Origin of the sequence: Streptomyces sp. NPDC000151 (assembly GCF_040301705.1) — a bacterium.
Classification (GTDB): domain Bacteria; phylum Actinomycetota; class Actinomycetes; order Streptomycetales; family Streptomycetaceae; genus Streptomyces.
The window spans coordinates 1-40,887 of the sequence record NZ_JBEPFC010000059.1 but is presented as its reverse complement, the minus strand read 5'-3'; the positions used below and the strand labels follow the sequence as shown (position 1 = coordinate 40,887).

The window sequence follows — 40,887 nt, the reverse complement described above, 5'->3', positions numbered from 1 at the left end:
ACGCTCCGGCCGGGCCCCGCCGACGCTCCGCCGCCCGGCCCGCCGGCGGCCGCCGCTCCGTAACGCCCCGCGCGGCCCCCACTCGTCACCCCCCGCCCCGTACCCCCTCGACCCTTTTCGACCCCTCTGAGGAGCCCTCGCACATGACCGTCCACCACGCCGTACGAGAACCGCTCGTACGAGAGCCGCTCGTACGTGAACCGGCCGTACGGGAGCAGGCCGCCGCCGCTCCGGCCGTTCCGGTGCTGCCGGTCGTTCCGGCCGTCCGAGAACTGGGGGCCGCGCGATGAGGGTTCTGCTCGTCGGTGCCAACGGGTACCTCGGCCGGCACGTCGCCGACCGGCTGCTCGCCGATCCCGCCGTCCAGCTCACCGCGCTCGGCCGCGGCGACGACGCGGACGTCCGCTTCGACCTGGCCTCGGGCAGCCCCGGCGCGCTGACCCGGTTCCTGGACGCGGTGCACCCGGGCGTCGTGATCAACTGCGCGGGCGCGACCCGCGGCGGCGCCCGCGACCTGACCCGGCACAACACCGTCGCGGTCGCCACGATCTGCGAGTCGCTGCGCCGCAGCGGCTGCGGCGCCCGCCTGGTGCACCTGGGCTGCGCTTCCGAGTACGGGCCCTCGCAGCCCGGCTCGTCCACCGCCGAGGACGCCGTGCCGCGCCCCGGAGGCCCGTACGGCGTCAGCAAGCTCGCCGCGACCGAGCTGGTGCTGGGCTCCGGCCTGGACGCGGTGGTCCTGCGGATCTTCTCGCCGGTCGGCCCCGGCACGCCGGCCGGATCCCCGCTGGGCCGGCTCGCGGAGGCGATGCGCCGCGCCCTCCAGTCCGGCGAGGGCGAACTGAAGCTCGGCGGGCTCGGCGTGCAGCGCGACTTCGTGGACGTACGCGACGTGGCGCGCGCCGTGCACGCCGCCTCGCTGTCCGCCGCCCAAGGGGTGGTGAACATCGGTACCGGCAAAGCCGTACGACTGCGTGAGGCCGCCGCCGTGCTCGCCAGAGTCGCCGGGTTCGGCGGTGCGCTGCACGAACTGGACGCGCCGCCCGGGTACGCGCCGGGCGGCCACGCGCCCGGCCGGGTCGCCATCCCGGGCCCGGCCGGCGAGCACCCCGGTGGCGGCCTACCCGCCTACCCGTACCCGGACGGCTGCGGCAGCTGGCAGCAGGCCGATGTCCGTACCGCCCGCGACCGGCTCGGCTGGCGCCCGCGCATCGGACTGGAGGAATCGCTCGCGGACATCTGGATGGAGGCCGCATGTCGCATCTGACCGCTCCGACGCCGGCCCTGGACGCGGCGCTCGGCGCCGGTCCGTTCGGGGTCGGGGTGCCCGGTTACGCGCATCCGCTGCTCGCCCCGGCCGAATGGGGCGAGCTGCACCGGCTGGCCCAGGAGGGCCCGCATCCGTCCGGCGGCGGGCCGCTGCACTGGGCGGTGCTGAACGTCGCCGACGGCCCCGGCTCCCGGCCCGACCCGCACTGCCTGGCCGCCGCGGCGCGGCTGCGGGAGGCCGCTGCGGGCCCGGGACGGTACGCGGCCGGTCAGCGCCCGGGCACCCGGCTGCTCGGCCACCTGGACGCCGCACACGGCTCCCGGGGCTTCGGCGAGCTGGTGTCCGAGGCGCACCGGTACCTCGACTGGTACGGCGTGGACGGCTTCGTTCTGGACCGCTGTCCCACAGAGCGGACAGACCTCGCCGAGACCCGCCGGATCGCCACGACACTGCGCGCCCTGAGGGACGACGCGTACCTGGTGTTCCGGCACGGCACGCATCCCTGTGCCGGGTACGCGGAGATCGCCGACCAGCTGATCACCTTCGCCGGTCCGTGGACGGAGTACCGCTGGTCACAGGTGGCGGAGTGGACGGCGGACCACCCCGCGGAGCGCTTCTGCCACCTCGTGCACGGCGTGCCGCGGCCGCATCTGGAGGAGGCGCTGCGCATCGCCCGGTGGCAGGGCGCCGGCACCGTCTTCTTCACCGACCACCGGGACCGGGGCACAGGAGACGCCTGGGAAACACTGCCCGGCTACTGGGACGAATTCGTCTCGCGCATCGGACCGGGTGTCTCGGAATGAAGAAGGGCGTGGCAGTGTTACGGAGAGAACAACCGTAATGAATTACCGACCAACGGAGTCCCCGTGTCGCTGCCACCCCTGGTCGAGCCCGCTTCGGAGCTCACCGTCGATGAGGTCCGCAGGTACTCCCGCCACCTGATCATCCCGGATGTGGGGATGGACGGGCAGAAGCGGCTGAAGAACGCCAAGGTGCTGTGTGTCGGCGCCGGCGGCCTGGGCTCGCCCGCGCTGATGTACCTGGCCGCGGCGGGCGTGGGCACGCTCGGCATCGTGGAGTTCGACGAGGTCGACGAGTCGAACCTGCAGCGCCAGATCATCCACAGCCAGGCGGACATCGGCCGGTCCAAGGCCGAGTCCGCCAAGGACACCGTCCTCGGCATCAACCCGTACGTCACGGTCAACCTCCACAAAGAGCGCCTCGACTCCTCCAACGTCATGGAGCTCTTCGCCGAGTACGACCTGATCGTCGACGGTACGGACAACTTCGCCACCCGTTACCTGGTCAACGACGCCTGCGTGCTGCTGAACAAGCCGTACGTGTGGGGTTCGATCTACCGCTTCGACGGCCAGGCGTCGGTGTTCTGGTCCGAGCACGGCCCCTGCTACCGCTGCCTGTACCCGGAGCCCCCGCCGCCCGGCATGGTGCCCTCCTGCGCCGAGGGCGGCGTCCTCGGTGTGCTGTGCGCCTCGATCGGCTCCATCCAGGTCAACGAGGCCATCAAGCTGCTCGCCGGCATCGGTGACCCGCTGGTCGGCCGTCTGATGATCTACGACGCGCTGGAGATGACGTACCGCCAGGTCAAGGTCCGTAAGGACCCGAACTGCGCGGTCTGCGGCCCGAACCCCACCGTCACCGAGCTCATCGACTACGAGGCCTTCTGCGGCGTCGTGTCGGACGAGGCCCAGGAAGCGGCGATGGGCGCGACGATCACTCCGAAGCAGCTCAAGGAGATGATCGACGGCGACGAGAAGATCGAGATCATCGACGTGCGCGAGCCGAACGAGTACGAGATCGTCTCGATCCCCGGCGCCAAGCTGATCCCGAAGAACGAGTTCCTGATGGGCAACGCCCTCCAGGACCTGCCGCAGGACAAGAAGATCGTCCTGCACTGCAAGACGGGCGTCCGCTCCGCCGAGGTCCTCGCGGTCCTGAAGTCCGCGGGCTTCTCGGACGCGGTGCACGTCGGCGGCGGCGTCATCGGCTGGGTCAACCAGATCGAGCCGGAGAAGCCGATCTACTGACCGCCCGCGCCGCACACAGCGCTTGCAGGAAGGCCCGTCCGCGATACGGACGGGCCTTCCGCATGTCGGACGCCAGGCCCCGGGGCGCGCGGCAAAACCGGTACCGCCGCCGGACGGCCCGGCCGTACCGTTGCCGTATGGACTTCTTTCCGCCGCCCCGGCCGAGGGACGAAGAGCCCGGCGACGAACCGGTGTTCGCGCGGGTGCCCTGGGAGAGCGCGCCCGAGGACGTCATCGGCGGCATCGTGCCCCTGGAGCGGGTGCTGGCCCGCAACGACCACCTGGCGATCGTCGCGACCCAGGCCGTCGCCTATGAGGACGGCGTGGAGATCCGGCTCCGTATGCGCGCCCGGCGCCGTCCCGGCATGAGCCGCGAGGACTGGGCGCACGTCTCCCGCGGCATGTGGGGGTTCAGCGACGATCCGTGGCAGATCGCCTCGGCGGAGGCGGCGGCAGCGGAGGGCCGGCATCCGGACGAGCTGCTGCGCTTCGGTGTGCGCTTCGCGGACGGCGGCGTGGTCACCACCGTCGACGAACACGAGCACGAGGACGAGTGGCCCGGACCGCACCCGAAGCTGCCAGTGCTGACCCTGAACGAGGAGGGCGGCGGCAGCTCCGGCGAGCACATCAACAGCGAGTACGCGCTCTGGCTCTGGCCGCTGCCGCCGCCGCAGCTCTTCGAACTGGCGGTGGAGTGGCCGCTGCTGGGCGTGGAGCTCAGCTTTACGCCGCTGGACGGCGCGGAGATCGCGGCGGCCGCGGCCCGGGCCCGGCCGTTCTGGGACGACTGACGCTCCTGGCGTCCCCGGGGCGCGCGGCTCGTGCCGTGCGCCCCGGAACATCACTGTGCAACGGCCCCTTACAGGGCTCCCTTGCGCGTCAGGAATGTGAACGACAGCCAGCCCGGCAGGACCGGCAGCCAGAACGTCATCAGCCGGAACAGCAGCACCGCCGACAGGGCCGTGTCACTGCCCAGCCCCGCCGCGGTCAGCAGACCGGTCAGGGCCAGCTCGACGGCGCCGACGCCGCCCGGCGTGGGGGCCGCCGACCCCAGCGCGTTGCCCGCGAGGAAGACGACGGCGATGCTCGCGTACGAGATCTGGTCGCTGCCCCCGAAGGCGCGGATCGAGGCGTCCAGGCACATCACGTTCGCCGCCGTCAGCAGCAGCATCCCGCCGATGCCGGCGACCAGCTTCTTCGGCCGCTGCAGTACGTCCAGCATGCGCGGCACGACGCCCGCGAACAGCGACCGCACCCGTGTGACCACGAACTTGCGCAGCGCCGGGATCGCCGTGACGACCAGGGCCAGCACCGCCGCCGTCAGCAGCCCCGCGATGACCGTACGGGAGGGCGAGAGCGAGGGCGTGCGCTCGGTGCCGGTCAGGTAGCCGAAGGTCAGCAGCAGCAGGATGTGGCTGCCGAGGCCGAACAGCTGGGACGCGCCGACGCTCGCCACCGCGAGGCCGGGCCGGATGCCGGCCCGCTGCAGGAAGCGGGCGTTGAGCGCCACGCCGCCGACCGCGGCCGGCGCGACCAGCTTCACGAAGTTGCCCGCGATCTGCGCGATGACCGTCCGCACGAAGCCGACCTTCTCGGGGACGAAGCCGAGCAGGCTGAGCGCCGCCGCGATGTAGGTCAGCGCGGAGAAGAACATCGCGGCCGCCACCCAGCCCCAGTTCGCCTCCCCGATCACCTGGTTGAACTTCACGTGCGTGAGCTGCGAGAGCAGGAAGTACGCGGCGAATGCGCCCGCGATCCAGCTGACCAGCGTGCGCGGGCTGATCCGCTCCAGCTTGGCCGGCTCCACCGGCGCGGTCGGGCGGATCAGCAGCACCTGGCGGCGGATCTGGGTGAGCAGGTCCTCCTCGCGGGCCTCCTCCATCGCCTCGTCCAGCGCCCGCTTCTCGGCGTTCTTCTCGGCCCGCAGCGTCTTGCGGTCGGTGCGGCCCTCCTCCGCCTTGGCCGCCTTGGCGGCCTGCGAGGCTGCCAGCACCGCCTCGCGCTCCCGCTTGGCCCGTTCCCTCGCCAGGTGGCGCAGAGTCGCCCGGGTAGTCCTGCTGAGCGCGATCGGCTGCAGCAGCGGCAGGCTGTCCGCCACCGCGTCCGGGCCGAGCACCTCCACCGCCACCTGCACGCTGCGCTCGGCGCCGACGCGCAGGCCGAGCGTGGTCAGCAGCTGGGCGACGTCCATCCGCAGCACCAGGTCGCTCGCGGCGATCTCACCGCCGCGCAGATCCGTGAGGACGACCATGCCGGAACGATCCACCAGGAGCGCGTCACCGACCAGCCGCCGGTGCGCGATGCGCCGCGACTGCAGCGCGTCGACCTGCTCCCAGGCGTTGTGCATCAGCTCGTCGGTGATCTCGTCGTCCGCGAGCGCGTCCAGGGTGCGGCCCCCGATGTGCTCGTACACGAGCATCACGGCGTCCGGGCCCAGCTCGGAGGTGGCGATCAGCCGGGGCGCGTTCGCGCCGGCGGCGATCGCCGCGTACGCAAGCAGCGCCTCCTGCTCCAGCGCCTGGCGCAGCGACTGCAGGCTGCGGCGCTGGTTGATGCCGCGCAGCGACAGCCGCCGCCACACGCGGTAGAAGAAGCCCTGCGCCTGCTGCTCGCGGTCCACGACGGTGACGTCGATGGGCGGGCCGTCCTCCAGGGTGACGATGTACCGGCGGCCGCGGTCGGAGTGCTCCGGATACGCGGTGTCCTCCGCGCGCAGCGCGCTGACCGGGCGGAAGCCGACCCGGCGCAGGCCCGCGAGGAGGTTCTGGCCGGTGGGCCGGACGTTCGGGGAGCCGACCGCGTACAGCGTGCCGAAGGCGACCGTGTAGCCGATCAGCACGGTTGTGACGATGGCGAACGGCGTGGTGTACCGGCCGACCAGCACCGCGAAGGCGTCCAGGAGCAGCACGCACCACATGGCCACGCGCCAGCGCGGCCTACGGGACATGCCGACGGCCGTCATGTAGGCGATGACCGGCGCCAGGTAGCTGTGCACGGGGGCGGTGATCGCCCCGTTGGCGAGCGGCTGGGTGAGCGCGTCCCGGATCGACTCCGGAGCGGCCTCGGCCACCCACAGGTCCGTCGCGAGCGACACCCCGTGGGCGAGCACGGCCGCGAGCACGCCGTCCGCGATCCGCAGCCCGTCCCGTTTGATCAGCCGTTCGATCGCGAAGGCGACCGGAACGATCAGTACGGCGATGCTCGCGGTCAGCCCGGCGAAGGTGATCAGCAGCTGGGGCGCCTGTCCCGCGCCCTTGCCGATGTCGTTCTCCAGACCCTGCGTGGTGCCGTGCGCGAACGTCGCCAGCGCCAGGACCAGTCCGATCCCCACCACACCGAGCAGGAAGCGCATCAGGTCGAAGGGGCGGTGCACGCGTGCGGGCAGCAGCGGCTCGTCGCCGGAGATGTGGTCCACGTGGAACTCGCTGCCGACGCCTTCGGCGGCGCTGCGGTCGGCGCGGTCCGTACGGGGCGCCTTCACGGGGCGCGGCCGGTCGGCACCGGGTCTGTCGGCGTCCTGCCCCGGGGCGTCGTCGCGCGACGCGCCCGGTGGCGGACGCTCGTCCTTAGGGGTGCGGCCGGCGGCCGATCCCGCCCCTTCGGGCGCGTCGGTCCGCCCGGCCTGTTCGGTCGTACGTGCCATGTCGGTGGTGGAAGCCCTTCCCCGTTGTAGCGGCTGTCCCGGTTCTCTCTCCGGCTGGTCCGGCTGCTCCGGCTTCCTCGTGGTCGTGCCGTCGGTGTCCGTGGAGCGGTGATCGTCGGTGGTGCGGTCGGATCCGGCCAACGCCTCAGGGGCGCCCGCCTCCTCCGGAGGCGCCGCGCCCTGACCCTGCTCGGCCTTCTCTTCTTGATCTCGTATCACCAGTCACCGCCCGGAAGATGGTGGCACGGCCCCGGTGCGGAGGGGGGCATCAGGGTGCATTTCGGGGGCGCGGGATGCGCAGCGTACGCGGCGGCGGCCCGCCGTGCACGTGACGCCACCGCCGTGGCGGGGAACGCGGCGCGTTGTCGGTGGCGTGCGGCAGGATGGGGCGAATGAGTGGGACCGAAGAGCGTGGGAGTGACGCCCCTGACGGCGAGCTCCCGGAGTACGCGGACCTCGTGCTGGGGGTCGCCGAGCGGATTCCGCCGGGCCGCGTGATGACGTACGGGGACGTCGCCGAGTACCTGGACGAGGGCGGTCCGCGGCAGGTGGGCCGGGTGATGTCGCTGTACGGCGGCGCCGTGCCGTGGTGGCGCGTGGTGCGCGCGGACGGCGTGCTGCTGCCCGGCAAGGAGCGGCACGCGCTGCAGCAGTACCGGGCCGAGGGCACGCCGCTGCGTGAGGCGCGGCGTACGGAGGGCGCACCGGGGGAGCGGGCGATGCCGCGCGTGGACATGCGGCGGGCGCGCTGGGACGGCCGGGAAGGGCCGGAACGGGCCACGCACGACTGAGGGGGCGGCAGGCGGTTTCCGGCACGCGGTACTGGGACGCGCTGCGGCTCGTGCGCCACCTGGCGTAGCGTCGGGCGCAGCCCTCGCGGCGGACATCAGCACCCGAACCATCCCGCACTCCCACACCACACGCATCGACAGCCTTACTTCGTCACACCAGCATCACCGCAGACGGGACGTTCGGCATCACCCACCGGCTCCCCGTCTCCACCGCATCGGCACACCAGGCCCCCAGTACCACCGCAACCGCACCTCAGACCCCGGCACAGGCGATCCACGTGAGTTCCTCCCCCTCGGCGATTCCGCAGGCCCGGCAGCATCCGCAGCCGGCGCGGCGGGATGCCCCCGGCGCGTACCGCCTCGTGCGCACCCGGCCGGACGCGGTGCGCCCTCCTGCCTTGGACGCACGCCAGCGCGTCGTGGTTGACCACGAGGACGGCCCGCTGCTCGTGCTCGCCGGCCCCGGTACGGGCAAGACCACGACGCTCGTCGAGGCGGTCACCCGGCGGGTGCGGGAAGGCACCGACCCCGAGCGGATCCTCGTCCTCACCTTCAGCCGCAAGGCCGCCGTGGAGCTGCGCGACCGGATGGCGGCACGGCTGAGCCATGCGGCGGGGCCCGGGGCGGACGGAGAGACCGACGAGGGGAACGGGGCGCGTGGCGAGAACGGGGCGCGGGCGCACGAGCCCGTGCGCCGGGCGGGCAGCCCGCAGGCCACCACCTTCCACTCCTTCTGTTACGCCCTGGTCCGCGCCCATCAGGACGCCGACCTCTTCGCCGACCCGCTGCGCCTGCTCTCCGGTCCCGAGCAGGACCTCGTGGTCCGCGAGCTGCTGGCCGGCCAGGCCGAGCTGGCCCGTGAGCACCGCGCGCCGGTCGGCTGGCCGGACGAGCTGCGGGCGTGCCTGACCACCCGCGGCTTTGCCGACGAGGTGCGCGCCGTGCTCGCGCGCAGCCGGGAGCTAGGGCTCGGCCCGGACGCGCTGGGCGACTTCGCGCGCCGCACGGGACGGCCCGACTGGGGCGCGGCCGCGGGCTTCCTCGCCGAGTACCTCGACGTGCTGGACGCCCAGGGAGTGCTGGACTACGCCGAGCTGGTGCACCGCGCGGTGCTGCTCGCCGAGCGTCCCGAGGTGGCGGCCGAGCTGGCGCGCCGCTACGACGCGGTGTTCGTCGACGAGTACCAGGACACCGACGCCGCGCAGGTCAGGCTGTTGCAGGCGCTGGCCGGGAACCGCGGGCCCGCGCGCCCCGAAGAGGGCCGCGGCGGCCGCACCCTGATCGCCTTCGGCGACCCCGACCAGTCGATCTACGCCTTCCGCGGCGCCGACATCAACGGCATCCTCGACTTCCCGGAGACCTTCCGGCGCGCGGACGGCGCGCCGGCGCCCGTACAGGTGCTGCGCACCGCGCGGCGCTCCGGGGCCGCGCTGGTCGCCGCCACCCGGGTGCTCGCCCGCCGGATGCCGCTCAACCGGCTGCCCGCCCGTCAGGTCCGGGAGCACCGCGAGCCGACGCCCGTACGGGACGGCGGGCGGGTCGAGGCGTACACGTACCCCACGGCCGGCGCCGAGCTGGACAACATCGCCGACATCCTGCGCCGGGCCCATCTGGAGGACGGCGTCCCCTGGCAGGACATGGCCGTCCTCGTACGCGCCGGCGGCCGTTCGATCCCGTCCGTACGCCGTGCCCTCACCTCCGCCGGCGTCCCCCTGGACATCGACGGTGACGACCTCCCGCTGCGCCACGAGCCCGCGGTCGCACCGCTGCTGCTGGCCCTGCGGGTGGCGGCGACGGACGCGCCGGGGGCGGACGGGGAGGTGGTACCGGATGGGGACGGGCTGCCGGTCCGGGACCAGCTACTGGACGGGGACGAGCTGCCGGGCGGGGAGCCGTACGGGGAGTCGGCCGGCGGGCCGGAGGGGCATGAAGGGCCGCTGGAGCCGCTGGAGCCGCTGGAGGCGCCGGAGAGTGGCGGGGAGCCGTTGGCGGAGCCGGAGGGCGGCGAGGAGGCCGCCGGGGCGCCCGACGGGGCTGCGGAGGCGCCGGAGGGGGAACCGGACGGCGCCGCGGCGGCGCCCGCGGAGGCCACGCGCATCGCGCCCGAAGTGGCCATGGAGCTGCTGACGTCCCCACTCGGCGGGATGGACGCCGCCGACCTGCGGCGGCTCGGACGCGCGCTCCGGGAGGAGGAGCGGGCCGCGGGACGGACCGTGCCGCGCCCCTCGGACGTGCTGATCGCCGAGGCGCTGGACGAGCCGGAGCGCCTCGTGGCGCACGACCCGGGGTACGCGCGAGGCGCCCAGCGGCTCGGCCTGCTGCTGCGCAAGGCGCGCGAGCTGCTCGCCGGCGGCGGCACCGCCGAGCAGGCGCTGTGGGAGCTGTGGGACGGCACGCCGTGGCCGGGGCGGCTGGAGCGGACCGCCCGGCGCGGCGGCGCGGCGGGCCGCAACGCCGACCGCGACCTGGACGCCGTCGTCGCGCTCTTCGAGACCGCGGCCCGCGCCGAGGAGCGCACCGGCGGCCGCGGCGCCCTGAACTTCCTGGAGGAGCTGGACAACCAGGACATCGCGGCGGACACGCTGACCCGCCGCACCGTACGGCCCGACGCGGTCCGCCTGATGACGGCGCACCGCTCGAAGGGCCTGGAGTGGCGCCTCGTGGTGGTCGCCGGCGTACAGGAAGGGCTCTGGCCCGACCTGCGCCGCCGCGGCTCCCTCCTGGAGGCCGACCGGATCGGCCGGGACGGCCTCGCCGAACCGCTCACCCCGGGCGCGCTGCTCGCCGAGGAACGCCGGCTGTTCTATGTGGCGGCGACCCGAGCCCGCGAGCGCCTGGTCGTCACCGCCGTGAAGGCCGCGGCCGACGACGGCGACCAGCCCTCCCGCTTCCTCACCGAGCTCGGCGTCGACCCGGTGGACGTCACCGGGCGCCCGCGCCGCCCGCTCTCGGTGGCCGCGCTCGTCGCCGAGCTGCGCGCCACGACCGTCGACCCCGGCGCCTCCGAAGCGCTGCGCGCGGCCGCCGTCGAGCGGCTCGCCAGGCTGGCCGCACTCCGGGACGACGAGGGCCGCCCCCTGGTGCCCGCCGCGCACCCGTACCGCTGGTGGGGCCTGTACGAGCCGACGCACAGCTCCGTACCGCTGCGCGACCGCGACACCCCCGTGGCGCTCTCGGGCAGCGCGCTCGACCAGCTCGCGAACGCCTGCGCGCTCCAGTGGTTCCTGGGCCGGGAGGTCAGGGCGGACGCGCCCGCGACCGCCGCGCAGGGCTTCGGCAACGTGATCCACGTGCTGGCCGACGAGGTCGCCGCCGGGCGCACGCCCGCCGACCTCGCCGTCCTGATGGAGCGGCTGGACTCCGTATGGGACGCGCTCGCCTTCGATGCGCCGTGGAAGTCGCGCCAGGAGAAGGACAGCGCGCGCGCCGCCCTGGAGCGCTTCCTGCGCTGGCACGTGATGGAGCGCGAGGCGCTCGGCCGCACCACGGTGGCAACCGAGCACGGCTTCGACGTGACGCTCGAGGCCGGTGCGGCGGGCGAGTACGCGGTCCGCATCCGCGGCAGCATGGACCGCGTCGAGGCCGACGCGGACGGCCGTGCGTACGTCGTGGACTTCAAGACGGGCAAGAGCAAGCCGACAGCGCCCGAGGTGGCCCGGCACCCGCAGCTCGCCGTGTACCAGCTCGCGGTGCGCGAAGGCGCGGTCGACGAGGTCTTCGAGGGGCGCACTCCGGAAGCGGGCGGTGCCGAGCTCGTACACCTGCGCCAGGGCGCCCCCAAGAAGGACGGCGGCGACGCGCTCCCCGTGGTGCAGGCCCAGCAGCCCCTAGACGGCGACTGGGTGGGCGACCTGCTGGCCACCGCCGCCGGGCGGGTCCTGGAGGAGCGCTTCGTCCCCTCGACCGGCAAGCACTGCGCCCACTGCGCGTTCAAGAGCTCCTGCTCGGCGCGGCCCGAGGGGCAGCACGTCGTCGAGTGACGATTCGCGCCACCCGAGTCCTTTACAGGCTCTGACCGGCCCTTTTCCTCCGTTGTCAGTGCCGCCCGTTACCGTCTCGGACGTGTCCGCACGCATCACCGACCCCGAACAGCTCAAAGAGCTGCTGGGCATCCCGTTCACCCCGGAGCAGACGGCCTGCATCACCGCGCCGCCCGCCCCGCAGGTGATCGTGGCCGGCGCCGGCTCCGGCAAGACGACGGTCATGGCCGCCCGGGTGGTGTGGCTGGTGGGCACGGGGCAGGTGGCCCCCGAGCAGGTCCTCGGCCTGACGTTCACGAACAAGGCGGCGGGCGAGCTGGCCGAGCGGGTCCGCACGGCCCTGCTCGCGGCCGGCGTGACCGACCCCGATCCGGTGCCGGCCGGCCGGGGCGGCGCCGACGACGCCCCCGGAGAGCCGCGCATCTCCACGTACCACGCCTTCGCCGGGCAGCTCCTGAAGGACCACGGCCTGCGCATCGGTGTCGAGCCCAGCGCCCGGCTGCTCGCCGACGCCACCCGCTTCCAGCTCGCCGCCCGGGTGCTGCGCGCGGCGCCGGGCCCGTATCCCGCGCTCACCACCTCGCTGCCCACCCTCGTCGAGGACCTCCTCGCCCTCGACGGCGAGCTCGCCGAGCACCTCGTCACCCCCGAGGAGCTGCGCGCGCACGACACCCGGCTGCTGGCCGAGCTGGACGCCGCCAAGCTCAGCAACGCCGAGCTGCGCCAGGTCCCCGAGGCGGTGCGCGGCCGCCTGGAGCTGCTCGACCTGGTCGGCGCGTACCGAAGCGAGAAGCGCCGCCGCGACCTCCTCGACTTCGGCGACCAGATCGCCCTCTCCGCCACGCTCGCCACCACACGCGCCGAAGTGGGCGGCCTGCTGCGCGAGGAGTTCGCCGTCGTCCTCCTGGACGAGTATCAGGACACCTCGGTCGCCCAGCGCCTGCTGCTCTCCGGGCTCTTCGGCGGGGGTACAGGGCACGCCGTCACCGCTGTCGGCGACCCCTGCCAGGCCATCTACGGCTGGCGCGGCGCCTCCGTGGCCAACCTCGACGACTTCCCCCGGCACTTCCCGTTCGCCGACGGCAGCCCGGCGCGCCGCTTCGCGCTCAGCGAGAACCGCCGCAGCGGCGGCCGCCTCCTGGACCTCGCCAACGGCCTGGCCGCCCCGCTGCGCGAGCGCCACGAAGGCGTCGAGGCGCTGCGCCCGGCACCCGGCGCGGAGCGCGACGGCATCGTGCGCTGCGCCCTGCTGCCCACCCACGCCGACGAGATGCGCTGGCTCGCCGACTCCCTCGCGCACCTCGTCCGTACGGGCACGCCGCCCGGCGAGATCGCCGTCCTGTGCCGTACGGCCGGCGATTTCGCGCGTATCCAGGGCGAGCTGGTCGCGCGCGACATCCCGGTGGAGGTCGTCGGCCTCTCCGGGCTGCTGCACCTCCCCGAGGTCGCCGATCTGGTCGCCGTCTGCGAGGTCCTCCAGGACCCCACCGCCAACGCCGCCCTGGTCCGCCTCCTGATCGGGCCGCGCTGGCGCGTCGGCCCCCGGGACCTCGCCCTGCTCGGCCGCCTGGCCCGTACGCTCGTGCACCACGAAGGGCCCTCCGACGACCCCGAGCGGCGCCTCGTCGAAGCCGTCGAGGGCACCGACCCCGCCGAGGTGATCTCCCTCGCCGACGCGCTGGACACGTTCCTCGGGACGGACGGCGCTTCTCACGAGGGCGACGGGCCGGGAGCCGGGCTGCCCTTCTCGGCCGACGCCAGGGTCCGCTTCGCCCACCTCGCCGCCGAACTGCGCGACCTGCGCCGCTCCCTCGGCGACCCCCTGATGGACGTCCTGCACCGCGTCCTGGCCACTACGGGGCTCGACGTCGAGCTGTCCGCCTCGCCGCACGCCTTGGCCGCCCGCCGCCGCGAGACCCTGAGCTCCTTCCTCGACGTCGCCGCCGGCTTCGCGGCCCTGGACGGCGAGGCCACGCTGCTCGCCTTCCTCGGCTTCCTCCGCACGGCCGTGCAGCACGAAAAGGGCCTGGACAGCTCCCTCCCGGGCGGCGAGAACACCGTCAAGGTCCTGACCGCGCACAAGTCCAAGGGCCTGGAGTGGGACGTGGTCGCGGTCCCCGGGCTGGTCGACAAGCAGTTCCCCAGCAGCCGGTCCCGCGAGTCCTGGACCAGCCAGGCCAAGGTGCTGCCGCACGGCCTGCGCGGCGACGCCGACACCCTGCCCGACGTGCAGCAGTGGGACAGCCGCGGCATGAAGGCGTTCAAGGAGGCGATGAAGGACCACCAGTCCACCGAAGAGCTGCGCCTCGGGTACGTCACGTTCACCCGCCCCCGCTCCCTGCTGCTCGGCTCCGGCCACTGGTGGGGCCCCGACCAGAAGAAGCCGCGCGGCCCGTCGGACTTCCTGGAAGCGCTGCGCGCGCACTGCGAGGCGGGCCACGGCGAGGTCGAGGAGTGGGCCGATCCCCCCGAGGAGGACGCGGAGAACCCGGCCCTCGTGGCGGCTGCCGACGACGGCACGGGGGAGTGGCCACTCCCGCTGGACCCGAAGGCGATGGCCCGGCGCCGGGGAGCGGCGGAAGCGGTACTGGAGCGCCTGCGGCACCTCGAAGCGGGCGCCCCCGCCGACGCCGCCTCCGAAGGAATCGGGGCCCCCGAGGCCGAGGTCCCCGCGCCCGCGCCCGACCCCGCGCACCCGGGCTCTCCCGAGTACTCCGGTGGAGCCGCCCCCACCGTCCCCGCGGCCCGGGACGGCGACGCGGCCGACGCGGCGACCACGCTCGTCCCCGAGGAGCGGCGGGCGATCGCTTCCTGGGACCGGGACCTCGACGCGCTGGCGGGCGAGCTGCGCAGGTCCAGGGCGCGCGTCCAGGACGTGCCGCTGCCGGTCTCGCTCAGCGCCTCGCAGCTGATGCGGCTGGCCGCCGACCCGGACGGCTTCGCGCGGGAGCTGGCCCGCCCGATGCCGCGCCCCCCGCAGCCCGCCGCGCGCCGCGGCACCCGCTTCCACGCCTGGGTCGAGTCCCGCTTCGAGGAGCTGACGCTGCCGATGCTCGGCCCCGAGGAGCTGCCCGGCGCGGCCGACGACGAGCCGTACGAGGACGGCATCGCCGACGAGCGGGACCTCGCCGTCCTCAAGGAGGCGTTCGCGCGCACCCCGTATGCGCGGCGCACCCCGCACCGAGTGGAGGCGCCGGTCCAGCTCACCCTCGCGGGCCGGCTCATCCGCGGCCGCATCGACGCCGTTTACCGCCAGGACCCCGATCCGGAGGCGGCGGACGGCTATGCAGGCCCCACCTACGAGATCGTCGACTGGAAGACCGGCCGCGGCCAGGACGCCGACCCGCTCCAGCTGGCCCTGTACCGCCTCGGGTGGGCCGAGCAGCGCGGCGTTCCGCTGTCCGCCGTGCGCGCCGCCTTCGTGTACGTACGCAGCGGTGAGGTCGTGCGCCCCGACCGCCTCCCGGGCCGCCGCGAGCTGGAACGCATCCTGCTCGGCGAGGCGCCGGACGGCGCGGCGGAGGCGTACGACGGCGACCGGGCGTCCCCAGCCGGTCACGGAGGTGAGACCGACGACCGTGCGACCCACACGGGCCGATAGGCTCAGGGGTATGAGCAGCACCCCGGACAGCGCTGTCCGCACGTACATCAGCAGCCGACGTGACGCCTTCCTCGACGACCTCGGCGCCTGGCTGCGCATCCCCTCCGTGTCGGCCGACCCCAGCCACGCCCCCGATGTACGCCGCAGCGCCGAATGGCTCGCCGCGAAGCTCACCGAGACCGGCTTCCCGACCGCCGAGGTCTGGGAGACCGAGGGCCTGCCCGCGGTGTTCGCCGAGTGGCCGTCCGGCGACCCGGAGGCCCCGACCGTGCTGGTCTACGGCCACCACGACGTGCAGCCCGCCGCCCGTGAGGACGGCTGGCACACGGAGCCCTTCGAGCCGCACACCGCCGACGGCAAGCTGTACGCGCGCGGTGCCGCCGACGACAAGGGCCAGGTGTTCTTCCACACCCTCGGGGTGCGGGCGCACCTCGAAGCGACCGGCCGCACCGCCCCCGCCGTCAACCTCAAGCTGCTCATCGAGGGCGAGGAGGAGTCCGGCTCGCCGAACTTCCCCGCGCTGATCACGAAGCACGCGCACCGCCTCGCGTGCGACGCGGTGATCGTCTCCGACACCGGCATGTGGGCGAAGGACACCCCGACGGTGTGCACGGGGATGCGCGGCCTCACCGACTGCCAGATCGACCTGTACGGCCCCGACCAGGACATCCACTCCGGTTCCTTCGGGGGCGCCGTGCCGAACCCGGCGACCGAGGCGGCCCGGCTGGCCGCCGCGCTGCACGACGCGGACCGCAGGGTCGCGATCCCCGGCTTCTACGACGGCGTGATCGAGCTCACGGAGCGGGAGCGGGAGCTCTTCGCCGAGCTGCCCTTCGACGAGGACGCGTGGCTGCGCACGGCGCACTCGCACGCGGCCCTCGGCGAGGCGGGCTACTCGGTACTGGAGCGCATCTGGGCCCGCCCCACCGCCGAGGTCAACGGCATCGGCGGCGGCTACCAAGGCCCCGGCGGCAAGACCATCGTCCCGTCCTCCGCCCAGCTGAAGCTGTCGTTCCGGCTGGTCGTGGGCCAGGACGCGGACGCCGTCCAGAAGGCCGTGCGTGCCTGGGTCGCCGAGCGGCTGCCGGCCGGCATCCGGCACGACATCACCTTCTGGGGCGCCACCCGGCCCTGTCTGACCCCACTGGACCACCCCGCCCTGCAGTCGGTCGCCCGCGCGATGGGCCGGGCCTTCGGACAGCAGGTCCGCTTCACCCGGGAGGGCGGCTCGGGGCCCGCCGCCGACCTCCAGGACGCGCTCGGCGCCCCGGTGCTCTTCCTGGGCATCTCCGTCCCGTCCGACGGCTGGCACGCGCCCAACGAGAAGGTCGAGCTGGACCTGCTCATGAAGGGCGTCGAGACCGCGGCGTATCTGTGGGGCGACCTGGCGGAGAACTGGCGCCCGGCATGACCCGTTCTCCGCGGTCGGGCCCCTCGTAGTGCCGCCGCCCCATATCCGTACGCAGCCCGCACCTCTCGCATAGGGGGAGTTGGAAACACCAGTGACCACCCGGATCGATCACGACGCACACCGGCCCATCACCTTCAGCGCCGACAGTGGCATCGACCGCAGCGCGCATCACCGACTCGACGAGGCATGGCTCGCCGCGGCGTGGAGCCACCCGACGACGCGCGTCTTCGTGGTCTCGGGCGGCCAGGCGCTGGTGGACGACACCCCGGACGGCCGCACCGAACTGGTCATGACGCCCTCCTTCGAGGCGCCGATGACCGAGACCCACCGTTACTACCTGGGCCAGGACGAGGACGGCGTCCGGTACTTCGCGCTGCAGAAGGACTCGCTGCCGGGGCGCATGGACCAGTCCGCGCGCCCGGCCGGGCTGCGCGAGGCCGGCCTGCTGCTGTCCGAGCGCGACGCCGGGCTGCTCGTGCACGCCGTCGCCCTGGAGAACTGGCAGCGGCTGCACCGCTTCTGCTCGCGCTGCGGCGAGCGCACGGTCATCGCGGCCGCCGGCCACATCCGCCGCTGCCAGGCCTGCGGGGCCGAGCACTACCCGCGTACCGACCCGGCCGTGATCATGCTCGTGACCGACGAGGAGGACCGCGCGCTGCTCGGCCGCCAGGTGCACTGGCCCGAGGGCCGGTTCTCCACGCTCGCCGGCTTCGTCGAGCCCGGCGAGTCCATCGAGCAGTCGGTGCGGCGCGAGGTCTACGAAGAGGCCGGCGTGGTCGTCGGGGACGTCGAGTACGTCGCCAGCCAGCCCTGGCCCTTCCCCTCCAGCCTGATGCTCGGCTTCATGGCCCGCGCCACCTCGCCCGAGATCCAGGTGGACGGCGAGGAGATCGAGGAGGCCCGCTGGTTCTCCCGCGAGGACCTGCGCGAGGCGTTCGAATCGGGCGAGGTGCTGCCGCCGTACGGCATCTCCATCGCGGCCCGCCTGATCGAGCTCTGGTACGGCAAGCCGCTGCCGAAGCCGTAGCGGCCGCGGACATGCGTGAGGGCCGGAACCGTCGGGTTCCGGCCCTCACGTGTCCGGCCTCACAGCATGCGCGCCGCGCGAGCGTCAGGCGGCGAGCTTCTCCTTGATCCACGCGAGCGGCGGGTTGCCCATGGCGTGCTGCTCGCCGCCGCTCTCGGGAACCACGACGACCGTCGGCACGAGCTGGTTGCCGCCGTTCACGGTCTCCACGTACTTCGCCGACTCCGGGTCGTGCTCGATGTTGACCTCGGTGTACGCGATGCCCTCGCGGTCCATCTGGCCCTTGAGCCGACGGCAGTAACCGCACCACGTGGTGCTGTACATCGTGACAGTGCCCGCCATGAGTCCCGTACTCCTTTGTGCTGGTCAGCTGTGCGCTGCTGGGGACCGCGGCATCTGCCGCGGCCGGAACGGTTCAACGCGCGACCACTCCCGGCCATTCCCGGCCGCCTACGGGGCGCGCGTATTCGTATGACCGCCGAGCCCGGCTGTGGACAACATTCTCGGCTGCCGCCGTGGACCTGGCAGCATGGCGGGGTGACAGCAGCAACGGATCCCACCCTCTTCCCGCAGGCACCGCAGGCGACGAACTTCCCCGTCGCCCCGGCGGACGCCGACGCGGTGCTGGAAGGGCTCGACCCCGAGCAGCGCGAGGTCGCCACCGCGCTGCACGGCCCCGTCTGCGTGCTGGCCGGTGCGGGCACGGGCAAGACCCGCGCGATCACCCACCGCATCGCCTACGGCGTCCGCGCGGGCATCCTCCAGCCGAGCACCGTCCTGGCCGTCACGTTCACCGCGCGTGCGGCGGGCGAGATGCGCGGCCGGCTGCGCCAGCTCGGCGCCGGCGGCGTCCAGGCCCGTACGTTCCACTCCGCCGCGCTGCGCCAGCTCCAGTACTTCTGGCCCAAGGCCGTCGGCGGCGAGGTCCCCCGGCTGCTGGACCGCAAGGTCCAGCTGGTCGCCGAGGCCGGGGCCCGCTCCGGCATCCGCCTGGACCGCACGGAGCTGCGCGACGTCACGGGCGAGATCGAGTGGTCCAAGGTCACCCAGACCGTGCCGGCCGACTATCCCGCCGCCGTGGCCAAGACGACCCGCGAGGCCCCCCGCGACCCCGCCGAGATCGCCCAGATCTACCGCACCTACGAGGACCTCAAGCGGGACCGCGGCGTCATCGACTTCGAGGACGTGCTGCTGCTCACGGTCGGCGTGCTTCAGGAGCGCCCGGACATCGCCGAGCAGGTCCGCGCCCAGTACCAGCACTTCGTCGTCGACGAGTATCAGGACGTGAGCCCGCTCCAGCAGCGCCTCCTGGAGCTGTGGCTCGGCGACCGCGACAGTCTCTGCGTGGTCGGCGACGCCAGCCAGACGATCTACAGCTTCACCGGCGCCACCCCCGATCACCTGCTGAACTTCCGCACCCGCCACCCCGGCGCGACCGTCGTGAAGCTGGTCCGCGACTATCGCTCCAGCCCCCAGATCGTCCACCTCGCCAACGGCCTCCTCGCCCAGGCCCGCGGCCGCGCCGCCGAGCACCGCCTGGAGCTGATCTCCCAGCGCGAGGCGGGCCCGGAGCCGGTGCACACCGAGTACGGCGACGAGCCCGCCGAGGCGGAGGGCACCGCCCGCCGCATCAGGGACCTCATCGCCTCCGGCGTGCCCGCGGGCGAAATAGCCGTCCTGTTCCGCATCAACGCCCAGTCCGAGGTGTACGAACAGGCGCTGGCCGACGCGGGCGTGCCGTACCAGCTGCGCGGGGCCGAGCGGTTCTTCGAGCGTCCGGAGGTCCGCGAGGCCGGGCACAAGCTGCGCGCCGCCGCCCGCTTCGGTGGGAACGACGCCCTGCTGGACGACGCCATGGACCTGCCCTCCGAGGTCCGGGCCGTGCTCAGCGAGATGGGCTGGGGCGACCGGCCGCCGGCCGGCTCCGGCGCCGTGCGGGACCGCTGGGAGTCGCTGGCCGCCCTGGTCCGGCTCGCCGAGGACTTCGCGCGGGCCCGCTCCGGGGCCACCCTCGCCGACCTGGTCGCCGAGCTCGACGAGCGGGCCAATGCCCAGCACGCCCCGACCGTCGACGGTGTGACGCTCGCCTCGCTGCACGCCGCCAAGGGCCTGGAGTGGGATGCGGTCTTCCTGGTCGGCCTCACCGACGGCATGCTCCCGATCACGTACGCCAAGACGGACGAGCAGCAGGAGGAGGAGCGCCGCCTGCTGTACGTCGGCATCACGCGCGCCCGGCGCCACCTGAGCCTCTCGTGGGCTCTCTCGCGGTCTCCCGGCGGCCGGGCCCACCGGAGTCCCAGCCGGTTCCTGAAAGGGCTGCGACCGGGCTCCGGGGCCGCCGGACAGCGGTCGCCCGGTGGCGCCGGCGGTATCGAGCGCGGCGCCGGCGGAGCGGCCGGCCGCGGCGAGGAGCGGGACGCGGTCCCCCGCAAGCGCCGCGGGCCGATCCGCTGCCGGGTGTGCGGCCGGGTGCTCAGCGACGGCGGCGAGATGAAGCTGATGCGCTGCGAGGACTGCCCCTCCGACCTCGACGAGGGGCTGTACGAGCGGCTGCGGGACTGGCGCGCGGCGCAGGCCGAGGCGTTGGGGCAGCCGGCATTCTGCGTCTTCACCGACAAGACACTCATGGCGATAGCCGAGGCGGTTCCGGGAACCGAACAGGAGCTGGCGAGCATCCCTGGAGTAGTAAGGCGCAAGCTCGGCAGATTCGGCGCCGACGTCCTGGCCCTGTGCGCGGGAGAGGAACTCCCCGGTGGAGAACTCGCGACGGACCGGGCCGGAGGTGACGAGGACGCTACGGAATGAAGGCTTCCGGGGAACGGTTCCTGCGACGCGGAAAAGTCGTCGGAAAAATAGTTTGCGCGCGCGGAGCGCATCCCCATAGCCTTCGGAAGCACGGAGACAACGGGCCTTCCGAGAACCGTTGGATTCGTGCTGTACTGAACAACCCGGACCGGTTCGCATCGGTCCCCGAAGACGCCGAAAGGAGGCGAGACCAGTGATCAGCTTCATCGAGACCCAGAAAATGACCGATCTCTCGGTCGCCGCCACCTGCCCGCTCGGCTCTTCGCTCCATGGCACCGGTCTGTCCGGAGCCGGCCTGTCCGGTTCCGTCCGTCCGTCCGGCGTCGAGGCAGCGCGTCCCGCGACCCTCGCGATTCTTCCGATTCGCGAGCGCAGCGAGCGACCGACCAAGGCACCTGAGGTAGCAGCAGCGGCAAACGGGCACGCCTTTGCCTTTGCGGCGGCCAATGGTGCCGAATCCCGGACTCAGTACGCCACGACTCAGTACGCCACGCAGCAGCAGAACATGTGGGCCTTCCGCGGGCTCGAACCCTGGAGTGATCCAGCCTGATCGGCGAGATCAGGTCGGCACCTTCCAGGGCCGCGGAACCCACACCGGGATCCGCGGCCCTTTTGTTTGTCCTTCTGCAGCCGGCAGAGGGCGCTACACGACAGCCCAGCCACCAGCCGGGCCGAACAGACGAGGAACACACCACCGTGCAACTCCAGACGCACACCCCGTCCGTCGCCACCGACCTGATTCCCCCGCCCGACTCCCAGGAGAACTCCTTGCTGCCCCTCACCGAGCTCGACGACGAGATCGACCGCCTCGGCGCCGCCGTCCCGTGCCGCACCTACGACCCGGAGGTCTTCTTCGCCGAGTCGCCGGCCGACGTCGAGTACGCCAAGTCGCTGTGTCAGACCTGCCCCGTACGCGAGGCATGCCTGGCCGGTGCCAAGGACCGCCGCGAGCCCTGGGGGGTCTGGGGCGGTGAGCTCTTCGTCCAGGGGGTCGTCGTCGCCCGGAAGCGCCCGCGTGGCCGTCCGCGCAAGAACCCGGTCGCGGCATGAACACCACAGGCACAGGCACAGGAACGATCGACCGTCCCGCCACCAGGGACCCCCAGAAGCAGGACCCCACGATGAACCCGTCCTTCACCGACACCCCCGCCCCCGCGAACTCCGGCGCGAACGAGCGTCGTCAGAACAGGACCCGTGAAATGCAACTCATCCCAGAAGCCCTGGCGAGGGCCCATATCCATCAGCGCTTGCGCGAGGCCGAGACCGAACGCAGAGCTCTCCGGCTCGCCACGGCCCGGCGCATGCAGCGCCGCGCCGAACGCGTCTCCCTCCGCGCCCGCCGCGCCCTGGCCATGGCCGTCATGCAGTGACACCCGCCCCTCACCTGCCCACCCCGTAGCGCGCCCCACGCCCCTCCCGGGCAGTGCGGCGCGCTACGCGCTGTGGGAGGAAGGGACAGGGGGTAGAGGTAGGGCCAGAGATAAGAGATAGGGGCAGAGGCAGGGAGTGCTTGGTACTTGGTACTTGGCAGATCAGCGGCTCGGGGGGGCCGTACGTCGCGACCTCTGGATCGGATAGTGCGCCGCGACTCCTGGACCGGGTCGGACCGGATCGGATCTGATCGCGCCTTGCGATATCTCGATCAGATCGTGCGCCGTCGTGGTGGAACGTGCACCCGGTGCGTGGACCGTGCGCCGGGGCGGCTGGGCCGTGCGCCGGGATGCCGGAGTCGTGCTCCGACACGCACCGCCTTACTGGTGCGTTGTGCACGTATTGTCGGCCTTGGTGGAGATATCGTCGGGCAGTGGACCATGAGACGCATGAACGGGCGGAGTTGACCGACGAAACCGACCGGACCGACCGGTCCTCCCGGACGGGCGGGCCCGTCGGGGCGGGCGAGGGCATGGTGTGTGCCCGGTGTGGCGCGGTGGCCGATGGTACGCCCGCGACCTGGACCTGTTCCGTCGAGAACGGCACCCGCCGCTACTTCTGCGAAACCTGCGCCCGCACCCATCTCCGCGCCATCGAATCCCGCCTGGACTCGGCCTGGTGGTGATCACCCATGCCCGCCGTCGAGGCCGTCAGCGGGCATCAAACGGGGGAGAAGCGTAACGGAAGTCCGTGGCCGTTTCCCCGCGTCCCAGCACCACCCGGGCGCTCACCCCGCCCTCTGCCTCGCCGATCCCCGTCTCGCCGATCCCCGCCACGCCGAGATCGGCGAGCGTCATCCGCGCCGTGATCGTCATGCAGGTGGCGAGCGCGGCCTCCAGGAGTTCGTGCGGCCGCATGCCTGCCGAACCGCCCACGTCCGCCTTGCAGGTGTCCGCGACACCCTCGTTCTTCCCGGCCCGGTAAGCCACTTGGTAGGGAATCGCCGGCATCCGCGCCTCGACAGCCATCCGTTTCCCCTGCCCTTCCCTGTCCCGCTTCTCGCCCGCCTCTTTTCGCGGAGGCTAGCGACGGCCACCACATGCCGAGAAGAGCGGTCCGCATGGTGGTCGCAGCGGTGTCGCTGTGGTCGCGGCAAAGGCAATGGTTGCGGCGAAGACGAGGTGGCGGTTGCGGCGAAGGCGGTCCGGGATCGGGTCAGGCGGAGGTTTCTTCCGCGTCCTCCTCGTCCGCGGTCGTATCGCTCCGGGAACCCCTGCCGGCGCCGGCGTCCGTCTCCATGTCGGAGCAGGTGTCGCGAGTGGACTGGGTGGGGAACGGAGCGGGCTCGGGCGTGGTCACGGGCGCAACGAAGCCCGGTAGCCACGTGGTGAGTTCGTCGCGGAGCCGGACCGTCGCGCCCAGCTGGCACAGCACGCCGATCGTGCTCAGCGTCACGCGGTGTATCAGGAGATACGCCGGCGGCAGGTTCAGCTGCTTGCCCAGCTGGTGGGCGGGGGAACGGGGATCCGCGATGCGGGTGGCCTGGGTGCGCATCCAGCCCCGGGTGAAGGTGAACTCCTCGGCCTGCGCCGGCTCGATGATCGGCAGGAGGTAGTCCATGACGGCGTCCGGCTCCAGGTCGACGGAGTCCTTGACGAATCCCTCCTCGCACAGCAACTCGTAAACCGCATCCGCCCGGCCGTCCAGCGTCATCCGCAGCGACGTGCCGATCGTGGGCGGCAGCCCGTCCGGCAGCCGGTCGACCGTGCCGAAGTCCAGTACCCCCAGCCGCCATTCCTCCGGCAGCCCGTCGGGCGCGTCCCCGGTCAGCAGGCGGAAGTTGCCCGGGTGCGGGTCGGCGTGCAGCAGGCCCGTACGCGCGGTGCCGGAGAAGAGGAAGCGGGCCAGCAGTTGTCCGGCGCGGTCCCGCTCCTCCGGGCTGCCGCCCGAGATCACTTCGGAGAGCGGTACTCCGTCCATCCATTCCGTGACCAGCACCTGGTCGCCCTGGTGGACGACGGCCGGCACCACGACGTCCGGATCGTCGGCGAACTCCGCGGCGTACGTGCGCTGAGCCGCTGCCTCCAGGCCGTAGTCCAGCTCCTCCGAGACCCGGTCGCGCAGCTCGGTGATCAGCGGTTTGACGTCCATCCCGGGGATGAGCGGGCCCAGCAGACGGGCGAACCGCCCCAGTTGGGCGAGGTCGGAGAGCAGTGCCTCGCCCGCCCCGGGGTACTGCACCTTCACCGCGACCTCGCGGCCGTCGTGCCACACCGCCCGGTGCACCTGCCCGATCGACGCCGCGGCCGACGGCTTGTCGTCGAACTCCGCGAACAGCTCCCGCCAGTCCTCGCCCAGCCGCTGGGCGAGCACCGCGTGGACGGTGGCGGAGGGCAGCGGCGGCGCCGCCTCCTGCAACTTGGTCAGCGCGGCGCGGTAAGGCCCGGCGATCTCCTCCGGCAGCGCCGACTCGAAGACGGACAGCGCCTGCCCGAACTTCATGGCCCCGCCCTTGAGCTGGCCCAGCGTCGCGAACAGTTGCTCGGCCGTGCGCTGCTGGAGCTCCGTGGCGATCATCTCCGCCGGCCGCCCGCCGATGCGCTTGCCCAATCCGAGTGCGGTGCGTCCGGCGAAGCCCAGGGGGAGGGCGGCGAGCTTGGCGGTACGGACGACGGCCTTGCGCGGCAGATCAGACATGTGCACGTCCTCCCAAGGTCCCGACTCGGCCGGGAGCGTTGTTCCCACAGGTCAGGTGAGTCAGAGCGGTCGGATCGGTCAGAGCGGACGGATCAGTTGGCACGACCGGTTCGGTGGGAGTGGCCGGTCGAGTATCAGCAAGATCGATGACATCGGTGATGCCGGTGAAGCCGATGGAGTCGGAGCGGCGTTCGGTGGAGTCCGAGCGTTCGGTGGAGTCGGAACGGTCGGCGGGGTGGGTGGAGGCGGCCGGGACGGCGCGGTCGGCGTCCGCGGGATCGGTGACCGCTGGGTGAGGTTGTGCCGGCATGCGCCCCTCCAACTCGCGCTGGCCCCGGGTGGGGTTACTCCGTCATTGTGGCGTGTCGGGGACGAGGATCCGAGGCGGCTGCCGTGGCAGGGGAGCGCGCCGCGCCACAAGGGCACTCGGGATGAGCCTCGATCTGATCGATGTCCCAGCTCATACAAGGGAGCGCAAGCTCCGTCCGTGCGCCCGTACAGGGTGGCAGATGCCCGTCGAGGAACGTCAGGACCTGTGTCGCGGCGAGTCCCGCCACGGTCGTGGCCAGCGCCGCGTCGCACGCGGGCACAACCGGCGCGGCGCGGCCCGAACGCCACTGGGCCAGCAGCCGGGGCCAGGCCGGCTCGGCGTCCGTCCGGCGCAGCTCCCAGCAGCCGGCGCAGGCCGAGTCGCCGGGGAGCACCAGCGGCCCCACCACTGCCGTGGCCTCGATCACGCCCGCGTACAGATGGGGCATGCCGGTGGCGAGGTAGGACTCGGCGAGCCGGGGATCGGGGGCGTAGGCGGCCAGGCCGTCCCGTGGGGCGAGCACCGTCAGGGCGAGGGGCGCCTCATCAGGCGGGGCGGACGCGCCATCGGCGGGCCGGGCGGATCGGCCCGTTCGCCCTGTGCGTGGGCCGGTTCGTCGTGTCCATGGAGAGGAGGCGCTGACCAGGCGGCGGGCGGACACGTCCCGCCGCTCGCCGACACGGTCGGCGGGGAATCCGGCGGGCAGTACGTCCCAGGGCTCGACCCGGCCGCCGTCCTGCACGTCCACCTGCCCGACGCCCGCAGCGGAGAGCAGCGCCGCGATCGACGCGCCCACCCGGCCCGTGCCGCGCACCCGTACCCGTGCGGAGTGGCGCGCCCACAGCCGTTCGTCCGCGCCCGCCGAGTCGCGATGGCGTACCGACAGGGCGGCAAGGTCGGGGCGCAGCCGGTCGAAGGCGGGGAGGTCGGCCTGGAGCGCTTCGGTCGCCGGTGTGCCGCGGGCGGGCGTCTCCAGCAGCCCGGCGGCGTCCAGGCGGCCGACGATTTCGCGGGCATGACCCGGCGGCAGCTGCAGCGCCTTGGCCTCGCGCTCCAGTTGCTCCACGCTGCGGGTGCCGTCGATCAGGCTCAGCAGACTGCCGGTCGCGCTGTCCAGCGGGCCCACCACCACGGCGTGGGCCGGGGCGACGCCGAAGCGCACGGTGGCCCTGTCCCGCCAGCCGCGCCGCAGAGCCGGCTTGAGCATCGGGTGCGGGGAAGGGAGAGGAGAAGGGAGAGGAGTCGAGGGGCTGGGGGAGAGAGGGGCAGGGCGGGGGCGGGAGGCGGATTTCGGCGATTCGGGTGCTGAGGGCGGTGTGGGTGGTGAGATGGTCGGGTGTGGGTGCGGCATGTCGTCCCCCGTTGGTGCGGTGCCGGTCAGTGGTGCCGTCGGGCGGGCAGATGGTCACGGACTTCTGGACGGTGATCACGGACTTCGCGGTGGTCTTCGGGCCTTCGGGCCTTCCGGTCTTCCGGCCTTCCGGTCGTCCGCGGAGGTCCGGATCTGGCGTACGGCTCGATCATGCGGCAAAGGCTGGATCGGTGCCGGAAGTTATCCACAGAAGGCGCGATTAGTCGTACAAGCGCCGAGCGTCTCTGTACCCGTCATGGAGGGTTTCGCCCGCGACCCGGCTCGGGGACGGGACTTCGCCCGGCGCCAGAAGGTAACGTCGGGGCGTGCCCGCCGACCCACCGCACCGTGCCGCCGACCCGCAGCGCAGGACCGTAGCGAGCCCGCAGAGCCGCGCGTCCGCGACCAGCGCGGTCGAGGTGCGCAGAAGCTCGCGGCGGCGGCGGACGGTCTCCGCGTACAGAGAGGGCGACCGGACCGTCGTCCTGATCCCGGCCCGGATGTCCGAGGCCGAGGAGCGTCGCTGGGTGACGGTCATGCTGGACAAGCTGGCCGCCCAGGAGAGCAAGCGGATGCTGGGCGACGACGAGCTGGCCGAGCGCGCCGAGCGGCTGTCGGCGCAGTACTTGGGCGGCCGGGCCCGCCCCGCGTCCGTGCGCTGGGTCACCAACCAGAACACCCGCTGGGGATCGTGCACTCCGGCCGAGGGCAGCATCCGGCTCTCGCACCGGCTGCAGGGGATGCCGGAGTACGTCATCGACTACGTGCTCGTGCACGAGCTGGCCCATCTGCTCGTGCCCGGACACGGTCCCAGCTTCTGGGAGCTGTTGACGGCGTACCCACGTACGGAGCGGGCGCGCGGCTACCTCGAAGGAGTGGTCGCCGCCGATCGGCTGCCGCACCTGCCCGCAGCGCGCAGCGAGTGACGGCGGGGCCGTCCCGACCGTCACTTTCGTGACAGAACCGTCGAGCCCCGGCATCGTGCCGCGTCCGGGCCGACGGTTAGCCTGACGTGCAAGGCAATCAAGCTCGGATGGGGGACGGTCGTTACGTATGGCCAGGGAATTCCAACGGGGCCACAAGGCCAGGATCAGTGACCTGACCGCAGGGACGGATCTGTACGTGGGCGTACGGATCGCCGGTCCCGGTCTGACCTTCGACATCAGCTGTTTCGGCCTCGACGCCGACGAAAAGCTGTCCGACGACCGGTACTTCATCTTCTTCAACCAGCCGAAGTCACCCGAGGAGTCCCTCCAGCAGCTCGGTGCGCAGGCCGGTGACACCGAGTCCTTCCGGGTCACGCTCGACCGGATCCCGCAGCACGTGCAGAAGCTGTCCTTCACCGCGGCGATCGATGGTGCGGGGCAGATGTCGCAGATCGGTCCGGGGTACATCCGGATCGTCGCCGGGGGAGAGGAAGTCGCGCGGTACTCCTTCACGGGGACCGAGTTCAGTACCGAGCGCGCCGTCATGCTCGGCGACTTCTACATGAAGGACGTGTGGCGCTTCGCGGCTGTCGGACAAGGGTTCGACGGCGGTCTGGAGGCGCTGCTGAAGAACTTCGGCGGTGAGGTCGCCGAGGAGGCGGAGGCCGCGCCGCAGCCGGACGCCGTTCCGGGCTTCGCGCCGCCCGCCGCCGCGGAGGCCGCGCCCGGTTTCGCGCCGCCCGCGGCCGCCGAGCCGGCCCCGGCTCCCGCCCCGGCCCCGGCACCCGGCTTCGGTGCCCCGCAGCCCACGGTCCCGGAGCCCGCGCAGCCGTACGCCACGCAGCCCGAGCCCGCCCTCGCCCAGCAGCCGGACGCGCCGCAGCAGCCCCATGCTCCCCAGCAGCCGGTGGCTCCGCAGCAGGACCGGCAGGCGCAGCTGCACGCGGCGCCGACCATCGCCGCTCCCCTGGCGCCGCCGGCCGGCGCACCGCCGCAGGCGCCGTACGGTACGCCGCAGGACGGCTCGCAGCAGGGGCAGGCCGCTCCCTACGGGGCCCCCGCCCCGGCGGCCCCCTATGGAGCGCCCGCGCCCTATCCGGGCCAGGCCGTGCCGCCGCCCGCCCAGCCCGGTCCGTACGGCCAGCAGCCGCCCGCCTACGGGCAGCCGGCGCCGCAGGGCAGCGGGCAGTACGCCGTGCCGCAGCAGGGCGGCCCCGGGCTGGAGGCCTCGCTGCAGAAGTACCGGGAGGCCGCCACGGGGCAGCGCTGGACGCCCCAGAGCGAGAAGCTGATCCGGGTCGACCTCGGCGTTGACGGGCAGCCGGTACTGGCCCGCCAGGGAAGCATGGTGCTCTACCAGGGCAAGGTCGACTTCAGCTACAAGGGCGCCGGCTTCCGCGGCCGCATCGTGGGCAACGCCACCGGCCAGGAGATGCAGCTGATGCGCTGCTCCGGCCAGGGCCAGGTCTTCTTCGCGGAGGACAGCGCCCATGTGCACCCCATCGAGCTGCAGGGCGACGCGATCTGCGTCAACGCCGAGAGCGTGCTGGCCTTCGACGAGTCGCTGCAGCACGAGGTGCGCCGTATCGAAGGGCACGGCATCCCCGGGGGCGCGCTGTTCACCATGCAGTTCCAGGGCACCGGCACGGTGGTCGTGAAGACCGCCGGCACGCCCGTCGTACTGCCCGTCACGCCGACCACCTTCGCGGACGCCAACGCCATCGTCGCGTGGTCCGCCGCCTCCCAGGTGATCATCTCCAGCCAGGTGCGGCTGCGCCGCAGCGCGTACCCCGGTCACTCGGGCGAGTCCGTGAACCTCCAGTTCCGGGGTGCTCCCGGCAACTTCATCGTCGTCCAGCCCTACGAGGTCTGAGGGAGCCCGTCATGACTCAGCAGCAGCTTTCGGGCTATGCCCCGACCGCACCCGTGGCCCGCATGGAGAACCACGGCAGTGCGATGGTGAAGATCGCCATGCAGAGCGGCCAGGACGTCTTCTGCCGCACCGGCTCGATGGTCGCCTACGAAGGCTTCGTCCAGTACGAGCCGAACCCGCCGGCCGTGCGCCAGGTGGCCTCCCAGTGGCTGACCGGCGAGGGCGCGCCCCTGATGAAGGCCAGCGGCGACGGCCTGCTCTACCTCGCCGACTACGGGGCGGACGTCGTGTGCCTCAATCTCAACGACGACGCCATCTCCGTGAACGGCACCAACCTGCTCGCGTTCGACGCGCACCTCCAGTGGGGCGTGCAGCGCGTCAAGGGGATGGCGAAGTTCGCGGGACAGGGATTGTTCAACGTGGGGATCGCGGGCACCGGATGGGTCGCGCTGACCTCGCGCGGCACGCCGATCGTCGTCGACTGCGGCCGCGGTGAGGACGAGACCTACGTGGACCCGGACGCGCTCGTGGCCTGGTCGACGAACCTGAACGTGAAGGGCAAGCGCAGCTTCAAGGCGTCCTCGATGATCGGGCGCGGCAGCGGCGAGGCGTACCAGCTCGGCTTCTCCGGCCAGGGCTTCGTGGTCGTACAGCCCAGCGAGGACAGCGCCGACCGGCTCCGGGCCCGGGGCTGAGGGGGAGGACTTCCGTAACCATGCAGAGCCCGCTTTTCGCCTACACAGAGGCGCAGACCCAGGACCGGTACGCGCTGCAGAACCCGCAGTTGCTGCGGGTCGCGCTGACCGGTCACGAGGACCTGCTCGCCCGTAAGGGCACGATGGTCGCCTATCAGGGGCTGCTCGAATTCGACGGGGAGTACCAGACCCCGAACCAGCAGCGGCGGCGCGCCCGGGCCGGCGAGGGCCTGGACCTGATGCGCGTCTCCGGACAGGGCACGGTCTACCTGGCCAACCTCGCCCAGCACGTCCACCTCGTGGACGTCGACCACGACGGGCTGACCGTCGACAGCAACTACGTGCTCGCGCTGGACTCCACGCTCCACTGGGAGGTCATCTCCGTGGACAGCCAGTACGGCATCTCCGGCACCGGCAAGTACCAGCTCAACATCTCGGGGCGGGGCAAGGTCGCGCTGATGACCTCGGGCCAGCCCTTGATGATGCAGGTGACGCCCGACAAGTACGTCAACGCCGACGCGGACGCGGTGGTCGCCTGGTCGACCTCGCTGCGCGTCCAGATGCAGGCGCAGACGCATTCCTCGGGCGTGTGGCGGCGCCGCGGCAGCACGGGCGAGGGCTGGGAGCTCAGCTTCCTCGGACAGGGCTACGCGCTCGTCCAGCCCAGCGAGCTGCTGCCGCCGCAGAACGCCGTCATCGGGCAGGGTCTCGCCGCCCAGTACGGGATGGGGCAGCGCGGCGCCCACGGGCAGAACCAGGGCAACATCTTCACCAACTGAGCAGGGCGCCTTCCGGGCGTCTCAGGGACGCGCGAGCGGGCCCGGCACCAACCGGTGCCGGGCCCGCTCGCCGCGCGTCCTACAGCAGCGTCCTCGTCCGCTCCACGAGCCGTACCACCGACTCGTCGGCCACGTCGGGCACCTCCTCGTAGGCGAACCAGCGCAGGTCCAGCGACTCGTCGCTGATCGCCTCCGTGGCGCCCTCCGGGGCCAGCGCGGCGTACTGCACGTCCAAGTGCCACGCGCAGGGCGTGTGATGGCGGTCCAGGCGCACCGGGCCGCCCTGCAGCAGCGTCAGCCCCCGGGCGATGCCGGACTCCTCGCGCGCCTCGCGCAGCGCCGCGTCCGCCAGCGTGGCGTCCTCGGGCTCGCAGTGGCCGCCCATCTGCAGCCACATCCGCAGCTTCTTGTGCAGCGTGAGCAGCACCCGGCCGCGCGACGGGTCGACCACCAGGGCGCTGGCGGTGATGTGCCCGTCGCCGCAGGGCTTCCACATGCCGTCCGGGTACGCGGCCAGGTGATCCAGATACGCCAGCCGCAGCCGCTCCTGGTCGGGAGCGGGCGCGGGCCACTCCTTCAGGACCCGCGCCGCGTCCTCATGAAGGCCGACGGTCACTTGGCGCCGTCGCCCTCGTCGCCGTCCTTGCGCTCGGAACCGTCGCCCTCGGAGCGCTCGCCCTCGGCGCCCTCGCGCTTGGTCAGGTCCGGAGTGCCGCCCCCGGCCGCGCCGCTCGCCGCCTCGCCGAGCATCTTGTCCAGCTCGGAGAAGTCCAGCTGCTCGCGGTGCACGAAGCCGTCCGGGTCGTCCAGGTCCTGCGCCGTGGGCAGCATGTCCGGGTGCGACCACAGCGCGTCCCGGCCCTCCAGGCCGCGCGCGTCCGTGAGCGAGGCCCACAGCCGCGAGGCGTCCCGCAGGCGCCGCGGGCGCAGCTCCAGGCCGATGAGCGTGGCGAAGGTCTGCTCGGCCGGGCCGCCGGTCGCCCGGCGCCGCCGCAACGTTTCGCGCAGCGCGTCGGCCGACGGCAGGTGCGGGGCCGCCGCGGCGTGCACCACCGCGTCCACCCAGCCCTCCACGAGCGCCAGCGCCGTCTCCAGACGGGCCAGCGCGGCCTTCTGCTCCGGGGTGTCCTCGGGCTGGAACATGCCCTGCTGCAGCGCGTCCTGCAGCTGCTCCGGATGCGCCGGGTCGAGCTGGCCGACCGCGTCCTCCAGCTTGCTGGTGTCGACCTTGATGCCGCGTGCGTAGCCCTCGACCGCACCGAAGAGGTGCGAGCGCAGCCACGGTACGTGGGCGAAGAGACGCTGGTGGGCGGCCTCGCGCAGGGCCAGGTACAGCCGCACCTCCTCGGGCGGCACACCCAGGCCGGAGCCGAGCGCCTCGGCGTTGCCCGGCAGCAGGGCGGCCTTGCCCGACGGGCCCAGCGGCAGCCCGACGTCCGTGGAACCGACGACCTCGCCGGCCAGCGTGCCGAGCGCCTGCCCGATCTGGGTACCGAACATCGCACCGCCCATGGAGCGCATCATCCCGAGCAGCGGGCCGGCCATGGCCTGCATCTCCTCGGGGAGCACGTCGCCCATCGCGGCGCCGACGCGCTCGGCGACCGGGTCGACCAGCTCCTGCCACACCGGGAGGGTCTCCTCGACCCACTCGGCGCGGCTCCAGGCGACCACGCTGCCCGCGCCCGACGGCAGCGACGTCACGCCGTCCAGCCACAGGTCCGCCAGGCGCACGGCCTCCTCGACCGCGGCCCGGTCACCGGGCGACACGCTGGCGTCCTTGCTGCCGTCCGGGGCGCCCTGCGCCACCGTCTGGCGCGCGATGTCCTTGGCCATCTCCCAGTTCACCGGGCCGCCCTCGTACGAGAGCATCTGGCCGAGCTTCTGGAAGGCGGCTCCGAGGTCGCCAGGGTTCATCTCGCCCCCGGGCCCGCCCATGCCGCCGAAGAGCGCCGCGAACGGATTGTCCGCGCCGCCGCTCCCGCCGCCGAACCCGAACGGATTCGCGGGGCCCTGGTTACCTCCCTGGCCGCCCTTCTGCTTGCCGTTGTCGCCGTCCTCCGGCTCCTCCGGCGGAAGGCCGAATCCGAATGGGTTGTCACTCACGGGTTTCCTCGGCTCGTAGGGCCGCCGGCCCCGGGCCGACGGCGGCTGCCCGACATTCCCTTCCAGCCTAGAGGGTGTCCGGCCGTTCTCCGCGGCCGCGGAGAAGACGGTCCGGCGCCCCCTGTGACACCCGCGCCGCTCCGGGGCTCGGTGCTTGGCTGTCGGGGTGCCTGCGGCAGGATGGACGCACGCTGGTCCGTACGCGCCGGTGCGCATACGTACTGAAGACAACCGCTGGAGACGCCCGGTGAGTTCCCCAGATCCGACCGTTCGCGCAGCGCGAAACAGTGCTGCCAGGCCCGAGAAGACGCCCGATACGACCGTCCCCGCGGCAGCAGCGCCGCAGCACCGCCCCGTCGTGGCGGTCACCGGCGCCGCCTCCGGCATCGGCGCGCTGCTGACCCGCGCCCTGCTGGAGTCCGATGAGGTCAAGCGGGTCGTGGCCATCGATGAGCGGCGCGGGGACGACGAGGACGCCGACTGGCACGTACTGGATGTCCGCGACCCCGCCATCGCCGAGAAGCTCCGGGGCGCCGACGTCGTCGTCCACCTGGCGCTCGACCTCGACCTGGAGACCGACCCCGCAGCGCGCACCGCGTACAACGTGCGCGGCACCCAGACCGTCCTGACCGCGGCCGCCGCGGCCGGCGTGCACCGGGTCGTCCTGTGCACCTCCGCGATGGTCTACGGGGCGCTGCCCGACAACGACGTCCCGCTCTCCGAGGACGCCGAACTGCGCGCGACCGCGGACGCCACCGGGGTCGGCGACCTCATGGAGATCGAACGGCTGGCGCACCGGGCGCCGCGCGCCCACCCCGGACTGAACGTCACCGTGCTGCGCCCCGCCGTCCTCGTGGGCGGCACCGACACCGCGCTGACCCGGTACTTCGAGTCACCGCGCCTCTTGGTCGTCGCGGGCTCCCGCCCCACCTGGCAGTTCTGCCACGTGGAGGACCTGGTGAGCGCCCTGGAGTACGCCGCGCTGGAGAAGGTCGAGGGCGAGCTGGCCGTGGGCTGCGACGGCTGGCTGGAGCAGGAGGAGGTCGAGGAGCTCACCGGCATCCGCAGGATGGAGCTGCCCTCCTCGGTGGCCCTCGGCGCCGCCGCCCGGCTGCACCGGATCGGGCTCACGCCCTCGCCCGCCGGCGACCTGGCGTACACGATGCACCCGTGGGTGGTCAGCGGCAGCCGGCTGCACGAAGCGGGCTGGCGGCCCGGCTGGACCAATGAAGAGGTGCTCGCCGAGCTCCTGGAGGAGGTCGCGGGGCGGCACACGGTGGCCGGGCGCCGGCTGGGCCGGAAGGACGCCACCGCCGCCGGTGCTGCGGGGGCGACCGTCGCGCTGCTGGGTACCGCCGCGCTCGTACGCCGCGCCCGTAAGGCCCGGCGGCGCCTCTGAGCCAGCGCGGCGGCGCCTCTCGGGGCACGCGCGCCACAGGAGTGCCGGGAACCGTACGGAAGCGGCGGCTCCCTCCGGACGGCGGGAATGCGTCGTCCGTACACGGCAGCAGTCCCCCTACGGTCTGGTAGGACCCTCCATAAGGCGGTCGGTACACCAGGTGAAACAGCCATTCCCCCGCGCCGCGTCCGTGGGGCACGATGGGCCCATGTCTGGTACGAACCACCACCCGTCGCCGCACCCCGATCACCCCGGTGAGCAGGGGACGGCGGATCCGATCCGGCTGCTGGGCATCCGGGACACGCCGCTGTCCGTGGACGAGGTGTTCACGGCCGTCGGGGACGCCGCGTCCGGCGGGACCGCCCTGTTCGTCGGCACCGTCCGCTCGCACGACGGCGGCTCGGACGTCGACGGGCTCGGCTACTCCGCACACCCGACGGCCGAGGCGGAGCTCCGCCGGGTCGCGGAGAAGGTGGCCGCGGAATTCCCCGTCCGGGCGCTGGCCGCGGTCCACCGAGTGGGGGATCTGCGCATCGGTGACCTCGCGGTCGTCGTGGCGGTGTCCTGCCCGCACCGGGGGGAAGCGTTCGAGGCGTGCAGACGGCTCATCGACGACCTCAAGCACGAGGTCCCGATCTGGAAGCACCAGACGTTTTCGGACGGGACAGAGGAGTGGGTGGGGGCCTAGCGCAGCCCTCTCGGGGCGCGCGACGTGGTCGGTTCGCTCCCATGGCGTAAAGAAAGCGTGTAGGACGCATTCATGGGGCGCACGGGAGCGGTGAGCTGCCCGTAAGTGGGTACGCGCCCTCTACGGGCGCCCCGCCGCAGACGCCCGGTGATCAGCCGGACAGCCGACATCGTCCTCCGGTTGCGTAACCCGCCCCCGGGCCTGAGCGTTGAGCTGTCGGATGGTTAATCTGCTTATTCGTCGTTGCGGTTGTGTACAAGGGGTCGGGAGGCCGCTATGGGTGCGCTTCTCTGGTTGGTGATTCCGGTTCTCGCCGCACTGGCCGCCGTCGTGTGGAGTACCTGGACCATGAGGTACCGCAAGGCCGGGGACGTCGCGGAGCTCGCCGGGTACGCCCGTTTCCGGGAGGCCATGGAGCGCGAGGACGTGCCGCCCGTGGAGGTCCGTTCCGACGCGGCCTGAGCCCCGTACGGACGGCCCCGCGGGCCGCTTGTCATACCCGTCCCGTACTGTCGTTCCATGCCACGCCGGACCGCGACGCTCCTCGCTTCGACCCTCATGCTGATCGCGCTGCTGTGCGCCGGGGTGCTGATTCCCGTGCCGTACGCGCAGATGACGCCGGGGCCCACGGTCAACACCCTCGGCGATCACGCGGGCGAGCCGGTGCTGCAGATCGACGGCCGCAAGACGTACCCGACGTCCGGTCATCTCAACATGACGACGGTCCGCGTCACCGGCCCGGACTACCGCATGAACCTCTTCGAGGCGGCGTACGGCTGGCTGGCGCACGACAGCGCCGTGGTGCCGCACAAGACGCTCTACCCGGACAACCAGACGGCCGAGCAGGCCGACCAGGAGAACGCCGAGGAGTTCAGCCAGTCCCAGGAGAGCGCCAAGGTGGCGGCCCTGGACGAGCTGCACATCCCGGTGAACTCACAGGTCGTGGTCGCCTCGGTCATGAAGGACACCCCGGCCGACGGCACGCTGCACGCCGGTGACGTCATCAAGGCGGTGGACGGTACGGCGGTGAAGCGGCCGGCGGACGTCGCCGGGCTGGTCACGAAGCGCAAGGCGGGCGAGAAGGTCAGCTTCACGCTGGTCCCGGCCAAGGAAGCGGCCGCGGCGGAGAAGAAGGGCGAGAAGCCCTCCGGCGGCCGCCAGGTCTCGCTGACGACCAAGAAGGCCACGGACGGCCGGGCCATCGTCGGCATCCAGGCCGGCCTCGATCACACGTTCCCGTTCGACATCGACATCAAGCTCGCCGATGTCGGCGGTCCGAGCGCGGGCCTGATGTTCGCCCTCGGGATCGTCGACAAGCTCACGCCCACCGACCTGACCGGCGGCAACTTCGTGGCGGGCACGGGCACGATCGACGACAAGGGCAGGGTCGGGCCGATCGGCGGCATCTCCATGAAGATCGTCGCGGCCCGCGACAAGGGCGCCGCGTACTTCCTCACCCCGAAGGACAACTGCGCCACCGCGGCCAAGGACACCCCGGACGGGCTCCGGCTCGTCAAGGTGAACACCATTCACGACGCGATGCAGGCGCTGACGAAGATCCGCAAGGGCGACACGGCGCACTTGCCCAGCTGCACGCCTGCCGCGCACTCCTGACGGCAGCTCGGGGCCGTACGGGCGCTCCTGCCGAGCGCCCCGAGCCCCCCGTAAGCGCCCCGAGCCCCCCGTAAGCGCCCCGAGCCCCCGTAAGCGCCCCGAGCCCCCCGCGAGCGCGCCCCTGAGCCGCCGAGCCCCCCGGGGCGCTGGACCGGCTACTCCTCGAACGTCGCCGTCAGGGCCTCCGCCAGGCCCGGTACGAGATCGGCTCCGGTGAGCACCTCGGCGGTGGAGTCCTTCTCGCGCAGCCGCAGCGCCGACTCGCGCCGGCCGTCGCGCAGCACCGCCACGGTCATCCGGACCTCCTGGCGTTCGGGGTGTTCGGCGACCCACTTGGCGAGCGCGTCCTCGTCCATGCCGGCCGGCACGGACTCCTCGGCGGACGGCGGCAGCATCAGCCGCTCCACGGTCATGGCGCAGCCGGCCACCGCGTCGGGCCAGGCGATGGTGCCGAGGAATTCGTCGAGCGGGACGGTCGGGGGGACCTCGTCCTGCTCCACGGGGGTCAGGGAGGCGTCGGCGTTCTCGTCGATGCCCAGCTGGGCGGCGAGCGCGGGCTCTTCGTCGCGCAGGCGCGCGGTGTCTACGAGGGCGAACAGTCGGGCGGGCTGGTCCCAGCCGATCCCGGCGGCGTACTCGTCGATTTCGAGCACGGCGCGGGTCAGTGGGTCGGCGGCGAGAGGGGTGCCGTCAACGGGGAGGTTGGTCATGTGGAATATCGTGCCCTGAACTTCCCGGAAAACGGGAACCGGGTAAAGCCTTAGTAAGTTGCAAGAGTGGGTCCTACTATCACCGGGCCCGCTTCATACGACAGCGAACTTCGAGGTGCGCACCTTGGCTTTCCAGATGCCGGACCGCGGCTCAGGCCCCGCCGGGCCACGGACGAGAGTGGGCCGCCCGTCCCGGCGGATGCGGACCGGGCTCCTGACCCTGGGCGTGCTGGCTGTGCTGGCCATGCTCTTCGTGATGTTCTCCGGGTTCTGGACCGACTGGCTGTGGTACCGCTCGGTGAAGTACTCCTCGGTCTTCACCACGACCCTGTGGACCAAGATCGGTCTGTTCTTCTTCTTCGGCGTGCTGATGGCGGCCGCCATCGGGGTCAACGTCTGGCTGGCCCACCGGCTCCGCCCGCCGCTCAGCGCCATGTCGCTGGAGCAGCAGAGCCTGGACCGCTACCGCATGAGCATCGCGCCCTACAAGAAGTGGGTGCTGGTCGCGGTCACCGCGCTGGTCGGCCTGATCGCCGGCGCGTCCGCCTCCAGCCAGTGGCGCACCTGGCTGCAGTGGGTCAACGGCGTGCCGTTCGGCCAGAAGGACCCGCAGTTCCACGAGGACATCTCCTTCTACTCCTTCGACCTGCCGTGGTTCCGCTTCCTGCTGAGCTTCGGCTTCGCCTGTGTGGTGCTGTGCCTGATCGCCGCGGCGCTCACGCACTACCTGTACGGCGGCCTGCGCGTCACGAGCCCCGGTTCCCGCGCCACCGCCGCGGCCACGGGCCACCTGTCGGTGCTGCTGGGCATCTTCGTGTCGCTCAAGGCGATGGCGTACTGGCTCGACCGGTACGGCCTCGCGGTGAAGTCCAGCGGCCTGAAGTCCGCCGAGGGCTGGACGGGCCTGCGGTACGTCGACGCGCACGCCTACCTGCCGGCGAAGACGATCCTGTTCTTCATCGCCGCCATCTGTGCCGTGCTCTTCTTCGCCACCCTGTGGCGGCGGACCTGGCAGCTGCCGGTCATCGGCTTCGGCCTGATGGTGCTCTCGGCGGTCCTCATCGGCGGGCTGTACCCGGCGATCGTGCAGAAGTTCCAGGTCCAGCCCAACGAGCAGGCCAAGGAAGCGCCGTTCATCAAGGAGAACATCAAGGCCACGCGGGACGCGTACGGCATCGACGGCTCCCACGTCACGGGCTACAAGGGCGACTACAAGCCCAAGGACAAGACGGACAACGAGCGGCTGCGGGACGCGGCGGACACCACGGCGAGCATGCGCCTGCTGGATCCGAACGTCGTCTCGCCCACCTTCCAGCAGCAGCAACAGGTCCGCGGGTACTACCAGTTCCCCGCCACGCTCGACGTCGACCGGTACAAGGACGGCGCCGGCAAGGAGCAGGACACCGTCATCGGCCTGCGCGAGCTGAACATCGCCGGCATCCCCGAGCGCAACTGGATCAACGACCACTTCAAGTACACCCACGGGTACGGCGCGGTCACCGCCAAGGGGACCGGCACGGTCAATGAGGGCGAGCCGGACTACACCGAGAAGAACCTCCCCGCCAAGGGCCACCTCCCCAAGCACGAGCAGCGCGTCTACTACGGCGAGAAGACCACGCAGTACTCCATCGTCGGCGGGCCGCAGCAGGAGCTGGACTACTCCGACGACAGCGGCGAGAAGAGCTACAGCTACAAGGGCAAGAGCGGGGTGAACCTCGCCAACCCGGTCAACCGCGCGGCGTACGCCGTGGCCTTCGGCGAGCCGCAGATCCTGTACTCGGGCGCCATCGGCGAGGGCTCGCGCGTCCTGTACAACCGCACGCCCAAGGAGCGCGTGGAGTCGGTCGCGCCGTGGCTCACCATCGACGGCGACGCGTATCCGGCGGTGGTCGACGGCCGCATCAAGTGGATCGTCGACGCGTACACCACGAGCAACGGCTATCCGTACTCCTCGCGGACCACGCTCGGGGACACCACGGCGGATTCGCTGACCGACGGCCAGCGCGCGGTGGTCGCCCAGCAGAACCAGGTCAACTACATCCGCAACTCCGTCAAGGCGACGGTCGACGCGTACGACGGCTCGGTCAAGCTCTACCAGTGGGACAAGAAGGACCCGGTCCTGAAGACCTGGATGAAGGCGTTCCCCGGCACGGTCGAGCCCAAGTCGAAGATCAGCAACCAGCTGATGGAGCACCTGCGGTACCCGCAGGACCTCTTCAAGGTGCAGCGCCAGCTGCTGACCACGTACCACGTCACCGACGCGAACACCTTCTACACCGGCAGCGAGCGCTGGCAGATCCCGAACGACCCGACGACCAAGTCGGCGACCGCGGTTCCGCCGTACTACCTCAGTATGAAGATGCCGGACCAGAAGAACCAGACGTTCTCGCTGACGACGACGTTCACGCCCAACAAGCGGGACAACCTCGGGGCGTTCATGGCGGTCGACGCCAACGCCAAGAGTCCGGACTACGGGAAGATCAGAATCCTCAAACTCCCGTCCGAGACCACGGTCCCCGGGCCACAGCAGGTGCAGTCGAAGTTCAACTCCGACGACACGGTCGCCAAGACGCTCAACATCCTCAAGAAGGGCGACTCGGAGATCGAGTACGGCAATCTGCTCACCGTCCCCCTGGACGGCGGCCTGCTGTACGTCGAGCCGGTCTATCTGCGCGGCGCGGGCACCAACTACCCGCTGCTGAAGAAGGTGCTCGTCAGCTACGGCAACAAGGCCGCCTTCGAGAACAGCCTCGGTGAGGCGCTGGACGTGGTGTTCGGGAAGAAGGCACCGAACGTCGGCGACGGCGACGAGGAGACCACGCCGCCGGACACGGGCAGTACGACACCGCCCTCGGACCAGACGGTGCAGGGCGCCCTGGACGACGCCCAGCAGGCGTACGAGGACGGCGAGAAGGCCCGCGAGTCGGGCGACTGGGCCGGCTACGGCGAGGCGCAGAAGAAGCTGAAGGCCGCGCTGGACCGGGCCGCCGCCGCGGAGAAGAAGGCGGGGGAGAAGGCCGGTTCGTCGGACAAGGGCGGTGCGGACAAGGGGGACAAGCAGGGCGGCTGACCGCGGATTATGGCTCCACCTCCGCGCCGTGGTACCTTAAATACACAACGGCGCGGGGTGGAGCAGCTCGGTAGCTCGCTGGGCTCATAACCCAGAGGTCGCAGGTTCAAATCCTGTCCCCGCTACTGAAAAGATGAAGGCCCGGATTCGCAAGGATCCGGGCCTTCGTCATGCGTGTCGTCAGGTATGTGCGCGTTAAACCACCCGCATTGGGGAGACTGGTGTCCTGAGCGTTTGGCATGTCGTCGTGTCGGGAAGTCGACAAAACGCTGAAGTGACCTCACTGGCTGCGGTATACCAGGTGTACCCGGGCTTCGGGTGGTGCGACGATGGCCCTTATGGGGGACAAGGCAAGGTTGTTGGAGACAGGACCATTTGTGCATGCGCCCGACGACGGGCGCGAATCCGAGCTGCCGCCGCCCGCGAGGGACGCGGCCGATATGGCCGAAACGGCCGACGCCACGGAGTCGCCCGAGGCGACCGAGGCCATGGACGAGGTGGGCCACCGGCAGGCCGCCGCCGCGGGCGACCCCGGGGCGGCGAGCATGCTCGGCGCGATGCTGCTGCGCCGCGGTGATCTGGACGGCGCCGAACCGTGCCTGCGCGCCGCCACCGTCGCGGGCGACCGGGCCGCCGCCAACAACCTCGGAGTCCTGCTGCACCAGCGCGGGTACGCCGACGAGGCGGCCGGCTGGTGGCGCATCGCCGCCGTCGCCGGCTCCGCCGCC

General features: G+C 72.3%; 32 protein-coding genes, 1 tRNA gene and 1 pseudogene. 26 read left to right on the top strand and 8 right to left on the bottom strand.

Annotated features, from left to right (window positions below):
• Positions 1–143: 143 nt before the first annotated feature.
• The 5 genes from ABT381_RS18365 to ABT381_RS18345 all read left to right on the top strand — a co-directional run bounded on the left by ABT381_RS18365 (position 144) and on the right by ABT381_RS18345 (position 4,106).
• Positions 144–290 carry a hypothetical protein gene (locus tag ABT381_RS18365; RefSeq protein ID WP_157849007.1) on the top strand — a complete coding sequence of 49 codons (147 nt, stop codon included), beginning with the start codon at positions 144–146 and terminating at the stop codon, positions 288–290.
• The gene (locus ABT381_RS18360; protein ID WP_351594928.1) at positions 287–1,267 is read left to right on the top strand and encodes an NAD-dependent epimerase/dehydratase family protein; all 981 of its coding nucleotides are present in this window, start codon (positions 287–289) and stop codon (positions 1,265–1,267) included. The genes ABT381_RS18365 and ABT381_RS18360 overlap by 4 nt, the downstream gene beginning before the upstream one ends.
• On the top strand, positions 1,255–2,073 hold the full coding sequence (locus ABT381_RS18355) for a spherulation-specific family 4 protein (protein ID WP_351594925.1): 819 nt from the start codon (positions 1,255–1,257) through the stop codon (positions 2,071–2,073). The genes ABT381_RS18360 and ABT381_RS18355 overlap by 13 nt, the downstream gene beginning before the upstream one ends.
• A gap of 63 nt (positions 2,074–2,136) precedes the next feature.
• Entirely contained in the window at positions 2,137–3,315 is a 1,179-nt protein-coding gene (moeZ, locus tag ABT381_RS18350; protein ID WP_351594922.1) for an adenylyltransferase/sulfurtransferase MoeZ, read from the top strand.
• Positions 3,316–3,452: 137 nt separating this feature from the next.
• The gene (locus ABT381_RS18345; protein ID WP_351594920.1) at positions 3,453–4,106 is read left to right on the top strand and encodes a hypothetical protein; all 654 of its coding nucleotides are present in this window, start codon (positions 3,453–3,455) and stop codon (positions 4,104–4,106) included.
• Between the two features lie 68 nt (positions 4,107–4,174).
• On the opposite strand, the gene ABT381_RS18340 is transcribed toward ABT381_RS18345, so the two are convergent.
• Positions 4,175–7,177: a lysylphosphatidylglycerol synthase transmembrane domain-containing protein gene (locus tag ABT381_RS18340; protein ID WP_467754555.1), complete on the bottom strand. Its 3,003-nt coding sequence runs from the start codon at positions 7,175–7,177 to the stop codon at positions 4,175–4,177.
• 173 nt (positions 7,178–7,350) lie between these two features.
• Between ABT381_RS18340 and ABT381_RS18335 the strand changes: the two genes are divergently transcribed.
• The 5 genes from ABT381_RS18335 to nudC all read left to right on the top strand — a co-directional run bounded on the left by ABT381_RS18335 (position 7,351) and on the right by nudC (position 17,768).
• On the top strand, positions 7,351–7,749 hold the full coding sequence (locus ABT381_RS18335; protein ID WP_467754556.1) for an MGMT family protein: 399 nt from the start codon (positions 7,351–7,353) through the stop codon (positions 7,747–7,749).
• Positions 7,750–8,027: 278 nt separating this feature from the next.
• A complete protein-coding gene (locus tag ABT381_RS18330; protein ID WP_467754557.1) occupies positions 8,028–11,729 on the top strand; it encodes an ATP-dependent helicase in 3,702 nt (1,233 codons plus the stop codon).
• Positions 11,730–11,811: 82 nt separating this feature from the next.
• Positions 11,812–15,330: an ATP-dependent helicase gene (locus ABT381_RS18325; RefSeq protein ID WP_351594912.1), complete on the top strand. Its 3,519-nt coding sequence runs from the start codon at positions 11,812–11,814 to the stop codon at positions 15,328–15,330.
• A 10-nt stretch (positions 15,331–15,340) separates the two neighbouring features.
• Positions 15,341–16,741, top strand: coding sequence for a dipeptidase (locus ABT381_RS18320; protein WP_351594909.1), 1,401 nt, complete (start codon positions 15,341–15,343; stop codon positions 16,739–16,741).
• 91 nt (positions 16,742–16,832) lie between these two features.
• A complete protein-coding gene (nudC, locus tag ABT381_RS18315; RefSeq protein ID WP_351594906.1) occupies positions 16,833–17,768 on the top strand; it encodes an NAD(+) diphosphatase in 936 nt (311 codons plus the stop codon).
• A gap of 84 nt (positions 17,769–17,852) precedes the next feature.
• Here the strand turns inward: nudC and ABT381_RS18310 are convergent, their stop codons facing one another.
• A complete protein-coding gene (locus tag ABT381_RS18310) occupies positions 17,853–18,110 on the bottom strand; it encodes a glutaredoxin domain-containing protein (RefSeq protein WP_351594903.1) in 258 nt (85 codons plus the stop codon).
• Positions 18,111–18,239: 129 nt separating this feature from the next.
• On the opposite strand from ABT381_RS18310, the gene ABT381_RS18305 reads away from it, so the two are divergent.
• From ABT381_RS18305 to ABT381_RS18285, 5 genes are all read left to right on the top strand, one after another.
• On the top strand, positions 18,240–20,573 hold the full coding sequence (locus ABT381_RS18305; protein WP_351594900.1) for an ATP-dependent DNA helicase UvrD2: 2,334 nt from the start codon (positions 18,240–18,242) through the stop codon (positions 20,571–20,573).
• A gap of 193 nt (positions 20,574–20,766) precedes the next feature.
• Positions 20,767–21,123: a hypothetical protein gene (locus ABT381_RS18300; protein WP_351594897.1), complete on the top strand. Its 357-nt coding sequence runs from the start codon at positions 20,767–20,769 to the stop codon at positions 21,121–21,123.
• A gap of 146 nt (positions 21,124–21,269) precedes the next feature.
• Entirely contained in the window at positions 21,270–21,623 is a 354-nt protein-coding gene (locus ABT381_RS18295) for a WhiB family transcriptional regulator (protein ID WP_351594894.1), read from the top strand.
• A complete protein-coding gene (locus ABT381_RS18290; protein WP_351594892.1) occupies positions 21,620–21,943 on the top strand; it encodes a putative WhiB-interacting protein in 324 nt (107 codons plus the stop codon). Before ABT381_RS18295 ends, ABT381_RS18290 begins: the two co-directional genes overlap by 4 nt.
• Positions 21,944–22,377: 434 nt before the next feature.
• A complete protein-coding gene (locus ABT381_RS18285; protein ID WP_351594938.1) occupies positions 22,378–22,629 on the top strand; it encodes a hypothetical protein in 252 nt (83 codons plus the stop codon).
• A gap of 25 nt (positions 22,630–22,654) precedes the next feature.
• On the opposite strand, the gene ABT381_RS18280 is transcribed toward ABT381_RS18285, so the two are convergent.
• From ABT381_RS18280 to ABT381_RS18270, 3 genes are all read right to left on the bottom strand, one after another.
• Positions 22,655–22,972 (bottom strand): OsmC family protein, encoded by a 318-nt coding sequence (locus ABT381_RS18280; protein ID WP_351594889.1) that lies wholly within the window; start codon positions 22,970–22,972, stop codon positions 22,655–22,657.
• Positions 22,973–23,159: 187 nt separating this feature from the next.
• The gene (locus ABT381_RS18275; RefSeq protein ID WP_351594886.1) at positions 23,160–24,641 is read right to left on the bottom strand and encodes an ABC1 kinase family protein; all 1,482 of its coding nucleotides are present in this window, start codon (positions 24,639–24,641) and stop codon (positions 23,160–23,162) included.
• A gap of 344 nt (positions 24,642–24,985) precedes the next feature.
• The gene (locus ABT381_RS18270; RefSeq protein ID WP_351594883.1) at positions 24,986–26,158 is read right to left on the bottom strand and encodes a ThiF family adenylyltransferase; all 1,173 of its coding nucleotides are present in this window, start codon (positions 26,156–26,158) and stop codon (positions 24,986–24,988) included.
• Between the two features lie 470 nt (positions 26,159–26,628).
• Here ABT381_RS18270 and ABT381_RS18265 point away from each other — a divergent pair, with 470 nt between their 5' ends.
• From ABT381_RS18265 to ABT381_RS18250, 4 genes are all read left to right on the top strand, one after another.
• Positions 26,629–27,228: a M48 metallopeptidase family protein gene (locus ABT381_RS18265; protein ID WP_031067354.1), complete on the top strand. Its 600-nt coding sequence runs from the start codon at positions 26,629–26,631 to the stop codon at positions 27,226–27,228.
• A gap of 127 nt (positions 27,229–27,355) precedes the next feature.
• Positions 27,356–29,101 carry a TerD family protein gene (locus tag ABT381_RS18260; RefSeq protein WP_351594880.1) on the top strand — a complete coding sequence of 582 codons (1,746 nt, stop codon included), beginning with the start codon at positions 27,356–27,358 and terminating at the stop codon, positions 29,099–29,101.
• A gap of 11 nt (positions 29,102–29,112) precedes the next feature.
• The gene (locus tag ABT381_RS18255; RefSeq protein ID WP_351594877.1) at positions 29,113–29,796 is read left to right on the top strand and encodes an AIM24 family protein; all 684 of its coding nucleotides are present in this window, start codon (positions 29,113–29,115) and stop codon (positions 29,794–29,796) included.
• Between the two features lie 20 nt (positions 29,797–29,816).
• Positions 29,817–30,575 carry an AIM24 family protein gene (locus tag ABT381_RS18250; protein ID WP_031067362.1) on the top strand — a complete coding sequence of 253 codons (759 nt, stop codon included), beginning with the start codon at positions 29,817–29,819 and terminating at the stop codon, positions 30,573–30,575.
• A 79-nt stretch (positions 30,576–30,654) separates the two neighbouring features.
• Here ABT381_RS18250 and ABT381_RS18245 read toward each other — a convergent pair whose 3' ends face one another.
• Positions 30,655–31,191 carry an NUDIX hydrolase gene (locus ABT381_RS18245; protein WP_351594873.1) on the bottom strand — a complete coding sequence of 179 codons (537 nt, stop codon included), beginning with the start codon at positions 31,189–31,191 and terminating at the stop codon, positions 30,655–30,657.
• Complete coding sequence (locus ABT381_RS18240) at positions 31,188–32,678, bottom strand: zinc-dependent metalloprotease (RefSeq protein WP_351594870.1); 1,491 nt, start codon at positions 32,676–32,678, stop codon at positions 31,188–31,190. Before ABT381_RS18240 ends, ABT381_RS18245 begins: the two co-directional genes overlap by 4 nt.
• Before the next feature lie 247 nt (positions 32,679–32,925).
• On the opposite strand from ABT381_RS18240, the gene ABT381_RS18235 reads away from it, so the two are divergent.
• The 4 genes from ABT381_RS18235 (at position 32,926) to ABT381_RS18220 (ending at position 36,379) form a co-directional block, all read left to right on the top strand.
• Complete coding sequence (locus ABT381_RS18235) at positions 32,926–34,077, top strand: SDR family oxidoreductase (RefSeq protein ID WP_351594867.1); 1,152 nt, start codon at positions 32,926–32,928, stop codon at positions 34,075–34,077.
• A 208-nt stretch (positions 34,078–34,285) separates the two neighbouring features.
• Positions 34,286–34,765 (top strand): molybdenum cofactor biosynthesis protein MoaE, encoded by a 480-nt coding sequence (locus tag ABT381_RS18230; protein WP_351594864.1) that lies wholly within the window; start codon positions 34,286–34,288, stop codon positions 34,763–34,765.
• A gap of 276 nt (positions 34,766–35,041) precedes the next feature.
• Positions 35,042–35,227 carry a hypothetical protein gene (locus tag ABT381_RS18225; RefSeq protein WP_351594861.1) on the top strand — a complete coding sequence of 62 codons (186 nt, stop codon included), beginning with the start codon at positions 35,042–35,044 and terminating at the stop codon, positions 35,225–35,227.
• A 57-nt stretch (positions 35,228–35,284) separates the two neighbouring features.
• Complete coding sequence (locus tag ABT381_RS18220) at positions 35,285–36,379, top strand: YlbL family protein (protein WP_351594858.1); 1,095 nt, start codon at positions 35,285–35,287, stop codon at positions 36,377–36,379.
• A 155-nt stretch (positions 36,380–36,534) separates the two neighbouring features.
• Here ABT381_RS18220 and ABT381_RS18215 read toward each other — a convergent pair whose 3' ends face one another.
• On the bottom strand, positions 36,535–37,089 hold the full coding sequence (locus ABT381_RS18215; protein WP_351594855.1) for a PPA1309 family protein: 555 nt from the start codon (positions 37,087–37,089) through the stop codon (positions 36,535–36,537).
• 136 nt (positions 37,090–37,225) lie between these two features.
• Here ABT381_RS18215 and ABT381_RS18210 point away from each other — a divergent pair, with 136 nt between their 5' ends.
• The 3 genes and pseudogenes from ABT381_RS18210 to ABT381_RS18200 all read left to right on the top strand — a co-directional run.
• Complete coding sequence (locus ABT381_RS18210) at positions 37,226–40,159, top strand: UPF0182 family membrane protein (RefSeq protein WP_351594933.1); 2,934 nt, start codon at positions 37,226–37,228, stop codon at positions 40,157–40,159.
• Between the two features lie 51 nt (positions 40,160–40,210).
• Positions 40,211–40,284: transfer RNA gene (locus ABT381_RS18205), tRNA-Met, on the top strand.
• A gap of 204 nt (positions 40,285–40,488) precedes the next feature.
• Positions 40,489–40,887, top strand: a pseudogene (locus tag ABT381_RS18200) (sel1 repeat family protein); the annotation flags it as partial.

Excerpts from the sequence above, each read along its gene's own strand:
- ABT381_RS18365 (WP_157849007.1), top strand. The coding sequence starts at position 144 with ATGACCGTCCACCACGCCGTACGAGAACCGCTCGTACGAGAGCCGCTC.
- ABT381_RS18360 (WP_351594928.1), top strand. The coding sequence starts at position 287 with ATGAGGGTTCTGCTCGTCGGTGCCAACGGGTACCTCGGCCGGCACGTC.
- ABT381_RS18355 (WP_351594925.1), top strand. The coding sequence starts at position 1,255 with ATGTCGCATCTGACCGCTCCGACGCCGGCCCTGGACGCGGCGCTCGGC.
- ABT381_RS18345 (WP_351594920.1), top strand. The coding sequence starts at position 3,453 with ATGGACTTCTTTCCGCCGCCCCGGCCGAGGGACGAAGAGCCCGGCGAC.
- ABT381_RS18335 (WP_467754556.1), top strand. The coding sequence starts at position 7,351 with ATGAGTGGGACCGAAGAGCGTGGGAGTGACGCCCCTGACGGCGAGCTC.
- ABT381_RS18320 (WP_351594909.1), top strand. The coding sequence starts at position 15,341 with ATGAGCAGCACCCCGGACAGCGCTGTCCGCACGTACATCAGCAGCCGA.
- ABT381_RS18310 (WP_351594903.1), bottom strand. The coding sequence starts at position 18,110 with ATGGCGGGCACTGTCACGATGTACAGCACCACGTGGTGCGGTTACTGC.
- ABT381_RS18305 (WP_351594900.1), top strand. The coding sequence starts at position 18,240 with ATGACCGCCGAGCCCGGCTGTGGACAACATTCTCGGCTGCCGCCGTGG.
- ABT381_RS18290 (WP_351594892.1), top strand. The coding sequence starts at position 21,620 with ATGAACACCACAGGCACAGGCACAGGAACGATCGACCGTCCCGCCACC.
- ABT381_RS18280 (WP_351594889.1), bottom strand. The coding sequence starts at position 22,972 with ATGGCTGTCGAGGCGCGGATGCCGGCGATTCCCTACCAAGTGGCTTAC.
- ABT381_RS18275 (WP_351594886.1), bottom strand. The coding sequence starts at position 24,641 with ATGTCTGATCTGCCGCGCAAGGCCGTCGTCCGTACCGCCAAGCTCGCC.
- ABT381_RS18270 (WP_351594883.1), bottom strand. The coding sequence starts at position 26,158 with ATGCTCAAGCCGGCTCTGCGGCGCGGCTGGCGGGACAGGGCCACCGTG.
- ABT381_RS18260 (WP_351594880.1), top strand. The coding sequence starts at position 27,356 with ATGGCCAGGGAATTCCAACGGGGCCACAAGGCCAGGATCAGTGACCTG.
- ABT381_RS18255 (WP_351594877.1), top strand. The coding sequence starts at position 29,113 with ATGACTCAGCAGCAGCTTTCGGGCTATGCCCCGACCGCACCCGTGGCC.
- ABT381_RS18250 (WP_031067362.1), top strand. The coding sequence starts at position 29,817 with ATGCAGAGCCCGCTTTTCGCCTACACAGAGGCGCAGACCCAGGACCGG.
- ABT381_RS18230 (WP_351594864.1), top strand. The coding sequence starts at position 34,286 with ATGTCTGGTACGAACCACCACCCGTCGCCGCACCCCGATCACCCCGGT.
- ABT381_RS18225 (WP_351594861.1), top strand. The coding sequence starts at position 35,042 with ATGGGTGCGCTTCTCTGGTTGGTGATTCCGGTTCTCGCCGCACTGGCC.
- ABT381_RS18220 (WP_351594858.1), top strand. The coding sequence starts at position 35,285 with ATGCCACGCCGGACCGCGACGCTCCTCGCTTCGACCCTCATGCTGATC.
- ABT381_RS18215 (WP_351594855.1), bottom strand. The coding sequence starts at position 37,089 with ATGACCAACCTCCCCGTTGACGGCACCCCTCTCGCCGCCGACCCACTG.
- ABT381_RS18210 (WP_351594933.1), top strand. The coding sequence starts at position 37,226 with ATGCCGGACCGCGGCTCAGGCCCCGCCGGGCCACGGACGAGAGTGGGC.